The sequence below is a fragment of the Fulvimarina endophytica genome (assembly GCF_003403015.1).
GTDB lineage: Bacteria > Pseudomonadota > Alphaproteobacteria > Rhizobiales > Rhizobiaceae > Fulvimarina > Fulvimarina endophytica.
In genome coordinates this window covers 565,497-622,229 of record NZ_QURL01000003.1, presented here as the reverse complement: position 1 = coordinate 622,229, position 56,733 = coordinate 565,497, and the positions used below count along the sequence as shown (strand labels likewise).

Below are 56,733 nucleotides of genomic sequence, written 5' to 3'. Positions count from 1 at the left end.
AGAGCATCGACAAGGTCCGCGCGGTCGTCCTCGAGACGACGGGCGACATCTCGGTTCTGACCTCGGACGATCTCGATATCCGCCTGCTCGACGACGTGGACGGACGCCATCTCTTCGAGAACGGGACGCAGGATCGCGGCGACTGACGCGGGAGATCGGAGCCTCCACACCCTCGCCCTCGCCCTCGCCTCAAGATCAGGACTTCCAGCCGCTCTTCAACTCGAAGATCAGCCCGTCCGGCTGGTAATGCAGGCGCCCCTCCCCGGCATAATAGGAGGCGACGACGCGCTCGACGAGACGGGTGCCGAAACCGGAGGCACCCGGGGGATGGACGGGCGGCCCGCCCGATTCGGACCACCGGAAGGAGAAGCGGCCGCCCTGAAGCGACCATGTGATGTGGATGGCGCCTTCCGCATTCGACAGGGCGCCGTATTTGGCGGCATTGGTCGAAAGCTCGTGGATGGCGAGCGAGAGGCCGAGCGCGCGCTGGGCGTCGAGAAGCAGCCTCGGCCCCTCGACCGAAAACCGCCCCTCCCCCGTGCGATGGGGTTCGAGCGCGGTCTCCACCACGTCGCGGATATCGGCCTTCTCGGAATTGCCCATGAGGAGCGCGTCCTGCGCCCGCGACAGGGCTCCCAGTCGCGCCACGATGGCCGCGCGGGCCTCCTGGGGGTCGGTGGACCGGCGGAAGGTCTGGGAGACCACCGCCTGGACGATGGCGAGCGAGTTCTTGATGCGATGGGCCATCTCGCGGGCGATGTCGTTCTGGCGTTCGACGGCGGCGCGAAGTTCGGTTTCGAGGATGCGCGCCTGGGTCAGGGCATCCTCCTGGGACTTCAGGATCCGCCGCAATTCGAGCTGGGTCATCGCCTGGCGCGCCAGATGCTTCAGGACGCGGACCTGCTGGGCGGAGAGCTCGCGCGGCCGCGTGTCGAGGACGCAGACCGTGCCGATGGGAAAGCCGTCCGCAGTCTTCAGGAGCGCCCCGGCATAGAAGCGGATCTTCGGATCCTCGGTGACGAGCGGATTTCTCGAGAACCGGGCATCCTTCGTCACGTCCGGCACGACGAGGACCTCGTCCGCATCCAGCGCGTGGACGCAGAAGGCGTTTTCGAGGGGAACCTCCCGCTCGCCCACGCCCACCTCGGCCTTGAAGAACTGGCGTCCGGTATCAACGAGATTGACGATCGAGATGGGGGTCTCGCAGATTTCCGAGGCGATCACCGCCAGATCGTCAAATTCCGCCTCCTTGGGCGTATCGAGAATGTCGTAGCGGGCGAGCGCGGCCGAGCGTGCGGCTTCGAATTCGGCGGCGTTCGTCGCATCGGTCATGAGTGGTCCACCCGGCGGCGAAGGAGTTTGTCGAAGCTGTAACAGCTTGCGACAGGCGACCACAAGCGCCGCGCGCCAAGCGTCGGCGCCTCGCCCGCCCGCCTTGCCGCATCGGTCGGCGGCTTGTATAGGACCGGCACCTTTCCCCAAGCGCTATGCAAGGAACCTTTCAGATGGCGATTGAACGCACCTTTTCGATGATCAAGCCGGACGCGACCCGGCGCAACCTGACCGGCGCCATCACCAAGGTCCTGGAAGAAGGCGGCCTCACCGTCGTCGCCTCGCGCCGCGTGTGGATGAGCCAGCGCGAGGCCGAGGGCTTCTACGCCGTCCACAAGGAGCGCCCCTTCTTCGGTGAGCTCGTCGAGTCCATGTCCTCGGGCCCGACCGTCGTCCAGGTTCTCCAGGGCGAGAACGCCATCGCGCGCAATCGCGAGCTGATGGGCGCAACGAACCCGGCCGATGCCGCCGAGGGCACGATCCGCAAGTCCTTCGCCCTGTCGATCGGCGAGAACTCGGTGCACGGCTCCGACGCTCCGGAGACGGCCGCCGAGGAGATCAAGTACTGGTTCTCCGAGACCGAGATCGTCGGCTGATACAGCCGCTCACTTGAAAACATGAGAAAGGGCAGCACGGGTTCGCCGCGCTGCCCTTTTTCGTTGTGCCCGAAAGCCGGATGATCGCTCGGATTAGTCGAGATACTGACCGCCGTTCGCCGTGATGGTCGAGCCCGTGATGAAGCCCGCATCGTCGGAGACGAGGAAGGCGACGCAGCGGGCGATCTCCTCGGGCTCGCCGAGGCGGCCGACCGGGATCTGCGGCAGGATGGTCTCGTTCATGACCTTTTCGGGGATCGAGTCCATCATCTGCGTATTGATGTAGCCGGGCGCGACGACGTTGACGGTGATGTTCTTGCGCGCGCCTTCCTGGGCCAGGGCCTTGGTGAAGCCGATATCGCCCGCCTTCGCGGCCGAATAGTTCGCCTGGGCGAACTGGCCCTTCTGGCCGTTCACCGAGGAAATCGTGACGATGCGCCCGAAGCTGCGCTCGCGCATGCCGGCCCAGACGGGATGGGTCATGTTGAAGACGCCGCTGAGATTGGTGTCGATCACCTCTTTCCACTGCTCGGGCTTCATCTTGTGGAAGGGCGCGTCGCGGGTGATGCCGGCATTGTTGACGAGGATCTCGATCGGTCCGAGTTCGCTCTCGACCTTCTTGATGCCCTCGGCGCAGGCCTCGTAGGAACTCACATCCCACTTGTAGACCGAAATGCCGGTCTCGTCCTTGAAGGCGTTGGCCTTCGCGTCGTCGCCACCATAGGTCGCCGCCACGGTGTGGCCGGCCTCCTTCAGCGCCTTCGAGATCGCCGCTCCGATCCCGCGCGTCCCACCCGTCACGATAGCAACACGACCCATGTTTTTCCTCCCTTTTGATCCGTTCGAGCACCCGTCCGACGCACGCGCTGCGCCGAATCGGCCCGGTGCTCGAAAAAGGTAGCAGACGATCGGGTTCTGGCTACCCTTCTGCGCGCCGGGTCCGCCCGGTGGAGGCCGATCGGGGAGCGTTCGGGATCACGATGCCGTTTCGAGCGGCTCCAGGGAGGCCTCGATCGCGGCCCGGCGCGGCTCGAGGAAGGGCGGCAGGGCGAGCGACTGGCCCATCGTCTCCATCGGCTCGTCGGCATCGAAGCCCGGGCCGTCCGTCGCGATCTCGAACAGGATGCCGGCGGGAATGCGGAAGTAGAGGGAGCGGAAATAGAAGCGCTCGACCTCTCCGCTGGAGGGAACGCGATAGCCGCGCAACCGCTCGGTCCAGGCGGTGAGAGCCGCGCGGTCGGGCGTGCGGAAGGCGACGTGATGAACGCCGCCGCTCCCCTGCCGGGCAGGCGGGGCACCGGGGTCCACCATCACGTGGAGTTCGGTCTCGCTGCCGCCCTCGCTCATGGAGAAGACGTGGACGGTGCGCCCGGCATCCTCGTAGCTGCGGGCATCCGTCATTTCGAGCACCTCGGTGAGGACGCGGGCCGTGGGCTCCAGATCGCGCACCGAAAGGCAGATCGAGCCGAGCCCCTGGATCTGGTGCCCGGCCGGCACCTCGCTCGCGGTGCGCGGCACACCGTCGGGGCCCCGATCGTCGGCGACGAGGCGCAGGCGCTGTCCCTCCGGGTCCTCGAAGTCGAGCACCATGCGGCCGTCGACCACCCGCTTCTCCGCGACCTGAACGCCGGCATCGCCGAGACGTACGCGCCAGTAGTCGAGCGCGTCCTCGCCTTTGACCCGCAGGCCCGTGCGGCTGACCGAGCCCGTGCCGCGCGTCTCGGGCGCGGCGGGCCAGTCGAAGAAGGTGATGTCCGTTCCCGCCGAGCCCTCCTCGTCGGCATAGAAGAGGTGATAGGCGCTGGTATCGTCCTGGTTCACGGTCTTCTTGACGAGCCTCAGGCCCAGAACGTCCCGGTAGAAGACGAGATTGCGCGGCGCATTCGCGGTGATGGCCGTCAGATGGTGAAAGCCGGTCAGCTTGAGGGACATGGGCGGGGCCTCGCTTCGGGAAGCGGGAGGCTCTGTCTGCAGGCCCGTCCGCGCTCCGATCTTCGATCTGCGCATCGATCGCGAAGGCCTCGTCCAGCCGGGGCGGTGATGCGCGCGTCGCCCTAAACTGGCCTCGGCAAGCGTCGGGGAACAGCCATTGGCGGAAGACGGGCCGTCAACCAAAGCCTGTCACGCATGCACGATCCGGGCGACTACCCTCTAGAACTCGATGCCCTTCTGCGCCTTCACGCCGGAGCGGAACGGGTGCTTGACCATGGTCATCTCGGTGACGAGATCGGCGAAATCGATCAGTTCGTCCTTGGCGTTGCGGCCGGTGACGACCACGTGCTTCATCTCCGGCTTGCCGCGCAGGAAATCCACCACCTCGGCGACGTCCAGATAGTCGTAGCGCAGCACGATGTTGAGCTCGTCGAGAAGGACGAGATCGTGCTCCTCGTCCATGATCATCGCCTTGGCGCGCTCCCAGGCCTGCCGGGCCGCCTCGATGTCGCGCTGGCGGTCCTGGGTCTCCCAGGTGAAGCCGTCGCCCATGGCCGTGATGGTCACCTGATCGGGGAACCGGTCGAGCGCGGCGCGCTCGCCGGTCTCCCACTTGCCCTTCACGAACTGCACGATGCCGACCTTCATGCCGTTGCCGATCGCGCGGAAGACGAGGCCGAAGGCGGCCGTGGACTTGCCCTTGCCCTTGCCGGTGTGGACGATCACCAGACCCTTCTCGATCGTCTTCGTGGCGACGATCTTGTCGCGGGCCGCCTTCTTCTTCTTCATCTTGTCGGCATGGCGGGCGTTGAGCTCGTCCTCGCTCATGCCATCGGTGATCTTCGGCTTCTCGCTCATGAATCGGCCCCTCTCCGGTTTTTCGCCGACAGGCTTACCTGAAAAGCTTCGACAGGAATAACCGCTCCTGATCGCCCGGATAGGAGGGCAGCCGCCCGAAGATCTCATAGCCCATCGCCAGATAGAATCCGGGCGACTGGAACGAATAGGTGGACACCCAGGCGCCCGCGCATCCGGCGGCCCTCGCCGCATCCTCGGCCGTGCGCAGCAATTGGCGTCCGAGGCCGAGGCCGCGCCAGCGTTCCGGCACGGCGATGTTCTCGATCACCATCCAGTCCCAGTAGAGCTGGCCGGCAATCCCGCCATCGGCGCCCTCCTCGTCCGTCAGCGCGTAGCCGAAGAAGGTCGGCGAGAACGCGAAACGGTCCGAGACGGAGGGTTCGGCGAAGGGACGCACGAGACTGGCGCGCGTCTCGATATCGGCGCCGTCCACAGGTTTGATGGTGATTGCCATAAGCCTCCCGGCCGATCTCCTCGTCAAAGCGCGCAGACTAGCCGAAATCCTGCCGAAAAAGCGGGAAAAATCGTCCGCCGGAAGATCAGCCGCGCGGCTTCAGGATCAGCGGACATCCGGCCGCGACGAAGGTCACTTCGTTCGCGGCCGAGGCGACGAGCTGGTTGAGCCTGCCTGCATGGTCGCGGAAGGCACGCGCCATGGCATTGTCGGGGACGATGCCGAGCCCGACCTCGTTGGAGACGAAGATGACGGGGCCGCCCGGCCCTTCTTCGAGCACCCTGAGGAGCGAGCGGCAGTCCGCCTCCACGTCGCGCCCGGCCATCATCAGATTGGTGACCCACAGGGTCAGGCAGTCGACGAGGACGATGGCGCCGGGTGAGGCGTGGATCTTGAGCGCGCCGGGAAGGTCGAGCGGCTCCTCGACGGTGGTCCAGTCGTCGGCCGCGCGCTCGTCCCTGTGGCGGCGGATGCGCTCTTCCATTTCCGCGTCGAAGGCCTGAGAGGTGGCGAGATAGATCCGGTCGAGCCCGCTCTCGCGCGCAAGGGCCTCGGCATGGGCGCTCTTGCCGGAGCGCGCACCGCCGAGGACGAGATGGATGTCCGCGTGCTCGCCCTTCATCGCGTGGGGCCGGTCAGACGATGGAGATGGTCCAGGCGACGATCTCGGCCGCCATCCGGTCGAAGGCCCGGTCGAGCGCGGAGACGAAGGCGCTGTTGCCCTCGCCGACCACCGGTTCGACGCTCCGGAAGATGCGGGTTCGGCGCACGACGCCGGACCGGTCGTCGAGAGCCTTCACCGAGATCTCGACCACCGCCTGACGGCCCGTGACGACCTCGATCTCGAAGCGGCGGATCTCCAGCAGCATCTGGTAGTCGATGGCGAGCCCCTGGCCCGGAACGCCGACGGCCCCGATCTGACCGGTATTCTCGTAGGCCTGGAGCAGTCTCAGCTGCACCATCCGCGGCAGGCGGTCGCTCCACTGGCTGCCGCCGAGATATTCCACCGTGTAGGGGGTCGGCTTGACGACGATCCGCTCCGAATCGATCGTCTTGATCGCGGTCGGCTCGGGGATCAGAAGCTGGGCTCTGGTCGTGCCGGCGACGCTGCGGCCGAGGGGCGGCGCGGAGATCTCGAAGGTTTCGAGCGGCGTCGTGCACGCGCCGAGTCCGACGAGAACCAGTACCAGCGGAAGAAGCCGTGAAACGCGCATCGAGACGGGGTCCTCGAAAGGATGTCGGTGAAGACCGCACCGCACCGGGCGCCGCGATCGTGGAGGGCGGCGCGTAAATCCCACCCGGGGATTCGAAAGGCGCGCTTCCTTCTGTCTTAGGTCAGTCCGGGGCGGCTTTCACCACCCCGGTATCGGGCTCGCGCCGGACTGTTGCCGATCAGCGACGGGTGCGCCCGTCATAGGTCGGAACCTCCGAGCCGCCCCCGAAGATGATCTGGCTCGGATCGTTCGACAGATTGTCGACGGCCCTGCCGACCCGCTCGGCGGTCTGGTTGAGCTGGCGGGTCAGCGCCTGGATATCGCGGCGCGTCGAATCCGACAGGCTCTGAATATTGGCCGAAAGCGGGGCGACCTGCCCGCGCAGGGCATTCGCCGTGTCGCGGATCGACGTCAGGGTCGCGGTCACCTGGCTGCCCAGCGAATTGCCGCTCTGGCCGTTGAGGAGATTGTTGACGGAGGTGATGACCGTGTCGAGCTGGGCGGAGGCCGAGGCGACACGCTGGCTCGTCAGGCTGGCATTGTCGAGAATGCCTGCGATCTCGTCCTCGCGCTGGGCGATGATGTCGCCGACCCGCCCGACGCTGTCGGCCGCGCGCGCGATATTGCCCGAGGCGCTCGACACGTTGACGACGGCGTTGTTGACGAGCTGCGGGTCGATCGCGGTGATGACTCGGTCGATCTGGGTGCGCGTCTCATTGAACCCGTTGAGCGCCGTCGTCAGGCTCGCGACCGCCGTATCCGTGCCCTCGATGATGGAATCGATCGTCTCGGACTTCGATCCGATCGACGAGGCGAGCCGGCTGATCTGGTCGATGGACCGGTTGATCTGGTCGGTGTCGATCCGGTCGACGAAGTTGCCGGCCTTGTCGACGGTCGAGACGAGGCGGCCGCTCGCCTCGCGCAGCGAATCGGAGATCGGCTGGAGATTGGCGAGGGTCGCGTCGATCTCGCCGCTGCGATCGGCGATGGTGGAGCTCACCTGCCGCAGATTGGCGATGAGGTTCGAGGCGCCGGTGACCGCCGAGGCGATGGCCTCGCGCTGATCGGCCACGGTCTGCGTGACCACAGAGAGGTTCTGGGCGGTGGAGGAGATGCCGGACACCGCATCGGAGACCTCTTGCGGGTCGACGGACGCCAGAAGCTCGTTCGCCGAGGTCACCGTGCTGCTGAGGCCCTCGGCCACGCGCGTGGCGGTCTGCGAGAGCGGTCCGAGATTGCCGATGAAGCTGTCGATTCCGGACGCGTTGCGCTGGATCGTCTCGCCGATCTGCTCGACGCCGGCCGCTGCGGACTGGACCGCCTCGGTCACCGCCGAAATGTTCTCCGCGCCGTTGCGCACCGACTGGCTGGTGGCGGTGATGTTGGCGACGATCGTTTCGATCTGCTGCGGATCGACCGCCGACAGGATGTTCTGGACGTCGGCGATCGCCTCCGGCAATGCCTGGGCGACGGTGTTGGCGCTGGCGGTGAGTTCGGACAGGCGTGCGACGAAGGCGTCGATATTGTCGGAATTGTCGGCGAGCGAGGTCGTGAAGGTCCGCACGTTCTGGGTGATCTGGGTGATGTTGCGGGCGCTCTCCTCCACCGTCGGTCCCACCGTTTCGACGACGGCCTCGAACTGCGCCATGATGTTGTTGGCGCGCTGGGCGACGTCGCGTGCGGTCTGGAGGATGTCGGTCACCTCCGAAGGGCTCGCGGTGATGATCGGGACGGTCCCCTGCTCGCGGGCCTGTTCGAGGAGGCTCTCCTTGTCCACCTCGCCGCCGCGCATCTCGATATAGCTGTAGCCGGTCAGCGGATTGGCGACGAGGCTCGCCTCCGTCGATTCGGAGATCGGAAGCCCCGGATTGACGAGGGTGGATGCGATGACGACGCGCGGATTGTTGGGATCGAGGCGCAGCGAATCCACCGTTCCCACCGGCAGGCCGTTGAACTGGACCTGGCTGCCCTGCTGGAGCCCGGTGACCGAGCCCTCGATGCGCACGAGCAGCGGAACGCGCGTGGTGCTGTTGGTCGCCAGCACCGACCAGTAGACGAACCCGAACGCCATCGCGAGGACGACGAGGGTGAAGATACCGACGCGGACGTAATTGGCTTTGGTTTCCATCAACCGGCTCCATTCGGACGGGGACGGCCGGCCGCATCGTCGTCGAGGACGACCGTGCGGGCGCGCTTGCCGTGGAAGTAGGACTTCACCCAGGGGTGATCGTAATCGAGCATCTTCGACAGGGGCCCCTCGACCAGCACCTTGCGATCGCCGAGGACCGCGATGCGGTCGCAGGCCTGGAACAGGCTGTCGAGGTCGTGGGTGACCATGTAGACGCTGAGGCCCAGCGTGTCGCGCAGGGTCATGATCAATTCGTCGAAATCGGCCGCGCCGATCGGATCGAGGCCGGATGTCGGCTCGTCGAGGAAGACGATGTCGGGATCGAGCGCCAGGGCCCGTGCGAGGGCAGCGCGCTTGATCATGCCGCCCGAGAGTTCGGACGGATACTTGTCGGCCGCGTCGGGAGCGAGCCCGACGAGATCGATCTTGAGGCGCGCGAGTTCGTCCATCAGCTTGGGCGACAGGGTCAGATATTCGCGCATCGGAACCTGGATGTTCTCCAGCACCGTCAGCGAGGAGAACAGCGCGCCGTGCTGGAAGAGGACGCCCCAGCGGCGCTCGACGGCGAGCCGCTCGCGGTCGCTCGCCTTCTCGTAGTCGATGCCGAAGACCTCGATCGTGCCGGCCTGCTTCTTGTTGAGCCCGAGGATCGTGCGCAGGAGCACCGACTTGCCCGCCCCGGACGGGCCGACGAAGCCCATGATCTCGCCGCGCCTGACGTCGAGATCGAGGTTTTCGAGGATCTTCTTGGCGCCGAACTGGACCGAGACGCCCCGCGCCTTGATGATGACGTCCTTGCCGGCCTGATCGACCATGGATGCGCCCTGGCCGACATCGGTCTCGTGCGGCACCGTTCCCTCTGCCAGCATGCTCATAGTCCGATCGTCGCGTAGAAGATTGCGAAAAGCCCGTCCATCACGATCACGAGGAAGATCGACTTGACGACGGCGGCCGTCACGCGAAGCCCGAGGCTTTCCGCGCTTCCGCCCACCTTCATGCCCTCGTTCGAGGCGACGAGGCCGATCAGGATCGCCATGAAGGGGGCCTTGATGAGGCCGGAGAACACGGTGAAGAGATCGACCGAGCTCTGCAGGCCCTGCAGGAAGTTCATGAACGAGATGTCGGAATAGATCCGAAGCGTGATGGCGCCGCCCGCCAGCGCCGAAAGATTGGCGATGACCGTCAATAGCGGCAGCGCGATCGACAGGGCGACGAGGCGGGGAAAGACGAGGACCCCGATGGGATTGAGACCGATGACGTGGAGCGCGTCCACCTCCTCGCGCATCTTCATCGAGCCGATCTCGGCGCAGATCGCGCTGCCCGAGCGCCCGGCGATCATGATGGCGGCGAGGAGAACGCCGATCTCGCGCAGGACGAGGATCGAGATGAGGTTGACCGCATAGACCTCGCCGCCATAGCGGCGAAGCTGGAAGGCGCCCTGCTGGGCGATGATGCCGCCCACGAGAAAGGTGATGAGGACGATGATGGGGATCGCCTTCACGCCCATTTGGTCGACCTGATTGAAGACGGCGGCGGGCCGCCTCTGGGTGCGGCCGGAAATGCGCCCGCCCGCTCCGTACATCGCGCCGCCGATGAGGTTGAGGCCGTTGACCGTCTCGTCCCTGATGGCGAAGACGAAGGCCCCGACCGAGGCCACCGCCTCGGTCAGCGGGTTGCCGGTCTTCTTCGGCTTTTGCGGGCGTTCCCGGTCCATGGCGTTGCCGACCGCCTCGAAGAGGGCGCCATTGCCCGATTTCAGGCCGTTCAGCGCGACGCCCTTGCGGTCGGCCGCAAGCGAACGCTTCAGCTTTTCGAGAACGAAGGCACCGGCGGTATCGATCTGGCGGACCTCCGACAGGTCGATCGCCACGTCCGGCCCGAGATTGGCGGAGGCGGTCTTGTCGAGATCGCTCTCGATCGAGCCCACGGTGCGCGCCAGCCAGTCGCCGGCGGCCTTCAGGACCAGCGTGCCGTCCTGGCGCTCGCCGCGAAGGCTCGGCGCGGTCGCCTGCATGCCGCGACCCTCGCCGGCCGCTGTCGTCGTACTGTCGCCCATGTCCCCTCGGCCGAACGGCTGGAGCGTCCGGCTGTCCCATCGATCATTGCCGGCACGATGCCGCCGCGCCTTCGGTCGCTCGCGCAAGCCCTCACCGGGCATTGCGCGCTCTCTAGGGCATGGGAGGGTTCGACGGAACCGTCCATCATGCCGCGCAGGCGAAAGCACCTTCCGCATCTCATGGCCGCCTGTTAAGGCCAAAAGCCGGCCGACCCCCGCGCTTGGAGCGAATTCACATGAGCAGTCGTCTTTCAGTCACAGTGGAACACTTCGCGCTCGCCTCCGAATTCCGCATCGCCCGCGGCTCGAAGACCCAAGCGAGCGTGATCGTCGCCACCATCGAGCGCGGCGGCTTTCGCGGACGCGGCGAATGCGTGCCCTATGGACGCTACGGGGAGACGCTGGAGGGCGTCCTCGCCGAGATCGAGGCGCTTTCGGGCGAGATCGAGGCCGGCCTCACGCGCGAGGCGCTGCAGGAGCGGCTTCCGGCGGGCGCTGCGCGCAACGCCCTCGATTGCGCCTTCTGGGACCTCGAGGCGAAGACGTCCGGACGCTCGGTCGCATCGCTCGTCTGCGAGACCGAACCAAGGCCGGTCGAGACCGCCTACACGATCAGCCTCGACGAGCCGGAGCGAATGGGCGCTGCGGCGCGGGCGGCGGTCCGGCCCATCCTGAAGATCAAGATGGGGACGAACGACGATATCGGCCGTATCCGGGCCGTCCACGAGGCCGCCCCCCGCAGCCGCCTGATCCTCGATGCGAACGAGGGATGGACGGGGGATCGCCTCACCGCCCATCTCCTCGAGGCCGCGCGCGGCGGCGCGATGCTCATCGAGCAACCGCTGCCCGTCGGCGGGGACGAGATCCTCGCGAGGATCCCCCATCCCGTCCCGATCTGCGCCGACGAATCGGTGCATACCAGCGCCGACCTCGAAGGCCTCGTCGGCAGATACGATTACGTGAACATCAAGCTCGACAAGTCCGGCGGTCTCACCGAGGCCCTGAAGATGCAGCGCCGCGCCCGCGAACTCGGCTTCGGGGTCATGGTGGGCTGCATGGTGTCGACCTCGCTCTCCATGGCGCCAGCCGCGCTTCTGGCCCAGAACGCCGATGTCGTGGACCTCGACGGCCCCCTGCTTCTTGCCGAGGACCGCGAACCGGGGCTCGTGTATGCCGGCTCGACGCTGGCCCCGCCCTCGGGCGATCTGTGGGGCTGACAGGCATCGCGGCCCGCATGCCCCGGCCGAGGATGGCTCGCACCCGCCCTTTCAAGACCCGCGGCGACGGCCTATGTGGCGCGCGGGGGCGGATCGATCCCGCGACAAGCGCGGCGAAACGAGGGAGCCGATCGCATCCCGCCGGAGGATCGCCGCCGTCTTAACGGATGCGGGCCACGGCGAGACCCGAGACCCGTGAGGGCCCGGCACCGGGCCGATGCCTGACGATACGAACGCCGATCCGGAAACCAGCTTGCACGATATTCTCAACCTCATCAGCCAGTTCGGACCGGCCATCATCTTCGCCGGCACGTTCTTCGAAGGCGAGATCTTTGCGATCATCGGCGGATTCCTGGCGTTTCGGGGCTCCTATTCCCTCGAATTCATGATGGCGCTCGCCTTCGTCGGCTCGTTCTTCGGTGATCTCGCCGTCTTCCTCTTCGCCCGATACTCCTCCAATCACCGATGGGTCCGGCCCTGGCGCGAGCACCGGCGCTTTTCCAAGGCGCTGCGCCTCGTGGAACGCTACCAGGCCTATTTCGTCATCGTGAACCGCTACGTCTACGGGCTGCGCATGCCGGGCCTGATCGCGCTCGGAATGTCGCGCATCGGTCTCTTCCGCTTCCTGATCCTGAACTTCATCGGGGCCGCCATCTGGGCGAGCCTGTTCACGACCCTCGGCTACGTGTTCGGCTATTCGATCCAGTCCCTCTTCGCCCAGGTCGAGGTCGTCGAGCGAGGCATCCTGATCGCGCTCGGCGTGGTCGTCACCGGCATCGTCCTCTACATCGGCTATCGCCAGTGGGGGCCGATCCTGAAGGCACGCGGGGTGATCGGCACGAAGACGAAGCGATCGGAGCAGGACGACTGAGGGGCCGCTCGGGGGCACCGGGGCATCTCGGCACCGAATCGATCGCGGCCGCCGGGCGCTCGCGTGATCCTACCGGCCGGAGGCGGCGACGTATCGTGGCTTTTTCGGCCGCTTCCCCTCGGCATCCCCGGTCAGGCGGCGGGTTTCCAGATCGCCGAAATCGGCGAGAAGCGCGCAGATCGCCGGAAGCGGCGTGATCCCCTCCTTCGCGGACGCCCGGCCCGCGGAGGCCTCTGCCGGGTGCGCCTCGAAGGTCCCGTCGATCAGGCTCCGGCCCGCCTCGATGTCGGCGACCGCCCGTTCGAGCCGCCCGATCTGATCGCGCAGGTCTGCGCCGAGATCCGTCAACAGGCTCGACTGCGCACGCGCGGCCTCCTCCTTCGACGTCGCGCGTTCCGACGCCTCCACGATCTCGCGAATCCGGCGAATCGGAATTCCGAGTCCGGCCAGTTCGAAGGCGACCGCGAACCGGCGGATATCGCCGCTCGCATAGACCCGCGTTCCCTTCCCGGTCTTGTCCGGCGTGAGAATGCCCTGCTCTTCGTAATAGAGAAGCGTGCGGGGCGTCGTCCCGAACAGCGCGGCGACCTCCCCGATCTTCTTCAAACGGATTTTCCGTGTACGGTGCTGGGTCATTCAAGGTGCTTCGTCGCTGTCGTCCCGTTATTGTATACGATGTGCCGTCATGGCACATCAACTGCAACCCTTACGAAACGGACGGGGACCTCGGAAATAAGGCCGTTCGCCCCGTGAACGGGGATCGAGCTCGCGACCGGGGCGCGGCGGCAGGCCCGCAAGCACGCTCAAGGCGCGGGAAGCGCGACCGTGATTCGGGCACCGCGATCCCGGCCCGGAGCGATCGTCAGCGAACCGCCGAGGATCGCGGCGATACGATCGGCGATCTTCAGGCCGAGGCCGAGCGAGCCGGTGGATTTGACGCTGGCGATGCCCGTATCGACACCGGTCCAGCCCTCGCCGAATCCCGGCCCGTCGTCCACGACGAGGATCGTCGCCGGCGCCTCCACCCTGACGAGGATCTGGGTTCCGGCCGGCGTGTGCTTGATGGCGTTCTCGACGAGGTTTCGAACGAGCGTCGTTGCGAGCGTGCGTGAGATGCGGACTCTCGGATCGGCCGCCCGCTCGAAGGCGATCGTGCGGCCGGAGCCGAAGACCAGTGGCGCGATGTCCTCGACCACCCCCTCGACGAATGTTCCGAGCGGCTCGAAGGTGAACGCTTCCGCTTCGACGGCATCGAGGCGGGCGAGAGCCGTCAACTGCTCCAGCACATGGGTGAGGCCGTCGATATCGCCCTCCGCCTTGCGCGCGCGCGGATGGTCGATCCGCGACAATTCCAGCTTGACGATCGAGACCGGCGTGCGGATCTCGTGGGCGATCGAGGCCGCGAAGATCTTCTGGGAGCCGATCAGCGCCTCGGCCCGGTCGAAGGCGCGATTGACCGCGCCCACGAGCCTCAGGATCTCGCGGGGAAGGCGCTCGCCCGGCAAACGCTGGAGGCTACGCCTCGGATCGATCGCATCGGCGGCCGCGACCACGGCGTCCATGGGGCGCAGCGCCGAGCGGATCGAAAGCGTGGTCGCGCCGAAGACGAGAAACAGGAGGAGCCCCATCGGCCAGGCCATGTGCTCAACCATCTCCTCGGTCAGAACGCCGAGAACCAGCGAACGGGGATCGTCGATCGCCGCGAATTCGACGACCAGCGGCGTCCCGTCCGCCTCGCGAAAGCGCCGGCCGCCGACGATCGAGAGCGGCATGCCCGGCTCGACGATCCGGAACCAGAAATCGGGGGGATCCGTCGCCGGGACCAGGAGAGGATGTGCGCAATCGATCCCGCAATCGTCGTAGAGAACGCCGGCCGGGCTCTGGACCAGGATCCGGTAGCCCGCGCGCGCATCCGGGGACCGGCCGCTCGCATCGCTGCCCGCCTCGGCCTCGCCTCCGATGCCATAGCGGTCGCGGATGATGTCGAGATCCGGATCGCCCTCCCGGCCGAGAAAGGCCGAGGCGATCGTTTCCGTCTCGTGCTCGACCATGATCCGGCCGAGTTCGTCCTCGTCGAACCAGTAGGAGACGAAGACCACGACCGACTGGATGGCGACGGCGAGCGTGGCGAAGAGAAGGATGCGCCGCGCGACGAGACCGAGAAGGGAGCGTGCCTCGCTCACGGCTCGGTCGACCGCAGGAGATAGCCGATGCCGCGAACCGTCTCGATCTCGGCCCCGGCCTCGACCTCCGATATGCGCTTGCGCAGGCGCGAGACGAGAACTTCGAGCGCATTGGTGGTGAAGACGTCGCCGGCCTCCGACAGGGCGTCCTCGAGCCGCCGCTTGGAGACGACCCGGCCCACCTCGCGCATCAGGATCTCGATCAGCTGGCGTTCGCGCGGCGCGAGCGCGATCGCCGTGTTCTCGCAGGTCAGCAGCGCCGAGGCCGGGTCGTAGCGCAGCCGGCCCGCCGACAGGATCGGCGCGCTCGTCGTCCCGCGCCGGGCGATCGCCCGGCAGCGCGCGAGGAATTCACGGTGATGGAAGGGCTTGGCGAGGTAGTCGTCCGCTCCCGCATCGAGCCCCGCGATGCGCGAATCGACGTCCCCGATCGCGGTCACGACGAGGACGGGAAGCGTCGAGCCTGCGGCCCGCATGGCGGCGAGAAGGTCGAGCCCGTTGCCGTCCGGCATTCCGAGATCGAGGACGCACAGATCGTAGGCATCGGTCGCGACCATCAAGCGCGCCTCGGCGAGCGTTCCCGCGCAATCGATCCGCCAGCCGGCCTGATGCACCGTCTCGCGCAGAAGCTCGGTCAGGCGCGGACTGTCCTCGACGAGAAGAAGACGCACGGGATCAGGCGCCCGGACCGGGGCGATCGCCCGGCGCGAGGGGGCTGCTTGCAGCGCGGGTGCGCGCTCTGCCGGCGAAAGTCTTCGGCGCACGCGGCGCGGTCGCAATGGCGGCAGGATCGGCAGTGGTCGCGAACAATGACATCACCCGGCTGGCGTCACGAATCATCAGGAGACCCATCATGAAGCCCGAACCCGGCGCGCGCGCAAGGAGAATGGTGTGCGCCGGCACGGCGAAACCGCGCGTTCCCCGCCGTCGCGGTGCCGGTTCGGGCGCGAGCTGCCAACCTGTCGAAGACCTGTCGGGATCGAACATCGTGAGAAAGGCCGAGCGGGACGCGGCGCAACCGACGCGATAAGGAAGCTGCCGGACGCCGCCCGCCTGCCCGAACGAGGGAGCATCGCGGCGCTCCCTTCGCAGCCAGCAGCCGAGCAAGCCCATGTCGCTTTCCGCCGTTCGCCCGCACCTGACGAGCATTCAGCTGAGTTTCCTCACCACCGCCTATCTCCTCGCCTTCGCCAATGCCCGCTTCTGGGCGACGGGACTGGAGATCTTCGGGCCACACAAGCTGGAACTTGCCGCGCTCGCGCTCGCGCTCTTCCTGCTCGGATCGTCGCTCCTGATCATGGTCTCTGTTAAATACGTGATCAAGCCGGTCTTCATCGCGCTCGTCCTCGTCGCCGCGACCGCCTCCTATTTCACGCAGACCTTCGGCACCCTCATCGATCGCGACATGATCCAGAACGCGATGGAGACGACGGGACCGGAAGCCGGCCACCTGCTGACGCCGGCCCTCTTTGCCCATATCGCTCTCTACGGGCTCCTGCCCGCAGCTCTCATCGCCTTCGTCCGCGTCGATCATCGCCGGGTTCTCGCCAAGGCGGGATGGAACACCGCCGTGATCGTCCCCTCGCTGATCGTCGTCTGCGCGATCGTCTTCTCCAACTATTCGGTCTATGCCTCGACCTTCCGCGCCCATCGCGAGTTCCTCGCAAGCCTGAACCCTGCGGCAAGCCTCGTTGCGAGCGTCAAATACGCCGTGCACGAGACCCGGTCGGGCCCGCTCGTGGTCCAGCCGCTCGGCCTCGACGCGAAGCGAATGCCAAAGCCGGGCGACAGGCCCCGGGTTCTCGTGGTGGTCGTCGGCGAGACGGCCCGGGCGGCGAATTTCAGCCTTCTTGGCTATGACCGGCCGACCAATCCGAAGCTTTCGGCCCGAGACGACATCCTCGCCTTCTCGAACGTTTCGAGCTGCGGCACGGCGACGGCGATTTCCGTGCCCTGCATGTTCTCGGTCTATCCGCGCAGCGACTATTCCGAGGACAAGTCGGATACGACAGAGAACGTCCTCGACGTTCTGACCCATGCGGGCGTCGGGGTCGAATGGTTCGACAACAACACCGGTTCGAAGAAGGTCGCGGACCGGGTGCCCTACGAATTCCTGCCCGAGACGAACGATCCGCGCTACTGCGAGGGCGGCGAGTGCCGCGACGACATCCTCACCGATCGTCTCGTAAAGGCGCTCGGCGCGGTCGAGGGCGACACGGTGATCGTCCTCCACCAGCTCGGAAGCCACGGCCCGGCCTATTACGCCCGCTATGACGAGACGGCGCGGCATTTCACGCCCGACTGCCGCACCGCCGAGTTCGCCGATTGCAGCCGCGAGGAGATCGTCAACGCCTATGACAACACGATCGTCGAGACCGATCGGTTTCTCGACGACGTCGTGACGGTGCTGGGCAAGGCGAGCGACCGGCTCGACACCGCGATGCTCTACGTCTCCGATCACGGGGAATCGCTCGGCGAGAAGGGGCTCTACCTCCATGCCGCCCCCTATTTTCTGGCGCCGTCCGAGCAGACCCATGTGCCGATGATCGCCTGGCTGTCGGACGGGTTCCAATCGAGCGACGGGATCGAGACGGCATGCCTTGCAAAGGAGCGCGACGAGGCGTTCAGTCACGACAATCTGTTCCACACCGTCCTTGGCCTGATGGGCGTCGGGACCAAGGTCTATGACAGGGCGCTGGATATCGCCGCGCCCTGCCGCGACAATGGCCTCGTCACGTCGAGCCTCGAAGGACCGGAAAGTTGAGTATGAGCGCCCGCCCGAAGCCGTTTGCCGCCGAGCCCGCCGACGCCAAGGTTCCGCCCAAGCGCAAGGGGCTCGCCCATCTCTTCGCCTCCACGAGCTATTCGATCTCGGGGCTGAAAAGGCTCTCGGTCGAGCCGGCCTTCCGCCAGGAGATCGCAGCGACCATCCTCGTTCTCGGCTTCCACGCCCTTGTCGGGTCGAGCGCGGTGGTCTGGCTCGCGCAGGGTGTGCTGCTTCTCGTGCTCTACGCCCTCGAAGCCCTGAACACGGCGATCGAGGAGATCGTCGACCATGTCTCGCCGCGCTACAGCGATGCGGCGCGCAACGCCAAGGATCTGGGCTCGCTCGCCGTCCTCTTCGCTCTCTGCGCCAATGGCGCCTGCCTGCCGCTCGCCTTCCTCCTCTAGGGCGAGATGCGAGATCAGGAGGCCGAAGGCCTGAAGAAGCGGGCATTGCGGGCGACGAGACCCGCGAGGAAGTCCTTCACCGCCCTCGTCCTCGCCGCATAGCGCGCATTGGCATGGGTGACGATCCAGTAGGAGCGCTCGAAGCGGCAATCGTCCGCCAGAAGCCGCACGAGTTCGGGCCGCCGCCCGGCGATGAAGGCCGGCAGGCAGGCAAGGCCGAGACCTGCGGCCGTCGCCTCCACCTGGGTCAGGATGTTGCTCACCTGAAGATCGGCCTGCCGCCCGGGCAGGAGTTCGGCGAGATAGTCGTGGGCCGGTGTCGGCAGCCGGTCGGGGATGTAGCCGATGAGGATCGACCGGTTCATGTCGGCGATCGAGGCGATCCCGTAGGATAGGGAAGCGAGATAGTCGCGGCTGGCATAGAGCCCGTATTCGTAGTCGCAGAGCTTTTTGGAGACGAGCTGCCCCTGGGCGGGCCTCTCCATCATCACAGCGATATCGGCCTCCCGCTTGCCGAGGCTGACAATGCTCGGATCGGCGATGAGTTCGACCGTCAGCCTCGGATGCTCGGCCTTGAGGGCGGCGAGGTGATGGACGAGGAAACCGGTCGAGAAGCCTTCGGGCATGGTCAGCCTGATCGGTCCCTCGATGCTTCCACCCGCAGCGTCCGTATCGCGCTGGATGCGCACGACCGCGTCCTCCATGTCCTGCACCTCCGCCAGAACCCGCCGGCCGTCCTCGGTCATGCGGTAGCCGTTCGGCGAGCGCTCGAAGAGCGATGTCGCAAGCGAGGCCTCGAGCGCGGCGATGCGCCGGCTCAAGGTCGAATGGTCGACGCCGAGGCGCCGTGCCGCAAGGGTCAGCTTCCCGGCCCTCGCCACCGCGAGAAAGGCGTTCAGATTGTTCCAGTCGATCGCGCGCATATGGGGATTCTTGCAAACCGGTCGTGCTTCCGTGCGAATTTACACAAGCCTCGCCCGGCGACTAGAGTTTTCTGCCGGCGCCGGGAGGAGGCACCGGCCCGATCCTCGATCGGCGCGATGGACGGATGGAGGAACCCGCGATGTCGATGTTTCGCAAGCTGCAGGCGCTCGAAGCCGAGGGGCGCCCGGTCCGTGTCGGCCTCATCGGCGCGGGCAAGTTCGGCTCGATGTATCTGGCCCAGGCGCGCCGGACGCCGGGCGTCCATCTCACCGCCATCGCCGATCTGTCGCCGGACAATGCGCGCCGTTCCCTCGCGCGCGTCGGCTGGCCGGCCGAGGCCTTCGCCGCGACCTCCTTCGAGACGGCCGCATCCACCGGTTCGACCTTCGTCACCGAGGATTCGGCGGCGCTCATCGCAAGCCCCTTCGTCGATCTGGTGATCGATGCGACCGGCCATCCGGCCGCCGGCGTGAGACATGTTCTGGCGGCCTGCGAGCATCGCAAGCATATCGTCATGGTCAATGTGGAGGCCGACGTCCTCGCCGGGCCGATGCTCGCGCGCAAGGCCGCCGAGGCGGGCATCGTCTATTCCATGGCCTCCGGCGACCAGCCCGCGCTCATCGCCGAACTCGTGGACTGGGCACGATGCAGCGGCTTCGAGGTGGTCTGCGCCGGCAAGGGCACGAAATATCTGCCGCAATATCACCAGTCGACGCCCGATACCGTATGGAGCCATTACGGCTTCACGCCGGAGCAGCTGGCGAGCGGCGACTTCAACCCGAAGATGTTCAACTCCTTCCTCGACGGCACCAAGTCGGCGCTCGAGATGGCGGCGGTCTCCAATGCCTGCGGCCTCCTGCCTCCGCGCGATGGCCTTCTCTTCCCGGCCTGCGGGGCCGACGACCTGCAGACGCTGCTTCGCCCGGTCTCGGACGGCGGCGTTCTGGAGCGCAAGGGAACGGTCGAGGTCGTCTCCTCGGTTGAGCGCGACGGCCGGCCCGTCTTCCGCGACCTGCGCTGGGGCGTCTTCGTGGTGATCGAGGGCGAGACCCCCTATGTCCGGGACTGCTTCCGCCAGTACGGGCTCCTCACCGATCAGAGCGGCCGCTATGCCGCGACCTACAAGCCCTATCATCTCATCGGCCTCGAACTCGGCGTCTCCGTCGCCAGCATCGCGACCCGGGGCGAGCCGACGGGCGCGACGCGGGCCTGGAGCGCGGACGTGGTCGCCGTCGCCAAGCGCGATCTTGTCGCCGGCGAGACCCTCGACGGCGAAGGCGGCTTCACGGTCTACGGCAAGCTTGTTCCGGCCGATGTCTCGAGCCGGCTCGACGCGGTGCCGATCGGCCTTGCCCACGGCATGGCCCTGACGGGCGCTGTCGGCGAGGGCGAGGTCGTGCGCTGGTCCGACGTCTCCTATGACGGACAGGACGAGACCATCGTGCTGCGCAAGGCGATGGAGCGCGATTTCGCGCCGTCCCGCGCCGGGTGAGCGCGATCGCGGGAGGCGTCCCGGCTGCGGGGCCGCGGCAAGTTCGGGGCTTGAGATCGCCCCATCTCTGCTACAAGCGGGACAGGTGACCGGCTCCGCCACCGGAGGGACCGGTCCCGTGCCCCAAGCAAGAACAGGCGGAGGAACGCCATGATCATCTCGTCGATTTCGGACTACAGGACCGCCGCCAAGCGCAAGATCCCGCCCTTTCTCTTCCATTACGCCGATGGCGGCTCCTATGCGGAGAGGACGCTGCAGCGCAATACGAGCGATCTCGCCGAGGTGGCGCTGCGCCAGCGCGTCCTTCGCGACATGTCCTCCCTCAAGCTGACGAAGACGCTCTTCGGCCGCGAACTCTCGCTTCCCCTCGCTTTGGCGCCGGTCGGCCTGTGCGGCATGTATGCGCGGCGCGGCGAGGTTCAGGCGGCCCGCGCGGCCGAGGGCAAGGGCGTGCCCTTCACCCTCTCCACCGTCTCCCTCTGCCCGATCGAGGAGGTGGCCGCGGCGACGAGCCAGCCGTTCTGGTTCCAGCTCTACGTGCTGAAGGACCGCGGCTTCATGCGCAACGCGCTCGAGCGGGCCCAGGCGGCCGGCTGCGAGACCCTGATCTTTACCGTCGACATGCCGGTGCCCGGCGCGCGCTACCGCGACAAGCATCACGGCATGTCCGGCGCCTACGGGCCCATCCGGCGCGTGCTCCAGGCCGCGATGCATCCCCAATGGGCCTGGGATGTCGGCGTGAACGGCCGGCCCCACGATCTCGGAAACATCTCGGCCTATCGCGGCGAGCAGACGAAGCTGACCGACTACATCGCCTGGCTCGGCGACAATTTCGATCCGTCCATTGGCTGGCAGGATCTCGAATGGATCCGCGACGCCTGGAAGGGCCAGATCGTCATCAAGGGCATTCTCGACGTGGAGGACGCCAGGGACGCCGTGCGCTTCGGCGCCGACGGGATCGTCGTCTCCAACCATGGCGGGCGCCAGCTCGACGGGGTGCCGTCCACCGCGCGCGCCCTTCCCGCGATCGCCGATGCCGTGAAGGGCGATCTCACCATCCTCGCCGATTCCGGCGTCAGGTCCGGCCTCGACGTCGTGCGCCTCATCGCGCTCGGCGCCGACATCGCCATGATCGGACGCGCCTTCGTCTACGCGCTCGCAACGAACGGCGAGGCGGGCGTGCGCGAACTCCTCGACATCATCGCCAAGGAAATGCACGTCGCCATGACGCTGACCGGCGCGCGCAGCGTGGAGGAGATCGATTCCAGCCTGCTCGTGGATCTGTGATCCATGGGGCGGGGGAGAGGCAAGCGACAGGTCTCGGAGGCCCGCCATCGCGGCACGATGGCGAACCCGGCCGCAAGCCCCGTCTCGCGTGCCCTCCCCCTGCCGGGCCGCCGCGCCGCATCCTTACGGGCCGGCGCAGCGGCCAGCCCCGCCCGGCGGGCGTCAGAACGCCAGCGGGCCGTTGTCCTTCACCTCCTTCATCACGAAGAAGGTCCGCGTCTGGCGCACGCCGGGAAGGGTGATCAGCCGCTGGCCGTGCAGGGTGTTGAAATCCGCCATGTCGCGAACGCGGATCTTCAGGAGATAGTCGAAGTCGCCGGCCACGAGGTTGCAGTCGAGGATCTCCTTCATGGCGACGACGGCGCTCTCGAAGGCGGCGAAGCTTTCGGGGGTGGAGCGGTCGAGGACGACGCCCACCATCACGAGGGTTCCGAGATCGACCGAGCGGGGCGCGATCACGGCCCGAACGCCCGAAACATAGCCCTCCTCGAACAGGCGCTGGGTGCGGCGATGGCAGGTGGCCGCGCTGACATTCACCCGTTCGGCGAGATCCGCATTGGACAACCGGCCCTCGCTCTGAAGGGCACGCAGGATCTTCACGTCGATTCGGTCGAGGGGCATGATGAAAGATCCTTTCATGTTTGGTACGTTTCAGGACCGGTTTTGGCCATAGTGCGAAGAACCACGTCCGTTTCGATCCTATCCGAGGGTGATTTCGAAAGCACCTCTCGCCGAAAGATATGTAATCTACGTGCTCCACCCAACGGAGCCCCGACCATGTCCCTTCTGGAAAAATTCGAGCGATATCCCCTGACCTTCGGCGCGACCGCGATCGAGCATCTGCCGCGTCTTTCCGAGGCGCTGGGCGGCAAGGTCGAGGTCTACGCCAAGCGCGAGGACTGCAATTCGGGCCTCGCGATGGGCGGCAACAAGCTGCGCAAGCTCGAATACATCGTTCCCGACGCCATCGCCTCGGGCGCCGACACCCTGGTCTCGATCGGCGGCGTCCAGTCCAATCACACCCGGATGGTCGCGGCGACCGCCGCCAAGATCGGCATGAAATGCGTGGTGATCCAGGAAAGCTGGGTGCCCCATCACGACGCGGTCTACGACCGGGTCGGCAACATCCTGATGACCCGCCTGATGGGCGCCGACAGCCGCCTCGTCCACGAGGGCTTCGACATCGGCATCCGCAAGAGCTGGGAGGACGCCATCCGCTCGGTCGAGGAGGCGGGCGGCAAGCCCTATGCGATCCCGGCCGGCGCCTCGGTGCACAAATACGGCGCGCTCGGCTATGTGGGCTTTGCCGAGGAGGTCGCGGCCCAGGAAGCCGAACTCGGCTTCACCTTCGACTACATCGTCGTCTGCGTCGTCACCGGCTCGACCCAGGGCGGCATGATCGTCGGTTTCGCCGCACAGGACCGCGCCGACCGAGTGATCGGCATCGACGCCTCCTGCATCCCCGACCAGACGCGCATGCAGGTGCGCGGCATCGTCGACAAGACGGCCGATCTCGTCGGCCTCGGCCGCGCCGTGCGCGAGGACGAGATCGTGATCAATCCGGACTATGCCTATCCCGCCTACGGCGTCCCCTCCGAGGAGACCAATGCGGCGATCCGGCTCGCGGCCCGCACCGAGGCGATGATCACCGACCCGGTCTACGAGGGCAAGTCCATGCAGGGCATGATCGACCTCGTGAAGAAGGGCTTCTTCCCGGACGGCTCGAAGGTCCTCTACGCCCATCTCGGCGGCGCTCCCGCGCTCAACGGATACAGCTACTACTACCGCGAGGGCTGAGACGTTTCCTCATGCCCGTCATCTGATCGGACCCCTCCATGACAACCACCGAGCGAGACCATCTGAAGACCATCGAGCAACGGCTCCTGTGGCTGTCGCACTGGATGATCCACCACGCCAATCACGTGCGGCCCAAGGTGGACGGCATCAAGATCGGCGGTCATCAGGCAAGCTCGGCCTCCATGGTCTCGATCATGACGGCGCTCTATTTCTCGGCGCTGAAGCCCGAGGACCGCGTGGCGGTCAAACCCCACGCCTCGCCCGTTTTCCATGCGATGCAGTATCTCATGGGCAACCAGACGCGCGAGAAGATGGAGCGCTTCCGCGGCTATGGCGGCGCCCAGAGCTATCCGAGCCGGACCAAGGATGTCGACGATGTCGACTTCTCCACCGGCTCGGTCGGCCTCGGCGTCGGCATCACGGCCCTCGCCTCCCTCGTCCAGGACTTCATCACCGCCAAGAGCTGGGGATCGGACGTGAAGCCCGGGCACATGGTCGCGCTGATGGGCGATGCGGAACTCGACGAGGGCAATATCTACGAGACCCTCCAGGAGGGCTGGAAGAACGATCTGCGCAATTGCTGGTGGATCATCGACTACAACCGCCAGTCTCTCGACGGGGTCGTGCGCGAGGGCCTGTTCGGCCGCATCGAGAAGATCTTCGCGGCCTTCGGCTGGGACGTGGTCAAGGTGAAATACGGCGCCCTCCAGCGCTTGGCCTTCGAGGAGCCGGGCGGCACGCGGCTTCGCGACTGGATCGACAACTGCCCCAACCAGCAATATTCGGCGCTCACCTTCATGGGCGGCGCGGTCTGGCGCAAGCGGCTGATGGACGATCTGGGCGATCAGGGCGAGGTGACGCGCCTGATCGACCGGCGCAGCGATAGCGAGCTTGCCGCCCTCATGGAAAATCTCGGCGGCAACTGCGTGGAGACCATGGCCGAGGTCTTCGCCGCCGTCGACCACGACCGGCCCACCTGCTTCCTCGCCTATACGATCAAGGGCTGGGGAACGCCGATCGCCGGCCACAAGGACAATCACGGCGGGCTGATGAACACCAAGCAGTTCGCCGGATGGCAGGCCCATATGGGCATTGCCGAGGGCGAGGAGTGGGAGCCCTTCGCGGGCGTCGCCGACAGGGATGGGCTGAAGGCCTTCCTCGATGCCGTTCCCTTCTTCGGCAAGGCGCGCCGCCACGACGATGCGCGCCTCGACGTGCCGCGCATCGAAGTCGAGACCGCACGGGAGGTCTCCACCCAGACCGTCTTCGGCAAGATCCTCGACGATCTGGCCAAAGGCGGCGGCGATCTCGCCGCCCGTATCATGACCACCTCGCCGGACGTGACGGGAACCACCAGCCTCGGGCCCTGGGTGAACCGGCGCAAGCTCTTCGCCCGCGCCGAGATGGCCGACGCCTTCATCGAGCATCGCATCCCGTCCACCGCCAAATGGGAATTCACGCCCGAGGGCCAGCATGTGGAACTCGGCATCGCCGAGATGAACCTCTTCCTCCTGCTCGCAGCGGCAGGCCTCAGCCGCTCTCTCTTCGCGCGGCGCCTCATTCCCATCGGGACGGTCTACGACCCCTTCGTCTATCGCGGCCTCGATGCCCTGAACTATGCCTGCTATCAGGATGCGCGCTTCATGATCGTCGGCACGCCCTCCGGCGTGACGCTCGCACCGGAAGGCGGCGCGCACCAGTCCATGGGAACGCCGCTGATCGGCATGAGCCAGGACGGTCTCGCCGCCTTCGAGCCGGCCTTCGCGGACGAACTCGCCGTGATCATGGAATGGGCCTTCGACTATCTGCAGCGGGACGGGGAGCGCACGCGCGACGGGCGCACCTGGCTCAGCGACGCGGCCGGCGGATCGGTCTATCTGCGCCTCACCACCAAGCCGCTCGAACAGCCCGCCAAGCGCGCCGACGACGACTTCCGCCAGGGCGCCGTCGACGGGGCCTACTGGCTGCGCAAGCCCGGGCCGAACTGTTCGGTGGTCATCGCCTATCAGGGCGCGGTCGCCGACGAGGCCATCGCGGCGGCGGGCATGATCGGCGAGGCGCGGCGCGATTTGGGCGTTCTCGCGGTCACCTCGGCCGACCGGCTGAACGCCGGCTGGACCGCCGCCCAGCGCCACCGCGCGAGCGGCAGGGGCGAGGCGCGGAGCCATGTGGAGACGCTTCTGGAGCCCCTGCCGAACACCTGCGTCCTCGTCACCGTGATCGACGGCCATCCCGCGACGCTCGCCTGGCTCGGCTCGGTCTGCGGCCACCGGACGATCTCCCACGGTGTCGAGCATTTCGGGCAGACCGGCACGATCGGCGATCTCTACCGGCATTTCCGGATCGATCGCCATTCGCTCGTGGAATCCGTCAACGAATTGACGCGCGGAAAGCGCGTCAGGGTCGACCCGCCGCAGTTGCGCTCGGCCTGAGCGCGTCCGTTCAGGCGCCGGCCACCTCGCGCTCGTACCAGGCGCGCGCAAGCGTCACGTCGGCCTGGGAGAGGCCGTGCCCTGCCGGCACGGTCCGCCGTTCGACCACAGCGCCCCGCGCGGAAAGTGAGGCCGCGAGACGCGCCGGCTGATCCTCCGCGATGAGCGGGTCCATCGAGCCGGACAGAACCAGCACCGGCACTTGATCGAGGGGCGAGGATGCCGGCGGCTCGGCGAAGGGGACCATCGGCCGGATCAGGATCGCGCCGGAAAGGCTTTCGGGCCGCAGCAACAGCATCGCCGCGGCGATATTGGCACCGTTGGAAAAGCCGAGGGCGATGGGGGCCGGCAGCCCGTAGTGCGCCCGTGCCGCCTCCACGAAGTCCGCTAGCGCATGGGTGCGCGTCTCAAGGTCGGCCTCGTCGAAGACACCCTCGGCGAGCCGGCGAAAGAAGCGCGGCATGCCGTTTTCCAGAACCGCGCCGCGCGGCGAGAGGATCGCAGCCTGCGGCGCGACGAGCCCGGCGAGCGGCAACAGGTCGGTCTCGTCGCCGCCGGTCCCGTGGAGCGCGAGAAGCGGCGTCCGGCCCCCGGACGTCCCGGCGACGTAGCGATGGACATGGCTCTCGAGGGCCGGATGCGGCGTCTCCTGCCTCGCATCGGTCTTCCTCGCATCGGTCTCGCGCGTCGGGGACGTCATGGCTCTCTCCCTTAAGAATCGTGGGCGATGGGGTCTTTCGCAACGGCGACCGGGGCGCGTGCGCCCCGGTCTGTCTTCAACGTCGTTTCCTCAGGCGGCCGCCCTGGCCTTCGGCGCAGGCGCGAGCGGCGGCAGCACCGCCTCGATCTCGGCCCGCCGGGCTTCGAGGCCGCCCGGCAGCTTCAGCTCCTCGCCGAGACGGTCCGCCGGCTCGTCCACGGCAAAGCCCGGAACGTCGGTCGCGATCTCGAAGAGAACGTGACCGGGCTCGCGGAAATAGACCGAACGGAAGTAGTTGCGGTCCTTCTGCTCGGTGGTCCGGATGCCGTGGTCTTCGGCAAGCACCTTCACCATGCGCGCCTCCTCGGCATCGTCCGCCGCCCGGAAGGCGATGTGATGCACCGATCCGGCTCCGAAGCGCGGCTTGAGGAAGCCGCCGACGGCGCGGATGTCGACGATGCCGCCCTTCGGATTGTCCGAGACGACGAAGCGCGTGACGCTCTCCTCGCTCGCGGCCCGCTCGAAGCCGAAGACGCCGGTCAGGATCGCCGCCGTCGGCTCGAGCTCTTCGAGGAGGAGGCTGACCGAATGGAAGCCCCGGATCGCATGCTCGGCTGGTACCGACCCGTCCGAATAGCCGGGCTCGGCCTCCGCGCCCGGCACCGCCGCGAGAGCAAGGCGCATACCGTCCGGATCGCGGAAGGCAAGCACCGTCTCGCCGAAGCGCTTCACCGGCTTGTCGTGGTCGATGCCCGTCTCGATCAGGCGTTGGGCCCACCATCCGATCGAGGCTTCGGGAACGCGCAGCACGGTTTCCTGGGTCTCGCCGACGCCGAGGCGTCCCGGTGCGGCATGCTCCCATGGGAAGAAGGTAAGGATCGTTCCGGGAGAACCGGCCTCGTCGCCGTAATAGAGATGATAGCTGCCCGGATCATCGAAGTTCACGGTCTTCTTGACGAGACGCATGCCGAGAACCCGGGTGTAGAAATCGAGATTGCGGCTCGCAGGGCCGGCAATTGCGGTGACGTGATGGATGCCATGAGTGCTCATGCTTGGGTCTCCTTTCCCGAAGAATTCGCTGTCTGCCGGTATATAATCGCAATCCATCGGAGATTTCACCTGGACATTCATTGCGCTCATGCAATAGGCGATTTGCAGAGACGAAGACCCGGCGAAAGGACAGGGCGATGGGACACGGCATCGACGCGCTCACATGGGAGGATATCCGCCTCGTCGGCGCGATCGCGGAGACCGGCTCCCTGCCCGAAGCGGCCGCCCGTCTCGGCACCCATCATTCCACGGTGTTCCGGCGCCTGCGTCAGGTGGAAGCGAATACGGGCTTCCCGATCTTCGAGCGCGAGGGCCAGCGCCTCGCGCCGACGGGCCTCGGCGAGGAAGTCGTGGCGCTTGCGGAGCGGATCGGAACCGACGTGAACGCCACGGCGCTGCGCATGGCGGGGCGCGAGGAGCAGCCCTCGGGCGAGTTGCGCGTGGCGACCGCCGACAGTCTCCTCATCCATCTCCTGACGCCGATCTTCGCCGATTTCCAGGAAGCCTGCCCCGATGTCCGTCTCGACATCGTCGTCAGCAACCGGGCGCTGAACCTCTCGCGCCGCGACGCCGACATCGCGATCCGCGCGAGCGACGCGCCGCCCGAAACGCTGGTCGGACGACGGCTCGCCCGCATCTCATGGGCGCTCTACGGGCGCACCGGCGAGGACGGACAGGACACGCCGCCCATGGATCGACGCACTTGGGTCGCGCTCGGCGACGGCATGGCCGACATGAAAGTCGCGCGCCATGCCGAGGAGCATGCGCCGCCGGGTCTCCTGCGCTACCGGGTGGATACCGTGCTCGGTCTTGCCGCAGCGGTCGAGGCCGGTCTCGGCATCGGCCACCTGCCCTGCTTCATCGGCGACGGGAGGCCGCATCTTCGGCGCCTCGCGCCGCCCGAGCCGGCCTTCGCCACCGATCTCTGGTTGCTCACCCACGAGGACCTGCGGCGCGCGGCACGGGTTCGCATCTTCTCCGATTTTGTCGCGGGTGCCATCCGCGCGAAGGCCGCCCTGATCGAGGGGACCGGGCACCATCGCTGAGGGGCGATCTTCGGCTCAGGCGTCCGGATCCAGGTTCGGGCCCAGCTCCGGCTCCGGCTCCGGCTCCGGTTCCGGACGGGGGGCCGGCCCGAAGATCCTGCGGGAGCGTGCGGCGATATGCTCGACGAAGAGGCGCACCTTCGGGTCCTGCAGCTTCCGGTGGGGATAGAGGCAGCCGAAGATCGAGGCGACGGGCGGGGTGTCGGAGAGGATCTCGACGAGCGCGCCGCTCGCCAGGTGCTCGGCGACGTCGAAGCGCGGCTTGTTGACGATGCCCCGGCCGGCGAGCGCCCAGTCGGTCAGGACATCGCCGTCGTCGGCGTCGAACTGGCCCCGGACCTCGAGCTTCATCGGGCCGGCCGGTGTGTCGAGTGTCCAGAAATATTCCGGCGAGCGGGGAAAGCGCAGGAGAAGACAGTTGTGCCGGCGGTCGAGAAGATCCTCCGGCCGCTTCGGCGTTCCCGCGGCATCGAGATAGCCCGGCGCCGCGCACAGCACCCGGGCGCAATCGGCGAACTTGCGCAGCTTCATGTTGCTGTCCTGCGGCGCGCCGACGAAGAAGGCGAGATCCTGCCCGTCCGCAAGAATGTCGACGGACCGGTCCGACAGGCGCATCCGCACCTCGATCTGCGGATAGCGATCGGTGAAGTCGGGCACGCACGGAGCGATGATGCGCCGGCCGACGCCCAGTGGCGCCGTCACCCGGATCGCCCCATGGGGGCTTTCCGAGAAGCTCGCCACCCTCGCCTCGGCGGCATCGAGGGCGGAGAGGACGTCGCGCGCGTCGTCGTAGAAGACCCGGCCCGCCTCGGTCGGCGAGATCGAGCGGGTGGTGCGGTTGAACAGCCTGACGCCGAGCCGCTGCTCCAGCTCCTTGATGCGCTTGCTGGCGACGGCCGGCGTCAGTCTGAGATCGCGTCCGCCCGAGGTGATGCTGCCGAGTTCGACCACCCGGACGAAGACGCGCAGGCTCTCCACATAGGACATTCCCGATCCTCCCGGCCGCCATCCTGCCATTCTCCGCCGGCGATGACTTTCAACACCCTGTTGAAAGAATTTGCCGTTCCCATCGGTATTCTTCCATAATCGAGACGCATACCATCCCCGTCAGCACCAAAGTCATGAGCGGGAGACGATGATGACGCAAGGGAGCGAAATTCGGTTCGTCCTCAACGGCCGCGACGTGGCGGTCCCGGACGTCGCCGCCGACCGCACCCTTCTCGACTTCCTGCGTCTCGACCGGCGCCTGACCGGAACCAAGGAGGGCTGCGCGGAAGGCGATTGCGGCGCCTGCACGGTTCTCGTCGGACGCCTGACGGCGGACGGCCTCGCCTATGCGCCCGTCAATGCCTGCATCCGTTTCCTCGCCAGCGTCCATGGCTGCCATGTGGTGACGGTGGAACACCTTTCCGGCCGGGACGGAAAGCTGCATCCGGTGCAGCAGGCTCTCGTCGATCATCACGGCTCCCAGTGCGGCTTCTGCACCCCCGGCTTCGTCATGGCGCTCTACGCCTTGTGGATGGAGGTTCCCGAGCCGAGCGAAGCTCAGGTGGAGACCGCGCTCCAGGGCAATCTCTGCCGCTGCACGGGCTATTCGCCCATCGTGCGCGCCGCCGTCGCCATCAGCCGCTACGGCTCGCCCGCCGCCGATCCGATCAGGCTCGAGCGCGAGGCGATCACGGCGCGGCTTGCCGCCCTTCGATCCGGCCACCGCATCGTGACCGGCCCCGAGGACAATCGCAGCATTCTTCCCGCCGATATCGACGATTTCGCCGTCTGCCTCCAAGACCATCCCGGCGCGACCATCGTCGCCGGCGCCACCGATGTCGGCCTCTGGGTCACGAAGTTCCTGAGGCCCATTTCGCCCGCGATCTTCGTCGGCCATCTCGACGCCCTGAAAAGCATCACGATCGAAGATGGCCTGGTGCGGATCGGCGCGGGCGCGAGCTACAGCGATGTCTGGGCCCGGCTGATGGGGCACTTCCCCCATCTCGACGCCTATTGGAGCCGCATCGCCGGCTGGCAGGTGCGCAATATGGGCACGATCGGCGGCAATATCGCCAATGGCTCGCCGATCGGCGACACCCCGCCGGTGCTGATTGCGCTGAAGGCCGAGGTCACCCTGCGCGAGGGCGACAGGCGCCGGACCATGCCGCTCGAGGACTTCTTCGTCGCCTATGGCAAGCAGGACCGCGCCCCGGCCGAATTCGTCGAGGAGATCACGGTTCCCCTGCCCCGCACCGGCCAGATCGATGCCGCCTACAAGATCTCGAAGCGGCGCGAGGAGGATATCTCCTCGGTCGCCGCCGGCATCAGCGTGACGGTCCTCGACGGCCGCATCACCGATTGCCGGATCGCCTTCGGCGGCATGGCGGGAACGCCCAAGCGCGCCCGCGCGGCCGAGGCCGTCCTCAACGGCGGATCGTGGTCGCAGGCCACCTTCGACGAGGCGGCGGGCGTCCTCGATCAGGACTTCCAGCCGCTCAGCGACTGGCGCGCCTCGGCCGACTACCGGATGCTCGTCGCAGGAAACCTCCTGCGGCGCTTCTTCCTCGAACATGACGGCGAGCGCGCCGCCCCCGCCGGCAAGGTCGCCGCCTGATCGAAGCGGAGAACGGACCCATGAAGGAGAGCGAGACGATGATCGACATCATGGACGACGAACGCACGCCCCAGGACTCTGAGGTGTCCGACCGGCTCACCGAACTTCTCGAGATCGACCGCCCGATCCCGCCGGAACCCGGCCTCCCGGAGCCCGTCCGAAGCCTCGAGCCGGCAGCCCTCGCGCAGGCGCCCGCCGCCGCCGTCTCGGGCGCCGTCCATCAGAACCGCGTCCATGACAGCGCCGAAAAGCACGTGACCGGCCGGGCCGACTATACCGACGATATCGCCCAGCCCGAGGGCACGCTCCACGCCTATCTCGGCGTCTCCAAAATCGCCCGCGCCCGGCTGAAGGGTCTCGATCTCGATGCCGTTCGCCGTGCGCCCGGCGTCGTCGACGTCCTGACGGCTGCGGACGTTCCCGGCATCAACGATGTCAGCCCCACCGGCCGCAACGACGATCCGGTCTTTCCGACCGACGAGATCGAGTTTCACGGCCAGCCCCTCTTCGCCGTCGTCGCCGAAACCCGGGACGCGGCGCGAAGGGCCGCGCTCCTCGCGGTCGTCGACTGCGAGCCCCTGCCCTTCGCCCTCGATCCCGTCTCGGCCCGCAAGGCGGACTATCCGTACGTGGCGCCGCCCCTGAAGCTCGAACGGGGAGAGGTAGACCCGGCACTCTCGGCCGCGCCCCGGCGCCTTGCCGGCTCGATCCGGATCGGCGGGCAGGACCACATGTATCTCGAGGGCCAGATCGCATTCGCCATTCCCGGTGAGGACGACGAGATGGTCGTCCACTGCTCCACCCAGCATCCGTCCGAGGCCCAGCACATGGTGGCCCAGGTCCTGGGCGTTCCCTCGAATGCGGTGACGGTCAATGTGCGCCGCATGGGCGGCGGGTTCGGCGGCAAGGAAAGCCAGATGAACCTGTTCTGCGCGGTCGCGGCGATTGCCGCGCGCCGCACGGGCCGGCCGGTGAAGATCCGCCCGGACCGCGACCAGGACATGACCGCCACCGGCAAGCGCCACGACTTCGTGGTCGACTACACGGTCGGCTTCGACGAAAGCGGCCGGATCCAGGCGGTGGAGGCGGATTTTGCCGCGCGCTGCGGCTTCTCGTCCGATCTCTCCGGCCCCGTCACGGACCGGGCCCTGTTCCACGCCGACAACGCCTATTTCTATCCCCATGTGCGGCTGCGCTCGCATCCGATGAAGACGAACACCGTCTCCAACACGGCCTTTCGCGGCTTCGGCGGCCCGCAGGGCGTGGTCTTCGCCGAGCGCATGATCGAGGAGATCGCCTATGCGACCGGCCAGGATCCGCTCGACGTGCGCAAGGCCAATTTCTACGGCGGCGCCGGCCGGGATCTGACGCCCTATCACCAGAGCGTCGAGGACAACATTCTGGACCGCCTCGTCGGCGAACTGGAGGAGAAGGCCGATTATCGCAGGCGCCGTGCCCAGATCGTCGCGGCCAATGCGGGCTCGACGATCGTCAAGCGCGGCATCGCGCTCACGCCGGTCAAGTTCGGCATCTCCTTCACCGCCACCTGGTACAACCAGGCCGGCGCTCTGATCCACGTCTACAATGACGGCTCGATCCACCTGAACCATGGTGGCACCGAGATGGGCCAGGGCCTCAACACCAAGGTCGCCCAGGTGGTGGCCGATGCCTTCCAGGTCGATTTCGAGCGCATCAAGATCACCAAGACCACGACGGAGAAGGTGCCGAACACCTCGGCGACCGCCGCCTCCTCCGGTTCCGATCTCAACGGCATGGCCGCGCTCGACGCGGTGGAGCAGATCAAGGCGCGGCTGGTGACCTTCGCCACCGAGACCTACGGGGTTGCGGCGGAAGACGTCGCCTTCCTGCCCAATGCGGTGCGGATCGGCGCCGAGACCATGAGCTTCGACGCCTTCGTCAAGGAGGCCTACAAGGCCCGCATCCAGCTTTCGGCGGCCGGCTTCTACAAGACGCCGAAGATCCACTGGGACCGGGACAAGGGCATGGGACGCCCGTTCTACTATTATTCTTACGGCGCGGCCTGCTCCGAGGTCTCGATCGATACGCTGACCGGCGAATACCGGGTGGAGCGCACGGATATCCTCCACGATGTGGGCCGGTCGCTGAACCCCGCCCTCGACAAGGGACAGGTGGAAGGCGCCTTCGTGCAGGGCATGGGCTGGCTCACCACCGAGGAATTGTGGTGGGACGACAAGGGCGCGCTGCGCACCCACGCCCCCTCCACCTACAAGATCCCCCTCGCCTCCGACCGCCCGCGCGTCTTCAATGTCGATCTCGCCGACTGGTCGGAAAACCGCGAGCTCACCATCAAGCGGTCGAAGGCCGTGGGCGAGCCACCCTTCATGCTCGGCATCTCGGTCTTCGAGGCCCTGTCCATGGCGGTGGCGAGCGTCGCCGACTATCGCAAATGCCCGCGCCTCGACGCGCCCGCCACGCCCGAACGGGTGCTGATGGCCGTCTCGCGCCTGAAGACAAAGGCCTGAGCCATGGGCGGCGCGGAGAGCCTCGCACGGTTTTTCGAGACCGATCGCCGGGTGGTCCGCATCGCGCTCACCCGGGTCGAGGGCTCCTCGCCGCGCGAGGCCGGCACCGAGATGTTCGTCTCGAAGGCGGGCCTCTGGGGCACGATCGGCGGCGGCCAGCTGGAATTTCGCGCCATCGACGCGGCCCGCGAAATGCTGGAGGACGGCTGCCTCGCCCGCACGATCGACCTGCCGCTTGGCCCGGAGATCGGCCAGTGCTGCGGCGGACGGGTGGAGATGAGCCTTGCCCGGATGGGCGAAGCGGACCGGCGCGCGGCCGAGACGCGCGAGGGCCTGAGCCAGGCCGGGCGCCCCCATGTCTACGTGATGGGAGCCGGTCATGTGGGCCGTGCGCTCGCCGATCTCTTCCAGCATTGCCCGGTCCGGTGCGTCCTCGTCGATCCTCGGCCCGAGGAGCTGGCACGCTCCCCTGCCGCCGTCGAGAAGCGCGTCAGCGCCATTCCCGAGGTCGACGTGGCGAACGCCCCTCGAGGCAGCGCCTTCATCGTCCTCACCCACGACCATTCCCTCGATTTCCTGATCGCCTCCGCAGCGATCGAGCGCCGGGACGCCGCCTATGTCGGCATGATCGGATCGCGGACCAAGCGCGCGAAGCTTCGTGCCTTCATGCGCGAGCATTCCGATCCGGGTCTCTTCGAGGACCTGACCTGCCCGATCGGGGCGGGCGGCAGCGCCGACAAGCGGCCCGCCGTGATCGCCGCCTTCGTCCTTGCGGAGGTGATGGCGAGACTGACATGCGGGGCCGCTTCGCCGGCCCTGCGGCACGCGTCGGAGGAGGACGCGATGCCGGATACGAGCGACCGGGCAGGCGCGCACGCCTGAGGGACCCCGCCTGCGGCCGGTCGCTTCGCAACAGAAGGAGGAGGAGGCCTTCATGGATCAACACGCTTATCGATACAGGCTGTTTTCGCGCAGCGACTTCAGCGCCTTCTGGGCGCTCTTCACCGACAATCTCGTCAATCTCCTGATCCTGACCGGGGTCTGCCAGTTCGTCTTCCAGATGCCGGCGGAGATCGTCTACGCCCGCATCCTGCCGGGGGCGGCGATCGCCATCCTCGCCGGCGTCGTCGTCTATACCTGGCTTGCAAAACAGGCCGCCGAACGGCTCGGCCGCGACGTGACGGCGCTGCCCTACGGGATCTCGACCCCGGTCATGTTCGTCTATCTCTTCGGCGTGATCGGACCGATCTACTGGGCGACCCAGGATCCGCTGCTCGCCTGGCAGGTCGGCATCGGCGCGGGCTTCATGGGCGGCATCGTCGCCGCGATGGGGGCCCTCGTCGGGCCCTACCTGAAGCGCATCACGCCGCGCGCCGGCATGCTCGGCACGCTTTGCGGCATCGCCCTCGTCTTCATCGGCGCGGTTCCGCTCGCCGAGATCTTCGAGAAGCCGATGATCGGCTTCGCCTCGCTGCTCTTCATCCTGTGGGGCCTCATCGGGCGCTTCCGCCTGCCGGGCAATCTTCCCGCCGGCCTCGTCGCCATTGGGGCTGGCACGATCATCGCCTTCGCCCTCGGCCAGTCGAAGATCGACACCAGCGGCATCGGCTTCTACGCGCCGGTTCCCTATGTGGGCGACCTCGTGACGGGCGTCCTCTACCTCTTCGCCAATCCCGAGCTCTTCCTAGTCCTCATCCCGGTCCAGATCTACAACTTCATCGAGACGATGAACAATGTGGAGAGCGCCGAGGCCGCCGGCGACAGCTACCCCGTGGGTCTGTGCCAGGTCACCGACGGCGCGGGCACCATGATCGGCGCGCTGTTCGGCTCGCCCTTCCCGACCACGGTCTATATCGGCCATCCCGCCTACAAGCGGATGGAGGCCCATGCGGGCTACGTGATCGGCGTCGCCGTGGTGGTCGCGGCGGCAGCCTTCTTCGGCTTCCTGTCCTTCCTCGCCGGCCTCATCCCCATCGCGGCGGCGGCTCCCGTCCTCGTCTTCGTGTCGGTGAGCCTCATCACGAACACGGCCTGGGCGGTGAAGCCGGCGCATATGGCGGCCGTGTCCTTCGCCATCCTGCCGCACATCTCCGAATTCCTCATGGTCAAGTGGGGCTCGATGATGAACGCGCTGAGAAGCGCGGGCGTCGAAGGCCTGCCGGCGCTCGGCGATCCGGGGCTCACGGCCGCGCTGCTGCGCGAGGGCGCCCATTACGAGGGCCATCTCGCCCTCAGCCAGGGCGCCATCATCACCGGCCTCGTCTGGGGCGCGATCGTGGCGGACGTAATCGACGGACGGTTCCGCACGGCCGGATGCTTCGCCTTTGCCGCCGCCCTCATGTCCTCGGTCGGCATCATCCACGCCCACACCCTGCAATGGCCGCAGCTCGACGGCATCACCGGCGGCTACCTGATCATCGGGGGCTTTCTCACACTCTATCCGCTGATCGCGCCCCGGCAGGATCTCGAGGAGCGCGTGATCGTCCCCGACGAACCCGACATGCTGGAGCCGGCGGTTCCGGCGCAGTAAACCTCAGGAGATCCGGGCGGGACGGCCATCGCGGCCGGCCCGCCCGATACGAAATGACGGAGACAAGACCCATGACCGAGACCGTTCTGCGCGGACGCCTCCTGACCTTTCATCGGGCGCCCCGCAACGGGGAGGACGCCGGCGCCTATACCTTCATCGAGGACGGCGCGCTTCTGATCCGGGACGGCCTGATCGCCCGGCGCGGCGAGTATGGCGAGATCGCCCGCCTCGCGCCCGAGGCAACGGTCACCGATCACCGGCCGATGCTGCTGATGGCGGGGTTCATCGACACCCACATCCACTTCCCGCAGATCCAGGTCATCGCCTCCTGGGGCGCCCAGCTCCTCGACTGGCTGAACACCTACACCTTTCCCGAAGAGACGCGCTTTGCCGACCCCGACCATGCGGCACGCATGGCGCGCGCCTTCTTCGACCAGCTGATCGCCCACGGCACGACGACCGCCACCGCCTTCTGCTCGGTCCATCCCGCCTCGGTCGAAGCCTATTTCGCGGAGGCCGAAAGGCGCGGCATGGCGATGCTCGGCGGCAAGGTCCTGATGGACCGCAACGCCCCGGACGGCCTCCGCGACACCCCGCAATCGGCCTATGACGATACCAGCGCGCTGATCGCGAAATGGCATGGTCGGGGCCGGGCCCGCTACGTCATCTCGCCCCGCTTCGCGATCACCTCGACGCCCGAACAGATGGAGATGGCGGGGACGCTCGCCCGCGAGAACCCGGACTGCCCGATCCAGACCCATCTGTCCGAAAACAAGGACGAGATCGCCTACACGGCAAGTCTCTATCCGCAGGCGCGCGACTATCTCGACGTCTACGAGCAATACGGCCTCGTGCGCGCGAATACGCTGCTCGGACACGCCATCCATCTCCTTCCGCGCGAGATCGAGGCGCTCGCGGCGAGCGGGGCCCATCCGGTCTTCTGCCCGACCTCGAACCTCTTCCTCGGCTCCGGTCTCTTCGACCACGAGGGACTCGCCGGTCGCGGCATCCTCAGCGGCATCGCGACCGATGTGGGCGGCGGCACCAGCTATTCCATGCTTGAGACCCTGTCGGAGGGCTACAAGATCCTCCAGCTCAACGGGCAGGCGCTTCACCCGCTCCAGGCCTTCGACTGGGCGACGCGGGCCAATGCCGCCGTCCTCGGCATGGAGGACCGGATCGGAACGCTCGACGAGGGAACGGCGGCCGACATCGTAGTGCTCGACGCCTGCGCGACCCCGGCCATGGCGCTGCGCATGGAGCGGGCCCGGTCGCTCGCCGAGGAATTGTTCGTTCTTCAGGTGATGGGCGACGACCGGGCGATCGCGGAGGTCTATGTCGCCGGCCGCGCGGCCAAGCGCGCAACGGCGGGCGCCGGGCCCCGTCTCCTCGAAACGGCCTGAGGCGGCGAGGGAGAGGTCCCGCCGCGCCCATCTTCAAGGCTTTGCGAAAGCACCTATCGCAAGGCCGGCGCTGGCGGGACGCGCCGCCCTTTTTTACGAAGGGCGGTCAGCAAACCCGGAGCCACCCCATGACCCAACGATATTTCGCGCCGAAGGGCGGACATCCGCCGCAGGAGCAGCTCCTCACCGACCGCGCCGTCTTCACCGATGCCTATGCGGTCATTCCGCGCGGAACCATGCAGGACATCGTCACGAGCTTCCTGCCCTTCTGGGAGGGGACGCGTCTCTGGGTCCTGTCGCGCCCCTTGAGCGGCTTTGCGGAGACCTTCTCCCAATACATCATGGAGGTCGCGCCCGGCGGCGGATCCAGGCGGCCGGAAACCGACCGCCACGCCGAAGGCGTCCTCTTCGTCGTGGAAGGGACGGCGAAGATCGTCGTCGCCGGTAAGAGCCATGGGCTGCGGCCGGGAAGCTACGTCTTCCTGCCGCCCGCGACCGACTGGACCTTCGAGAACGACGGCGACGCCCCCGTCCGCTTCCACTGGATCCGCAAGGCCTATGAAGCCGTGGAGGGCATCGACCATCCCGAGGTGATCGTGACGAACGACGCCGACGTCGCGCCGACGCAGATGCCCGGCACCGACGGAAAATGGGCGACGACCCGCTTCGTCGACCCCTCGGACATGCGCCACGACATGCATGTGACCGTCGTCACCTTCGAGCCGGGCGCCGTCATTCCCTTCTGCGAGACCCATGTGATGGAACACGGGCTCTACGTTCTGGAAGGCAAGGCGGTCTACCGCCTCAACCAGGACTGGGTCGAGGTGGAGGCCGGCGACTACATGTGGCTGCGCGCCTTCTGCCCCCAGGCCTGCTATGCCGGGGGACCGGGCAAGTTCCGCTATCTCCTCTACAAGGACGTGAACCGGCATATGAAGCTCGGCCCCGCAATGGGCGGACCGGCTCGCCGGTAGGCAAAGCTCAGGCGGGCGGGCGGACGGGCGCGGCGCCGCCGAGCGCGACGGTCAGTTCGGCCGCCGCCCCCACCACCAGCGCGGCAAGGCTCGACGCCTTTTCCTCGCTCATCCGGCTGGTCGGTCCAGACACCGAGATGCCGGCCGCAGCTTCCCCGTGCATGTCGAAGACCGGCGCCGCCACGCAGCGCATGCCCCCATTGCGCTCCTCGTCGTCGATCGAATGGCCGCGTGCGCGCGTGACCTCAAGATCGCGATCGAGATCGGCCCTCGTCGTCAGGGTCTTCGGCGTGAAGGCCTGGAGGCCGTTGCGCGAAAGGATGCGGTCGAGGCGCTCTCGCGGCATCTGGGCGAGCAGCGCCTTGCCGATGCCCGAGGCGTGCAGCGGCGAGAGCGTGCCGGGCGGAAAGAAGGCGCGGATGCTCGCATGGGTCTCCACCTGACTGACGAACAGCACCGCATCGTCCTGGACGATACCGAGATTGGCCGTCTCCCCCGTCGCCTCCATCAGGCGGCGCATGATCGGACGGGCTCGCTCCACGAGCGAGGTGCGGCGCAGGAAGCGCGATCCGATGACGAAGGCATGGGGTCCGATATGCCAGCGCTGGTCCTCGGCGTCGAATTCGACGAGGCGCCGCTTTTCCAGCGTCAGGAGCACCCGGTAGACGGTCGCGGGCGCCTGGCCCAGATCGGCCGAAAGCGCCGAAAGCGTCTGCCCCGACGCCTCGCTCAGATATTCGAAGATCTCCATCGCCCGTTCGAGGGACTTGATGGTGTTCTGGTCGGCCGGATCGGCCCAGCCGCGGGGCCGGCCGCGGGCCTTGCGGTCATTCTTCGCGATATCCAAAAGCTGCCTCGCTCCCGATATGAAAAACAATTCCATCATATGAAAAAATCAAGCCACTGACAATGCTGGATGTTTTCGCAATGCCATCGTCCATGCGGAAATGAATGCAAAAATATCCTTCCGCGCTGCGATGGCCTAGACAAGGGACGAGCCAGAGGAGGATACGGCCATGAGCTTCCAGAACCCGGTTTTCATTCCCGGTCCCACCAACATGCCGGAAGAGATCCGCAAGGCCTGCGACATGGCCACGATCGACCACCGTTCGCCGGTGTTCGGCACCATTCTCAATCCGTGCCTGAAGAACGTGCGCGCGGTTCTGAAATCGCGCAGCGCCGAGATCTTCCTCTTCCCCTCGACCGGAACGGGCGGATGGGAATGCGCGATCGGCAACACGCTGTCGCCCGGCGACAGGGTTCTCGTCGCGCGCAACGGCATGTTCAGCCATCGCTGGATCGACATGTGCCAGCGCCACGGCCTCGATGTCGAGATCATCGAGACCCCGTGGGGCGCGGGGCTTCCGGCCGAGCGCTATGGCGAGATCCTGAAGGCCGATCGGGGACATGCGATCAGGGCGGTTCTGGCGACCCATAACGAGACGGCGACGGGCGTGCGCTCCGATATCGGGGCCCTGCGCCGGGCGATGGACGATGCGGGCCATCCCGCGCTTCTCCTCGTCGACGGCGTGAGCTCGATCGCCTCGATGGACTTCCGCTTCGACGACTGGGGCGTCGACATCGCCGTCACCGGGTCCCAAAAGGGCTTCATGATGCCGCCGGGCCTTGCGATCCTTGGCTTTTCGGAGCGCGCGATGGCCGCGACGGCCACCGCGAAGCTGCCGCGCACCTTCTTCGATATCCGCGACATGGCCCGGGGCTATGCCGCCAACGCCTATCCCTACACCCCGCCGGTCGGCCTGATGAACGGGCTGAAGCTCGCCTCCGACATGCTGCTCGAGGAAGGGCTCGACAACGTCTTCGCCCGCCATCACCGCATCGCCGAGGGCGTGCGGGCCGCCGTCCGGGCCTGGGGTCTGGGCCTCTGCGCCCTCTCGCCCGACGTCCAGTCGGACACCGTCAGTGCGGTGCGCACACCCGAGGGCTTCAACGCCACCGATATCGTCACCCATGCCGCGAAGGTCTACGGGGTCGCCCTCGGCACCGGGCTCGGGGAACTGGCTGGCCGGGCCTTCCGGATCGGCCATCTGGGCAGTCTCACCGATGTCATGATGCTGTCGGGTCTTGCGACGATCGAGATGTGCATGGCCGATCTCGGCCTAAACATCGCGCTCGGATCGGGCGTCGCCGCCGCCCAGGAACACTATCGCTCGAGCCACGCCGTGGCCGCCCTTCAGGCCGCCTGACGAAAGAGACCGATGATCATTCCCACCTATGACGACATGCTCGCAGCCCATGAGCGGATCGGGCCGCATATCCGGCGAACCCCGATCCGCACCTCCGATTATCTCAACGAGCGCGCCGGCTGCGAATTGTTCTTCAAGTGCGAGAACTTTCAGGAACCGGGCGCCTTCAAGGTGCGCGGGGCCGCGAACGCGGTCTTCGGCCTCAGCGAGGCCCAGGCCGAAAAGGGCGTTGCCACGCATTCCTCGGGCAATCACGCCTCCTGCCTCAGCTATGCCGCCATGCGGCGCGGCATTCCCTGCAATGTGGTGATGCCGCGCACCGCGCCCCAGGCCAAGAAGGACACGGTCCGGCGCTTCGGCGGCAGGATCACCGAATGCGAGCCCTCGACCTCGTCGCGCGAAGCGACTTTCGCCAGGATCGAGGCGGAGACGGGCGGCGATTTCGTCCATCCCTACAACGATCCGCGCGTCATCGCCGGCCAGGGAACCTGCTCGAAGGAGTTCATGGAGCAGACCGGCGGGCTCGACATGGTGGTCGCCCCGATCGGTGGCGGCGGCATGATCTCGGGCACCTGCCTGACGCTCGCGACGCTCGCCCCCGAAACGCGAGTGATCGCGGCCGAGCCCGAACAGGCGGACGATGCCTATCGCAGCTTCAAGGCCGGCCACATCATCGCCGACGATGCGCCGAAGACCATCGCCGACGGGCTTCTGGTGCCGCTGAAGGATCTCACCTGGCACTTCGTGTCGAACCATGTCCACGAGATCTACACCGCCTCCGAGACCGAGATCGTCGATGCGATGAAGCTCGTCTGGAAGCATCTGCGGATCGTCATGGAGGCATCGAGCGCGGTGCCGCTCGCCATCGTCCTGAAACATCCCGACGCCTTCAGGGGCAAGCGCGTCGGCATCATCGTCACCGGCGGCAATGTCGATCTCGACATGCTGCCCTGGATCCAGTGAAGGAGGCTGCGGTCATGAACAAGCCATTCAATCCCGAGGCGCTCGAAGTCGGCTACGACGTTCCGGCGCTCCCCGGCATGAACGAGGCCGATATCCAGACGCCCTGCCTCGTCCTTGATCTCGACGCGCTGGAGCGCAACATCAAGAAGATGGGCGACTACGCGAAAGCCCACGGCATGCGCCACCGGGTGCATGGCAAGATGCACAAGTCGGTCGACGTGGCCAAGCTCCAGGAGCGGCTCGGCGGCGCGGTCGGCGTCTGCTGCCAGAAGGTCTCGGAGGCCGAGGTCTTCGCGCGCGGCGGCATCGAGGACATCCTCGTCTCCAACGAAGTGCGCGATCCGGCCAAGATCGACCGGCTCGCCCGCCTGCCGAAGCTCGGCTCGAAGGTGATCGTCTGCGTCGACGATATCGCAAACGTGGCCGAACTCTCCGAGGCCGCAACGCGCCACGGAACCGAACTCGGCATCTTCATCGAGATCGATTGCGGCGCGGGCCGTTGCGGCGTGACGACGAGCGAGGCGGTCGTCGAGATCGCCAAGGCGGTGAGGGACGCGGACGGGCTGACCTTCAAGGGCATCCAGGCCTATCAGGGCGCCATGCAGCACATCGACGGCTACGAAGACCGCAAGGCCAAGGTGGACGTCGCCATCGCCATGGTGAAGGACGCCGTCGAGAGCCTGAAGGCCGAGGGGATCGCCTGCGAACTCGTCTCGGGCGGCGGCACCGGCTCCTACTATTTCGAGGCGGCCTCCGGCGTCTACAACGAGCTGCAATGCGGCTCCTACGCCTTCATGGATGCCGATTACGGCCGCATTCTCGACCGGGACGGCAATCGCATCGACCAGGGCGAGTGGGAGAACGCCTTCTTCATCCTCACCTCGGTGATGAGCCATGCGAAGGCCGACAAGGCGATCTGCGATGCCGGGCTCAAGGCCCAGTCCGTCGACAGCGGCCTGCCGGTGATCTTCGGGCGAGACGACGTCACCTACGTCAAATGCTCGGACGAGCACGGCGTCATCGCCGATCCGAACGGGGTTTTGAAGGTCAACGACAAGCTGCGCCTCGTGCCCGGCCACTGCGACCCGACGGCCAATGTCCACGACTGGTATGTCGGCGTTCGCGGCGGCAGGGTCGAGACGCTCTGGCCGGTCTCTGCGCGCGGCAAGGCCTACTGATCGACGACATGTGGGGCGGCCACCAGACAGGCCGCCCGTCCAATCCAAATTCTTATCAGAAGCACCCATGCGCCATGGCCGCGTCCGCCACGGGCATGGGTGCGATCATTCCTGGGAGACGACGATGCTCATAGTGCCGGAACGGGAAATCGCCGATCTGATGACGCGGGAAGCCGCCTTCGAAGCGGTGGAGAAGGTGTTCGCCGCCATGGCCTCGGGCGATGCGCGGAACTTTCCCGTCGTGCGCGAGGCCATCGGCCACGAGGATGCGCTCTACGGCTTCAAGGGCGGCTTCGACCGGGCCGGCCTCGCTCTCGGCCTCAAGGCCGGCGGCTACTGGCCAAACAATCTCGATAAGCGCGGCCTCATCAACCACCAGTCGACGGTGTTCCTCTTCGATCCGGACACCGGCAAGGTGAGGGCGATGGTCGGCGGCAATCTTCTGACCGCCCTGCGCACCGCCGCCGCCTCCTCCGTCTCGATCAAGCATCTCGCACGGGACGACGCCAAGGTTCTCGGCATGATCGGCGCCGGCCATCAGGCGACCTTCCAGCTCCGCGCGGCGCTGGAACAGCGCAAGTTCGAAAAGGTGATCGGCTGGAACTACCATCCGGACATGCTGCCGAATATCGAGAAGGTCGCAGTCGAAGCCGGCCTGCCCTTCGAGGCGGTCGAGCTCGACCGCATGGGCGAGGCGGACGTGATCGTCTCGATCACCTCGGCCTTCTCGCCCTCGCTGATGGCGGGTCACGTCTGCGAAGGCACCCATATCGCCTGCATGGGTACCGACACCAAGGGCAAGCAGGAGGTTGAGGCGGTGCTTCTCAAAAGGGCCCGCGTCTTCACCGACGAGGTCGCCCAGTCGGTCAGCATCGGCGAGGCCCAGCACGCGGTGGCCGAAGGCCTGATCGCGGAGGGCGACATCACGCCCATCGGCGCGGTCATCAACGGCACCCATCCGGGACGGACATCCGACAAGGACATCACGCTCTTCGACGGCACCGGCGTCGGCCTCCAGGATCTCGCGGTCGCTGCCGCCGTGGTCGATCTCGCGGTCGAAAAGGGCATCGCGATCGAGGTCGATTTCTGATCGACGGATGATTTTCGCGCGCGGCTCCATGGGGCCGCGCACGGAGCTTCAGAATTTCAGGCGGTCCGGATCGGTCCCGTCTCGATCGCATCCTGACCCGGCTCGACGCGATAAGGCGTCTCGAACCGATATTCCTCCAGATTGGCCGTCGTGCCGATCCGGTCGACCACAGCGAAGAGCCCCGGCTCGTGCAGCGGCGTCAGGACGCCGTGCCAGGTGCCGCGATGGAAGTTGATCCCCTGCCCCGGAGCCGCGACGAAGGCCTGCGGGGTTCCGGGCCTGCCGTCCTCGTCGGGCGCGACGACGACGAGGAAGGCATGGCCGGTCATCGAGACGAAGGCCTGGCTCCCCTCCGGATGGCGCTCGACGAGATCCACCTCGACCGGAAAGGCGACCGCCCGGCTTTCGAAGATGCTGATCCCGGCCCGTCCCTCCGGCCCGAAATCGAGCCGGGCGCGGTCGTGATACCGGCCGCAGCGGCCGGCATTGATGATCTTGTCCGGCTGTCCCGACACTTCGAGAACATCCCCGAACGGGGCGAAGGCATCGGCCGTCAGCGGCTCGGCGAGGATCGTCCGGCTCATGCGGACAGCTTCTCGCGCAGGCGCAGTTCGGCGATCCGCTCCACCTGCCGGCAGGCTTCAGTGAATTCCGTCTCGCGGGTCTGATCGATCCGGCGGCGGAAAGCCTCCATGATCGAGGCCTTGGTGTTGTCGCGCACGGCGATGATGAAGGGGAAGCCGAATTTGTCGGTATAGGCCTCGTTGAGTTCGGTGAAGGTCCGCCGCTCCTCGTCGGTCAGGGCGTCGAGGCCGACCGAGGCCTGTTCGGCCGAGGATTCCGCCGTCAACCGCTTGGCCGCCGCGAGCTTGCCGGCGAGGTCGGGATGGGCCTTCAGCACGTCGAGCCGCTTCTCGTCCGATGCGGAGCGGAAGATGCGGGCGAGCGCCGAATGAACGCCGGTCGCCGTGTCGTGCATCGTTCCGAGTTCCAGCCCGTGCGCCCCTTCCGCGATCCAGGGCGAATGCTCGAACACGCCGCCGAATTCGGCGACGAAAGTCTCCCGGTCCATCCGCGACGGGCGGAGACCCTTCACCGGCGGATGCTCGCGCGCCCAATGCTCGGCGATCTCGAGACGCGTCGCGAACCAGACGCCCTCATGGCTCCTGAAGTAGTCGAGCGCCCGCTTCAGGGCCGCGGCCCTGCTCGGACGGCCGATCAGCCGGCAGTGGAGGCCGATCGACATCATCTTCGGCGATCCCGCCTCGCCCTCTTCGTAGAGGACGTCGAAGGCATCGCGCAGCATGGCCTCGAAATCCTCGCCGGTGGTGAAGCCGGCCTGGATCGCAAAGCGCATGTCGTTGCAGTCCATCGTATAGGGCACGACGAGCTGGTCCTTGCCGCCCGCTTCCATCCAGTAGGGAAGATCGTCGCTGTAGCTGTCGGCGAGATAGGCGAAATCCCCCGCCTCGGCCGCGAGCTCCATGGTGTTCATCGAACAGCGGCCCGTATACCAGCCGCGCGGCGCCTCGCCCGTCACCTCGGTGTGGAGCCGGATCGCCTCGCGGATCTGCTCGCGCTCCTCCTCGGCGCTCATATCCTTGTGCTCGATCCATTTCAGGCCGTGGCTGGCGATCTCCCAGCCGGCCTCCTTCATCGCCGCGACCTGCTCGGGTGCGCGGGCGAGCGCGGTGGCCACGCCATAGACCGTGACCGGAACGTCCTTCAGCATGCGGTGGACGCGCCAGAAGCCGGCCCGCGAGCCGTATTCGTAGATCGTCTCCATGTTCCAGTGGCGCTTGCCCGGCCAGGGCTGGGCTCCGGTGATCTCGGACAGGAAGGCTTCCGAGGCCGCATCGCCGTGGAGGATGTTGTTCTCGCCACCCTCCTCGTAATTGAGGACGATCTGGACTGCGATTTTCGCGCCGTTCGGCCAGTTGGCGGCCGGGGGATTGGCGCCGTAGCCGGCCATGTCGCGAGGATAGCGTGTCACCGATGAAATCCTTTTCCCAAACGAGCCCGGAGCATAGACCAGCACGGTTGGACCGTTTTTCAAATTGCGTTTGAAGGTCCCTTCGCACGGGCGCGCTTTGCGCTCGGGCGCCGGTGCGCCCTAGATGGCGTCTCATCCTGGAGGAAGACGATGTCCGGCTATCTGACGACCCATGTGCTCGATACCGCCCGCGGCCGCCCGGCCGAAGGCCTGCGGATCGAGCTCTTCCGGATCGAGGGCGAGACCCGCACCCATCTGAAGACGCTCGTCACCAATGCGGACGGGCGCACGGACGAGCCGATCCTGCCCGAGGCGAGCTTTGCGACCGGCATTTACGAACTCGTCTTTCATGCCGGCGCCTATCTGGACAAGGTCGGCGTCGCCCCTGAGACCCCGCGCTTCCTGGGCGATATCCCCTTGCGCTTCGGCATATCGGAGGCCTCGCACTATCACGTGCCGCTGCTCCTTTCGCCCTTCGGCTATTCCACCTATCGCGGCAGCTGAACGCGCCGACGCGCCTCCTCCACCGCCTTGCCGACCCGCTCGACGACGAAGTCCATGAAGAGGCGCGTCTTGGGGTCCTGGCGGCGGCGATGGGTGAAGAGGCAGGCCATCTGGATCGGCTCGGGCGGCGTTTCGACCGCGACCGGCACGAGCCGGCCGGCCGCCAGATGATCGGCGATCTCGAAGATCGGCTTCAGCGCGATGCCGCATCCGGCGAGCGCCCAGTCGGTGAGGACGTTCCCGTCGTCCGATTCGTAGCGCCCGGACACCCGGAACCGCTTCGGCCCCTCGGGCGTCGTCAGCGGCCACTGGAATTCCGTCGCCCCCGGAAAGCGCAGATTGAGGCATTCGTGCCCCGCGGCCACGAGCTCGTCGCCGTTCTTCGGGCTCCCGCGCGCGGCGACATAGGCCGGGGCGGCGCACAGCACCCGCTCGATATCGGCGATCTTTCGGATGCGCAGCGTGCTGTCCTCGGGCTGGCCGAGGAAGAAGGCGAGATCCAGCCCCTCCGTGGTGATGTCGACCTTCCGGTCGGTCAGGCGCAGCCGAAGGCTGACATCGGGATACTGGGCGAGGAAGGCCGGCACCTGGGGCGCGATCAGGCTGCGCCCGAGGCCGAGCGGGGCTGCGACATAGAGCGCGCCGCGCGGATGCTCGGTGATGTCGACCACCTGCGCCTCGGCGTTCTCCACCGATTCCAGAATCTCGCAGGCCCCCGGATAGAAGGCCTTTCCCTGTTCGGTCGCGGTCAGGCTCCGCGTCGTGCGCTGGAACAGGCGGACGCCGAGATGCTCCTCGAGCTGGGAAATGCGCGAGGAGGTGACGGCAGGCGAGATGCGAAGGTCGCGGCCGGCGGCCGACATGCTGCCCAGTTCGTAGACACGCACGAAGGTGCGGATATTGTCGAGATAGGACATTGTTCGGATATTTTTAATGCTGCTTGGCTCTCACCATCGATACCAAAACAATCCCGGTCCGCATAGCGTGAGGGTGAAACGAGGTTCGGGGAACGCGCCATGTACGATCTGATTGCCGTCTGGGACTGGGTGGGCTTTGCCGTGCGCTGGCTGCACGTCATCGCCGCCATGGCTTGGATCGGCGCCTCCTTCTACTTCATCGCCCTCGACCTGATGCTGCGGCCGGCCCCCGACATGCCGAAGGGCGCCTATGGCGAGGAATGGGAGGTGCACGGCGGCGGCTTCTACCACACCACCAAATATCTGGTGGCGCCCGAACGCATGCCCGAGCATCTGACCTGGCACAAATGGCAGAGCTACACGACCTGGCTCTCGGGCGCGGCGCTCCTGATGATCGTCTACTGGGTGGGGGGCGAACTCTATCTCCTCGATCCCACCAAGGCCGATCTGACGCTCTGGCAGGGGATCGCCATCTCGGCCGCCTCGCTCACCATCGGCTGGCTCGCCTACGACGCCATGTGCAAGTCGAAGCTCAGCGAGCGGCCGACGCTGCTGATGCTCCTCCTCTTCGTCATCCTGGTCGCCATGTCCTGGGGCTACAACCAGATCTTCACGGGCCGGGCGGCGCTTCTCCATCTCGGCGCCTTCACCGCCACGATCATGACGGCGAACGTCTTCTTCCAGATCATGCCCAACCAGCGCATCGTCGTCGCCGATCTGAAGGCCGGCCGCACGCCGGACGCGAAATACGGCAAGATCGCCAAGGTCCGCTCGACCCACAACAACTACCTGACACTGCCGGTCGTCTTCCTGATGCTCTCCACCCATTACCCGCTGGCCTTCGCCACCGAGTATTCCTGGATCATCGCGAGCCTCGTCTTCCTGACGGGCGTCTCCATCCGGCACTACTTCAACACCATGCACAGGACCGGCAAGGGTCCGCACTGGACCTGGCTCGTCACGGTCCTCATCATGCTCGTCATCGCCTGGCTCTCCACCGCCCCGATGATGGACAGCGTCGAGGAGGCCGAAGCCCGGCCCCTCACCCCCTACGAGGAGAAGTTCGCGTCCGCCGCCGGCTTCGACGAGGCCTATCAGGTGGTGCTCGGTAACTGCTCCATGTGCCATGCGCGCGAGCCGGTGTTCAGCGAGACCATGCTCTGGCCGCCCAAGGGCGTGGTTCTGGAAACGAAGGCCGACGTCGCGCGCCATGCCGACGCGATCTTCATCCAGGCCGGGGCGAGCCATGCGATGCCGCCCCCCAATGCCGTCTCGACCATGACGGACGACTATCGCCAGGCCCTCGTCGCCTGGTATCGCAACGCGACGGGCGACTGAGGAAAAAGGCCGCGAGCGCCCCTTCGGCGGAGCCGGCCGCGCGGCACGACCGGTCCCTTGCGCGTCGATCGCCGGCAGCGACGATCAGGCGAGCGCCACCGTCATCGGATCATAGGCATAGACCCAGGCCGGGTCCTCCGGCTCCTTCAGCCAGGTATTGGCGTTGGAGATCGCCTGCACCTTCGTCGCGCGTTCGCGGCGCGTGTTCTCGTAGACCCGGAAGACCTCGGCATAGTCGCTCTCGCCGATCTCGGTGAGGCAGCGGGTGAGGACGGCCGCATCCTCGATCGCCATGCAGGCGCCCTGGGCCATGTGCGGGCGCATGGGGTGGCAGGCATCGCCGAGAAGGCAGAGCCGGCCCCGGCTCCACAGGTTCAGCGGATCGCGGTTCCAGAACGGCCATTTGGTCACGTGGTCGGTGGCGTTCACCAGCGCGTTCACCACGGGATGGGATCCGCCGAAGATCGCCTCCATCTCCTCGCGCGAGGATTCGACGAAGGGCGTGTCGTGTTCCCAGCCGTCCACCGGCACGCCGGTGACGTAGTAGTATTCCGAACGGTCCCGCTTGGTGGCATAGGCCATGATGTGGCGCGAGGCCTCCCACCACCATTTGACGCAGGCCTCGAATTCGAGACCCGAGGCGCGCAGCCGGTCCATGTTGACGAGCGCCCGGTGCCCGACCCAGCCCGAGAAGCGTGGCTTCTCAGGCCCGAGCAGCTTCTCGCGGATCGCCGAATTGATGCCGTCGGCGCCGATGACGAGATTGGCGGCGACCCGGCGTCCGTTGGCGAAGGAGAGAAGGACGTGGTCCTCGCGCTCCTCGATATCGGTGAGGCGGTGGTCGAAATGCAGCCGATCCTTGGCCAAAGCGTCGATCTGCACCGCATGCATGTCGCCGCGATGGATGGTGATGTAGGGGGCGCCGTATTCCTTGCGGGCGAAGTCGCCGAGCCGGATCTCGGAGAGATACTCCCCGGTATTGCCGTCGCGCGAGAACCAGTGATCGGGATGGGAGCCGATCGACGACAGCGTCTCGTCCAGGCCGATCTCCCGGAAGATCTTCATCACGTTCGGGCCGATATGGATGCCGGCCCCGAGCCGGTCGAAAGCGGGCGCCTGCTCGAAGGTGTGGGCGGAAAAGCCCGCCTGATCGAGAAGAGCCGCCGCCGCCGCACCGCCGAGCCCCGCACCGATGACCGCGATCTCGACCCGTTCGATTGTATCCATCTGGGTTCTTCCTTCTGAAATTTGTTTGTATGCTAACAAATATGGCCCGAATGTAAAGACCCCGGTGGCGGCCCATCGACGTCATTGCCGGGATGGTCAGGCGCCGAGGCCCGAGGCCCGAGGCCCGAGGCGGCGCTGCGACATGCGGAAACCCCCGCAGGCGTCGGGTCGCCCCCATGCCTCAGGGCGAGGCAGGCGCGTAGCGCATCCTCACATAGGCGGCGAGATCGGCGATCTGGCCCTCGGTGAGTTCGCCCGCAAAGCCGGGCATGTCGCGCCCGGCAAGCGCGAGCGGCGCCTCGATGCCCTGACGGATCACGGTCTTCAGCGCCTCGTCGTCCGGCGAGCGGATGGCGGCCGAGCGCGAAAGGGGAATAGTCGCGGCCGTGGCGAGCGAGGCGAGCGCCGGCTCGTGGCAGGTGGCGCAGGCGCTCTCGAAGATCCTGTGGGTGGCGTCGGGCATCGGCCGGGCCGCAGCGGCGGGATCGGCGAGCCGGGCTTCGGGAACGTTCGGCAGAGCCGAGGCGAGATAGGTCGCCATCGCCCGGATGTCCTCGTCGGGCAGGGCCTTCAGATTGGCGACCACATCGGCCATCGGCCCGGATGCGCTCGCGAAACCCTCGGCGAGCCCGGTGCGCAGATAGGCGTAATAGCGCTCCTCGCTCCAGCCGAAGGCGGAGGCCGCATCGCCGGCGATCGCCGGCGCGTACCATCCCTTGACGAGGGAGCCGGTCAGCGCGGCCTTGCCCGTCTTTTCGGCGCCGAGGAGATTGCGCGGGCTGTGGCAGGCCGAGCAATGGCCCGTCGCCTCCACGAGATACCGGCCCCGGTTCCAGTCCGCGCCCCGCGCCGGATGCCGCTCGATGGGCGCCGAATCGTGATGGAGCGCGTTCCAGAGCGCGTTGACCGGGCGGAGATTGGCCGGGAAAACCATCTCGGCCCGCGCGGTCTCTCGGGCCACCGGCTCCAGCGTCTGGAGATAGGCGTAGAGCGCGAAGATGTCGTCATCGGTCATCTTCGAAAAGGAGGTATAGGGAAAGGCGGGATAGAGATGGGTCCCGTCGCGCGAGATCCCGTGCCGCATCGCCCGTTCGAAGGCCTCGAGGCTCCATCGGCCGAGGCCGGTCTCGGGATCGGGGGTCAGATTGGTGGTGTGGATCGTCCCGTAGGGCGTGACGATCTCGAGGCCGCCGGCATTGGGCGCGCCGCCGGGGGCCGTATGGCAGTCGCCGCAATTGCCGGCGGCAAAGACCTGCCTGCCCTTTTCGAGGAGCTCGGCCGAAAAGCTCGATGCCGGCGGGGCGCTCGTCGGCGGGATCGCCCGCTGGATCGGCAGGGCGAGCGCACCGAGGGACAGCGTGCCGCCGAGGACGGCGGCAAGGCCGATGCCCTTCGAGCGCAAGCGGCCGAACCATGTCGCGGGCTTCATTGCACCGCTAAGACGCGGCGCGTGATCGGCCGAGCCCTGCAGGCGCCCGTCCTCGCGGCGATGGATGCCCATCGCCGCCCGCATGCGCTCGGGCGTGAACGGGGCCTCGCGCATGCGAACGCCCGTCGCGTCGAAGATCGCGTTGGCGATGGCGGCAGCGGCCGGAACGGCGGCGCTTTCGCCGACGCCGAGCGCCGGGTCCTCCGCCCGCTCGACCAGCATGGTCTCGATCCTCGGCACCTCCTCGAAGGTCGCCAGCGGATAGGTCGCCCAGCTCGACGGCGTGACCGTGATCTCCTCGAAGCTCACCTCCTCCTTGAGGACGCGGCTCGCGGTCTGGTTCACATTGCCGTGGATCTGGTGGCGCACCCCGTCGGGATTGATGACGAGGCCCTGGTCCTGGCCGACGAAGACGCGGGTGAGTTGCACCTCGCCGGTCTCCATGTCGACGGCGACGTCGCAGACCCAAGTGGCGGCAGCGGCCGCGGTCCCGGGAAATGTGCCGTGGACATAGGTCGCATAGGCAAATCCCTGGCCATAGGCCATGCGCCCCTCGCGCCGCCTGCGCGGGGCTGTGCGCGGCTCCCAGCCGCCCTCCTCGGCCGTGCGCAGGATCAGCGTGCGGGTGCGCGGATCGTCCAGATGGCGCAGGCGGAAGTCGACCGGATCCTGTCTTGCCTCATAGGCCATCTCGTCCACGAAGCTCTCATGGGCGAAGGTGTTCGGCAGGGCCGAGACCCCGCGCATCCAGGCGGCCCGCACGATCGGCGCCATGTCGTGGACCGTGATCGCCTTGTGGGGGATGCGGTAGGGCGGCACAATGGTGCGGTCGCCCATGTCCGAGGGGCGCGGCTCGGCGATGACGCGGCGGGTGAGGAGAAGGCCGAGATTGGTGGCCCGGTTGGAGGGATACCAGGTGTCGAGGCTGTAGGCGTGGAGATCGCCGCCGAGGAGCCCGCCCTCCACGTCCATCACCTGCGCGGCGCCCTTCGGCTCCCACAGATGCTCCTGCGCCCGCGTCAGCTGAACCCGGACCGGCCGCCCCACGGCGCGGGCGAGAAGCAGCGCGTCGGCGCCCACATCGTCGGCGCAGTTGCGGCCATAGCAGCCGGCCGCCTGATGGCGCCGGATCTCGATATCCTCTTCGGCAAGATCCACGAGCCGGGCGAGATCGGCGCGCAGCATGTGCGGGTTCTGGGTGCCGGACCAGAGGATCGGCCGCCCCCCGTTCCAGTCGGCGATCGACACCGAGGGGCCGATGGAGCCGTGCAGGTGGTAGGGCCAGACATAGGTGCGCGCGGCGCGCAGGTCGCATTCATCGATGCCCCGCGCGAAATCGCCGGATCTGTCGCAGGCGCGCGCCGTCGCCGGCTGGCAGCGGATCGTATCGGCAAGGCTGCGCATCTCAGGCAGATCGGGCGGCATGCGCCAGTCCACCGGCAGGGCCTCGGCGATCGCCCGCGCCTGATCCTCGCGCTCGGCGACGACGGCGAGGAAATCGGCCTCGCGCACCACGGCGATGAAGCCCGGCATGGCGCTGACGGCAGCCTCGTCATAGCCGAGAAGGCTGTGGCCGACGAAATCGCCGGCCTCGCGCCCGTGATAGGGCGGGCGCACTACATGGCCGTGCACCATGCCGGGCACGGTAACGTCGTGGATATAGACATGGCGGCCCAGCGCCTTGCCCGGCAGGTCGACGCGCGGGACTGGCCGGCCGACGATCCGGTAGTCGCCCGGCGCCTTGACCGGGGCACCCGGATCGAGAGCGAGCGCTGCCGCCTCGCCGCTCACGAGTTCGCCGTAGGTGACGGACCCGTTCGCGCTCCGGGCCTCGCCTTCGATCGTCTCGATCTCGCCGGCGGGCGCGTTGAGGCGCAGCGCGGCGCGGGCGACGAGCTCGGCGCGGATCTGCGCGGCGCCATGGCGCAAGGGAACCGCCGTGATCTGGATCGTCTCGGAGGCGATAGTCGGGCCCTGGTTCGGCGTGTGAGCGGTATCGCCGAGCACCACGCGCACCTGGCCGAGAGGCAGGTCGAGCTCCTCGGCGACGATCTGCGCCAGCGCCGTCTCGATGCCCGTGCCGAGATCCACATGGCCGTTGAAGGCGGTCAGCGATCCGTCCGCATCGAGCCGAAGAAAGGTTTCGCGATGAGTGCCGGTCTCCCGGTAGACCGTGATCGCCTCGGCTCGTGTCCCGCTCATATCCGCCCCCTCCCCCTCGTCCCGCTCTCTCTCATCAGCCGGGCGGCCTTCGCCACCGAGGCGACGATCTCCCGGTGCGTGCCGCAGCGGCAGAGATTGTGCCGCAGGGCCGAGCGGATCTCGGCCTCGGACGGATCGGGGTTCTCTGTGAGGAGTGCGATCGTCGTCATGATCATGCCATTGAGGCAATAGCCGCACTGGGCGCCCGTCTCCTCTACGAAGGCCTGTTGGACGGGATGCGGCACCTCGCCATCCGCCAGTCCCTCCAGCGTGACGACGCGCATGCCTTCAGCCTTCGCCGCGCGCAGCACGCAGGCCCGCGCGGGCGCCTCGTCGACGAGGACGGTGCACGAGCCGCACTGGGCAAGGCCGCAGCCGTATTTCGGCCCCGTCAGCCCGAGATCGTTGCGCAGGACGTCGAGCAGCGTGCGTCTCGGATCGTCCAGCCCGACGGCGACGGATCGACCATTGACCGAGAATTCGACCGAAAGGCTCACGAGAGACCTCCCCTTCCTCGCAGACAGCATCTCATAATTGTTTTTATACAAACAATCTGGCCGAGGAAAGCCGAAGCCTGCACAAAGCTGCGCCAGCCCCTGCCGCCGAACGCGGCACGGCCTTGTCCGGGCGGTGGCGATGTGCCATCGACGGTGAACGCACGCGAACGGGGAGCCCCGCGTTGAGCCGTCCAGAACACCAGAGCGAGCCCGATCTCGACTACAGGCTCGACGAACAGGTGGGCTTCCTCCTGCGCAAGGCCTATCAGCGCCACATGATGATCTTCGCCAGGAAGATGGCGGGCAATCTGACGCCGACCCAGTTCTCGACGCTGGTCCGCCTCTTCGCCGAGCCCGAGCCGATCTCCCAGAACGCGCTCGGCCGCCTCGTCGCCATGGATGCCGCGACGACCAAGGGCGTCATCTCCAGGCTCGAGAAGCAGGGGCTCCTGACCACGGAACGGGACAGGACGGACAAGCGCCGCTATCTCCTGCGCTCCACCGAAAAGGGCCGGGCGCTGCTGCGCGACGTCATCCCGATCGTCAAGGACATCACGGAGGAGACCGTCCAGCCGCTCACCAAGCGCGAGCAGGTCGTCTTCCTCAAACTCCTCGCCAAGCTCACCTGAGTCGGACGGGGCCGGGCATCGGGGCATCGGTTCCGGGACATCGTACGCCGGACGCAGCATGAGGCGCACAAGCCTTGCCCATGCTGCGTGATTTTCAGACAAATCGCTGCCTGAAAATTCGTCGCTGCAACGCACAAAAGTCTCCAACACCCTGATTTCACTATCTCGAGAAAAATTCTCGAGGGCATAACTTGTTTCTATACAAACAATGTGTGTAGCATTGCGGGCAAGAGGCAGACGTCGCCCTCGGGGATGAGGATCGACGGCGCGCCTTGCCGGGGAGTGAGCCGGGAGTGATAACGTCCGGGCGCGGCCGAGCGCCGGGCAGGGAGCGAGTGCGAAGCGCGAGACGGGGGGCCAAAAGGGTTCTCGCGGCCCTCGAAGGCGACGGCCCGTTCCGTATCGACACCCCGAAACGAGAAGAAGACCGGTTGACGACGGCAAGGCCGATCCACACCGGTCTCCAAAGGACAGAAGGAGCGCCGCATGAAGCCGATCCGCATCGGACAGATCGTCCCGAGTTCCAACATCACGATGGAAACGGAGATCCCCGCGCTCCTGCGCCTGCGCGAGACGATCGCGCCCGAGCGCTTCACCTTCCACTCCTCGCGCATGCGCATGAAGCATGTGACGAAGGAGGAACTCGCGGCCATGGACGGCCAGAGCGACCGCTGCGCCCTCGAGCTTTCCGATGCCCAGGTCGACGTGATGGGCTATGCCTGCCTCGTCGCGATCATGTCCATGGGCCACGGCTATCACAACCAGTCCGCTAAGCGGCTCCACCAGGTCACCGTCGACAACGGCAATCCGGCCCCGGTGGTCACCTCGGCCGGCGCGCTCTGCGAGGGCATCAAGGCGATCGGCGCGAAGAAGGTCGCGGTCGTCGCCCCCTATATGAAGCCGCTGACCGCGATGGTCGTCGACTACATCGCCAATGAGGGGATCGAGGTGAAGGTCTCCCACGCCCTCGAAATCTCCGACAATCTCGCCGTCGCCGCCCATGACACCGGCAGGCTGCCGGGCATCGTATCGGGTCTCGACATCGCCGATTGCGACGCGGTCGTCCTGTCGGCCTGCGTCCAGATGCCCTCGCTCGCCGCCGTCTCCATGGTGGAGGCGGAGACCCGCAAGCCGGTTCTGACCGCCTCCATCGCCACCACCTGGGCGATGCTGAAGGCGCTCGACCTTCCGACGCGCGTTCCCGGCGGCGGAACGCTTCTCTCCGGCGCCTACTGATCGGGCGCCTTCAGGCTCAGACCCAATCCGACGAAGGAGCTGACCTTGGCTCGCGGTTACAATGTCCAGGCGAACGCGATTCGCCAGCATCTCATCCACTTCCCGGGCTCCGGCCCGACCATGCTCCTGATCCCCGGCATCACCTCGCCGGCGATCACCTGGAACTTCGTCGCCGAGCGCCTCTCCGAGACCTATGACGTCCACGTCCTCGATGTGCGCGGCCGGGGCCTCAGCCAGGCCGGCGACCTCGACTACTCACTCGACGCCATGGCGGGCGACGCCATCGCCGTCGTCTCGGCGGCCGGTCTCGGACAGCCGATCGTCCTCGGCCATTCCATGGGCGCACGCACCGCGATCCGCGCCGCCCGCAAGGCCCCGGACGCCTTTTGCGGCCTCGTCCTCGTCGACCCGCCGGTCTCGGGCCCTGGTCGCCGGGAATATCCGTCGAAATGGGCCTGGTACGAGGATTCGATCCGCCTTGCCCAAACGGGCTGTTCGGCCGAGGACATGAAGGCGTTCTGCCCGACATGGACCGAGGAGCAGCGGGCCCTGCGCGCCGAATGGCTGCAC

51 protein-coding genes (2 of these 51 running past the window's edge) are annotated in these 56,733 nt (G+C 67.1%); 26 read left to right on the top strand and 25 right to left on the bottom strand.

The features are described 5' to 3' along the window. Positions 1-146, top strand: the end of a protein-coding gene (locus tag DYI37_RS09365) for a DUF421 domain-containing protein (RefSeq protein ID WP_116682910.1). The gene continues 406 nt to the left of window position 1, outside the view; 146 of the gene's 552 nt are visible here — the last part of the coding sequence; its start codon lies off the left edge, out of view; it ends in the stop codon at positions 144-146. Positions 147-195: 49 nt separating this feature from the next. Here the strand turns inward: DYI37_RS09365 and DYI37_RS19960 are convergent, their stop codons facing one another. Next, complete coding sequence (locus DYI37_RS19960) at positions 196-1,332, bottom strand: HWE histidine kinase domain-containing protein (RefSeq protein ID WP_158555121.1); 1,137 nt, start codon at positions 1,330-1,332, stop codon at positions 196-198. Positions 1,333-1,505: 173 nt separating this feature from the next. Between DYI37_RS19960 and ndk the strand changes: the two genes are divergently transcribed. Beyond that, the gene (gene ndk / locus DYI37_RS09355) at positions 1,506-1,928 is read left to right on the top strand and encodes a nucleoside-diphosphate kinase (RefSeq protein WP_116682909.1); all 423 of its coding nucleotides are present in this window, start codon (positions 1,506-1,508) and stop codon (positions 1,926-1,928) included. Between the two features lie 93 nt (positions 1,929-2,021). Here ndk and phbB read toward each other — a convergent pair whose 3' ends face one another. From phbB to DYI37_RS09310, 9 genes are all read right to left on the bottom strand, one after another. Beyond that, positions 2,022-2,747: an acetoacetyl-CoA reductase gene (gene phbB / locus DYI37_RS09350; protein ID WP_116682908.1), complete on the bottom strand. Its 726-nt coding sequence runs from the start codon at positions 2,745-2,747 to the stop codon at positions 2,022-2,024. Between the two features lie 156 nt (positions 2,748-2,903). Next, a complete protein-coding gene (locus DYI37_RS09345; RefSeq protein WP_116682907.1) occupies positions 2,904-3,860 on the bottom strand; it encodes a ring-cleaving dioxygenase in 957 nt (318 codons plus the stop codon). A 219-nt stretch (positions 3,861-4,079) separates the two neighbouring features. Continuing rightward, the gene (gene cobO, locus DYI37_RS09340; RefSeq protein WP_116682906.1) at positions 4,080-4,718 is read right to left on the bottom strand and encodes a cob(I)yrinic acid a,c-diamide adenosyltransferase; all 639 of its coding nucleotides are present in this window, start codon (positions 4,716-4,718) and stop codon (positions 4,080-4,082) included. Positions 4,719-4,752: 34 nt separating this feature from the next. Further along, positions 4,753-5,172, bottom strand: a complete 420-nt coding sequence (locus DYI37_RS09335) for a GNAT family N-acetyltransferase (protein ID WP_116682905.1) — start codon at positions 5,170-5,172, stop codon at positions 4,753-4,755. Between the two features lie 85 nt (positions 5,173-5,257). After that, a complete protein-coding gene (cobU, locus tag DYI37_RS09330) occupies positions 5,258-5,794 on the bottom strand; it encodes a bifunctional adenosylcobinamide kinase/adenosylcobinamide-phosphate guanylyltransferase (RefSeq protein ID WP_116682904.1) in 537 nt (178 codons plus the stop codon). A 13-nt stretch (positions 5,795-5,807) separates the two neighbouring features. Beyond that, positions 5,808-6,386 (bottom strand): ABC-type transport auxiliary lipoprotein family protein, encoded by a 579-nt coding sequence (locus tag DYI37_RS09325; protein WP_116682903.1) that lies wholly within the window; start codon positions 6,384-6,386, stop codon positions 5,808-5,810. Between the two features lie 178 nt (positions 6,387-6,564). Further along, positions 6,565-8,514 (bottom strand): MlaD family protein, encoded by a 1,950-nt coding sequence (locus DYI37_RS09320; protein ID WP_116682902.1) that lies wholly within the window; start codon positions 8,512-8,514, stop codon positions 6,565-6,567. Beyond that, the gene (locus tag DYI37_RS09315; protein ID WP_116683014.1) at positions 8,514-9,329 is read right to left on the bottom strand and encodes an ABC transporter ATP-binding protein; all 816 of its coding nucleotides are present in this window, start codon (positions 9,327-9,329) and stop codon (positions 8,514-8,516) included. Before DYI37_RS09315 ends, DYI37_RS09320 begins: the two co-directional genes overlap by 1 nt. Before the next feature lie 56 nt (positions 9,330-9,385). Then, entirely contained in the window at positions 9,386-10,570 is a 1,185-nt protein-coding gene (locus DYI37_RS09310; RefSeq protein ID WP_116683013.1) for an ABC transporter permease, read from the bottom strand. A 236-nt stretch (positions 10,571-10,806) separates the two neighbouring features. Between DYI37_RS09310 and dgcA the strand changes: the two genes are divergently transcribed. Next, positions 10,807-11,787 carry an N-acetyl-D-Glu racemase DgcA gene (gene dgcA, locus DYI37_RS09305; protein ID WP_116682901.1) on the top strand — a complete coding sequence of 327 codons (981 nt, stop codon included), beginning with the start codon at positions 10,807-10,809 and terminating at the stop codon, positions 11,785-11,787. A 217-nt stretch (positions 11,788-12,004) separates the two neighbouring features. Beyond that, positions 12,005-12,658 (top strand): DedA family protein, encoded by a 654-nt coding sequence (locus DYI37_RS09300; protein ID WP_245413846.1) that lies wholly within the window; start codon positions 12,005-12,007, stop codon positions 12,656-12,658. Between the two features lie 69 nt (positions 12,659-12,727). Here the strand turns inward: DYI37_RS09300 and DYI37_RS09295 are convergent, their stop codons facing one another. From DYI37_RS09295 to DYI37_RS09285, 3 genes are all read right to left on the bottom strand, one after another. Continuing rightward, entirely contained in the window at positions 12,728-13,264 is a 537-nt protein-coding gene (locus DYI37_RS09295) for a MerR family transcriptional regulator (protein ID WP_158555120.1), read from the bottom strand. A 197-nt stretch (positions 13,265-13,461) separates the two neighbouring features. Further along, the gene (locus DYI37_RS09290; RefSeq protein WP_116682899.1) at positions 13,462-14,841 is read right to left on the bottom strand and encodes a sensor histidine kinase; all 1,380 of its coding nucleotides are present in this window, start codon (positions 14,839-14,841) and stop codon (positions 13,462-13,464) included. Beyond that, positions 14,838-15,512 carry a response regulator transcription factor gene (locus DYI37_RS09285; RefSeq protein ID WP_116682898.1) on the bottom strand — a complete coding sequence of 225 codons (675 nt, stop codon included), beginning with the start codon at positions 15,510-15,512 and terminating at the stop codon, positions 14,838-14,840. The genes DYI37_RS09290 and DYI37_RS09285 overlap by 4 nt, the downstream gene beginning before the upstream one ends. Before the next feature lie 440 nt (positions 15,513-15,952). Here DYI37_RS09285 and DYI37_RS09275 point away from each other — a divergent pair, with 440 nt between their 5' ends. Then, positions 15,953-17,605 (top strand): phosphoethanolamine transferase, encoded by a 1,653-nt coding sequence (locus tag DYI37_RS09275; protein ID WP_116682896.1) that lies wholly within the window; start codon positions 15,953-15,955, stop codon positions 17,603-17,605. Positions 17,606-17,607: 2 nt separating this feature from the next. Beyond that, positions 17,608-18,012, top strand: coding sequence for a diacylglycerol kinase (locus tag DYI37_RS09270; RefSeq protein ID WP_116682895.1), 405 nt, complete (start codon positions 17,608-17,610; stop codon positions 18,010-18,012). A 14-nt stretch (positions 18,013-18,026) separates the two neighbouring features. On the opposite strand, the gene DYI37_RS09265 is transcribed toward DYI37_RS09270, so the two are convergent. After that, positions 18,027-18,935, bottom strand: a complete 909-nt coding sequence (locus DYI37_RS09265; RefSeq protein ID WP_116682894.1) for a LysR family transcriptional regulator — start codon at positions 18,933-18,935, stop codon at positions 18,027-18,029. Positions 18,936-19,075: 140 nt separating this feature from the next. Between DYI37_RS09265 and DYI37_RS09260 the strand changes: the two genes are divergently transcribed. Further along, positions 19,076-20,428: an NAD(P)H-dependent oxidoreductase gene (locus tag DYI37_RS09260; protein ID WP_116683011.1), complete on the top strand. Its 1,353-nt coding sequence runs from the start codon at positions 19,076-19,078 to the stop codon at positions 20,426-20,428. A 150-nt stretch (positions 20,429-20,578) separates the two neighbouring features. Further along, positions 20,579-21,715: an FMN-dependent L-lactate dehydrogenase LldD gene (lldD, locus tag DYI37_RS09255; protein ID WP_116682893.1), complete on the top strand. Its 1,137-nt coding sequence runs from the start codon at positions 20,579-20,581 to the stop codon at positions 21,713-21,715. Positions 21,716-21,877: 162 nt separating this feature from the next. Here lldD and DYI37_RS09250 read toward each other — a convergent pair whose 3' ends face one another. Next, positions 21,878-22,336: an Lrp/AsnC family transcriptional regulator gene (locus DYI37_RS09250; RefSeq protein WP_245413845.1), complete on the bottom strand. Its 459-nt coding sequence runs from the start codon at positions 22,334-22,336 to the stop codon at positions 21,878-21,880. A gap of 156 nt (positions 22,337-22,492) precedes the next feature. On the opposite strand from DYI37_RS09250, the gene DYI37_RS09245 reads away from it, so the two are divergent. Both DYI37_RS09245 and DYI37_RS09240 read left to right on the top strand, forming a co-directional pair. Further along, positions 22,493-23,512 (top strand): 1-aminocyclopropane-1-carboxylate deaminase, encoded by a 1,020-nt coding sequence (locus DYI37_RS09245; protein ID WP_116682891.1) that lies wholly within the window; start codon positions 22,493-22,495, stop codon positions 23,510-23,512. 38 nt (positions 23,513-23,550) lie between these two features. Next, positions 23,551-25,944 carry a transketolase gene (locus tag DYI37_RS09240; protein WP_116682890.1) on the top strand — a complete coding sequence of 798 codons (2,394 nt, stop codon included), beginning with the start codon at positions 23,551-23,553 and terminating at the stop codon, positions 25,942-25,944. Positions 25,945-25,954: 10 nt separating this feature from the next. On the opposite strand, the gene DYI37_RS09235 is transcribed toward DYI37_RS09240, so the two are convergent. Continuing rightward, complete coding sequence (locus DYI37_RS09235) at positions 25,955-26,644, bottom strand: alpha/beta hydrolase (protein ID WP_116682889.1); 690 nt, start codon at positions 26,642-26,644, stop codon at positions 25,955-25,957. A 90-nt stretch (positions 26,645-26,734) separates the two neighbouring features. Then, the gene (locus DYI37_RS09230) at positions 26,735-27,694 is read right to left on the bottom strand and encodes a ring-cleaving dioxygenase (protein WP_116682888.1); all 960 of its coding nucleotides are present in this window, start codon (positions 27,692-27,694) and stop codon (positions 26,735-26,737) included. A gap of 137 nt (positions 27,695-27,831) precedes the next feature. Here DYI37_RS09230 and DYI37_RS09225 point away from each other — a divergent pair, with 137 nt between their 5' ends. Next, positions 27,832-28,740, top strand: coding sequence for a LysR family transcriptional regulator (locus tag DYI37_RS09225; RefSeq protein ID WP_116682887.1), 909 nt, complete (start codon positions 27,832-27,834; stop codon positions 28,738-28,740). Positions 28,741-28,755: 15 nt separating this feature from the next. On the opposite strand, the gene DYI37_RS09220 is transcribed toward DYI37_RS09225, so the two are convergent. Next, positions 28,756-29,727 (bottom strand): LysR family transcriptional regulator, encoded by a 972-nt coding sequence (locus DYI37_RS09220; RefSeq protein ID WP_116682886.1) that lies wholly within the window; start codon positions 29,725-29,727, stop codon positions 28,756-28,758. Between the two features lie 151 nt (positions 29,728-29,878). On the opposite strand from DYI37_RS09220, the gene xdhA reads away from it, so the two are divergent. The 6 genes from xdhA (at position 29,879) to DYI37_RS09190 (ending at position 38,753) form a co-directional block, all read left to right on the top strand. Next, positions 29,879-31,342 carry a xanthine dehydrogenase small subunit gene (gene xdhA / locus DYI37_RS09215; protein ID WP_116683010.1) on the top strand — a complete coding sequence of 488 codons (1,464 nt, stop codon included), beginning with the start codon at positions 29,879-29,881 and terminating at the stop codon, positions 31,340-31,342. A 20-nt stretch (positions 31,343-31,362) separates the two neighbouring features. Next, on the top strand, positions 31,363-33,846 hold the full coding sequence (gene xdhB, locus DYI37_RS09210; RefSeq protein ID WP_245413844.1) for a xanthine dehydrogenase molybdopterin binding subunit: 2,484 nt from the start codon (positions 31,363-31,365) through the stop codon (positions 33,844-33,846). 3 nt (positions 33,847-33,849) lie between these two features. Then, complete coding sequence (xdhC, locus tag DYI37_RS09205) at positions 33,850-34,728, top strand: xanthine dehydrogenase accessory protein XdhC (RefSeq protein WP_116682885.1); 879 nt, start codon at positions 33,850-33,852, stop codon at positions 34,726-34,728. 52 nt (positions 34,729-34,780) lie between these two features. After that, positions 34,781-36,376, top strand: a complete 1,596-nt coding sequence (locus DYI37_RS09200; RefSeq protein ID WP_116682884.1) for a xanthine/uracil/vitamin C permease — start codon at positions 34,781-34,783, stop codon at positions 36,374-36,376. A gap of 71 nt (positions 36,377-36,447) precedes the next feature. Then, positions 36,448-37,779, top strand: a complete 1,332-nt coding sequence (guaD, locus tag DYI37_RS09195; RefSeq protein ID WP_116682883.1) for a guanine deaminase — start codon at positions 36,448-36,450, stop codon at positions 37,777-37,779. Between the two features lie 128 nt (positions 37,780-37,907). Further along, positions 37,908-38,753 (top strand): bifunctional allantoicase/(S)-ureidoglycine aminohydrolase, encoded by an 846-nt coding sequence (locus DYI37_RS09190; RefSeq protein WP_116682882.1) that lies wholly within the window; start codon positions 37,908-37,910, stop codon positions 38,751-38,753. A gap of 7 nt (positions 38,754-38,760) precedes the next feature. On the opposite strand, the gene bhcR is transcribed toward DYI37_RS09190, so the two are convergent. Then, positions 38,761-39,600 carry an HTH-type transcriptional regulator BhcR gene (gene bhcR, locus DYI37_RS09185; protein WP_342634938.1) on the bottom strand — a complete coding sequence of 280 codons (840 nt, stop codon included), beginning with the start codon at positions 39,598-39,600 and terminating at the stop codon, positions 38,761-38,763. Positions 39,601-39,769: 169 nt separating this feature from the next. Here bhcR and bhcA point away from each other — a divergent pair, with 169 nt between their 5' ends. The 4 genes from bhcA to bhcD all read left to right on the top strand — a co-directional run bounded on the left by bhcA (position 39,770) and on the right by bhcD (position 44,191). After that, the gene (bhcA, locus tag DYI37_RS09180) at positions 39,770-40,960 is read left to right on the top strand and encodes an L-aspartate--glyoxylate aminotransferase BhcA (protein ID WP_116682881.1); all 1,191 of its coding nucleotides are present in this window, start codon (positions 39,770-39,772) and stop codon (positions 40,958-40,960) included. 12 nt (positions 40,961-40,972) lie between these two features. Then, on the top strand, positions 40,973-41,923 hold the full coding sequence (gene bhcB / locus DYI37_RS09175) for a beta-hydroxyaspartate dehydratase BhcB (RefSeq protein WP_116682880.1): 951 nt from the start codon (positions 40,973-40,975) through the stop codon (positions 41,921-41,923). A gap of 14 nt (positions 41,924-41,937) precedes the next feature. Continuing rightward, positions 41,938-43,101, top strand: a complete 1,164-nt coding sequence (bhcC, locus tag DYI37_RS09170) for a 3-hydroxy-D-aspartate aldolase BhcC (protein ID WP_116683007.1) — start codon at positions 41,938-41,940, stop codon at positions 43,099-43,101. 124 nt (positions 43,102-43,225) lie between these two features. Beyond that, positions 43,226-44,191 carry an iminosuccinate reductase BhcD gene (gene bhcD, locus DYI37_RS09165; RefSeq protein WP_116683006.1) on the top strand — a complete coding sequence of 322 codons (966 nt, stop codon included), beginning with the start codon at positions 43,226-43,228 and terminating at the stop codon, positions 44,189-44,191. Positions 44,192-44,247: 56 nt separating this feature from the next. Here the strand turns inward: bhcD and DYI37_RS09160 are convergent, their stop codons facing one another. Both DYI37_RS09160 and puuE read right to left on the bottom strand, forming a co-directional pair. Beyond that, entirely contained in the window at positions 44,248-44,775 is a 528-nt protein-coding gene (locus tag DYI37_RS09160) for an ureidoglycolate lyase (protein WP_116682879.1), read from the bottom strand. Beyond that, a complete protein-coding gene (gene puuE / locus DYI37_RS09155) occupies positions 44,772-46,163 on the bottom strand; it encodes an allantoinase PuuE (RefSeq protein ID WP_199520127.1) in 1,392 nt (463 codons plus the stop codon). The genes DYI37_RS09160 and puuE overlap by 4 nt, the downstream gene beginning before the upstream one ends. Positions 46,164-46,334: 171 nt before the next feature. Between puuE and uraH the strand changes: the two genes are divergently transcribed. Then, positions 46,335-46,688, top strand: coding sequence for a hydroxyisourate hydrolase (gene uraH / locus DYI37_RS09150; protein ID WP_116682877.1), 354 nt, complete (start codon positions 46,335-46,337; stop codon positions 46,686-46,688). Here uraH and DYI37_RS09145 read toward each other — a convergent pair. Next, entirely contained in the window at positions 46,673-47,605 is a 933-nt protein-coding gene (locus DYI37_RS09145; protein ID WP_116682876.1) for a LysR family transcriptional regulator, read from the bottom strand. The genes uraH and DYI37_RS09145 overlap by 16 nt on opposite strands. A 99-nt stretch (positions 47,606-47,704) precedes the next feature. On the opposite strand from DYI37_RS09145, the gene DYI37_RS09140 reads away from it, so the two are divergent. Then, positions 47,705-48,943, top strand: coding sequence for a urate hydroxylase PuuD (locus DYI37_RS09140; protein ID WP_116682875.1), 1,239 nt, complete (start codon positions 47,705-47,707; stop codon positions 48,941-48,943). 84 nt (positions 48,944-49,027) lie between these two features. Here the strand turns inward: DYI37_RS09140 and DYI37_RS09135 are convergent, their stop codons facing one another. From DYI37_RS09135 to DYI37_RS09125, 3 genes are all read right to left on the bottom strand, one after another. Continuing rightward, a complete protein-coding gene (locus DYI37_RS09135) occupies positions 49,028-50,170 on the bottom strand; it encodes an FAD-dependent monooxygenase (RefSeq protein ID WP_116682874.1) in 1,143 nt (380 codons plus the stop codon). 181 nt (positions 50,171-50,351) lie between these two features. Continuing rightward, positions 50,352-53,801 (bottom strand): molybdopterin cofactor-binding domain-containing protein, encoded by a 3,450-nt coding sequence (locus tag DYI37_RS09130; protein WP_116682873.1) that lies wholly within the window; start codon positions 53,799-53,801, stop codon positions 50,352-50,354. Further along, a complete protein-coding gene (locus DYI37_RS09125) occupies positions 53,798-54,328 on the bottom strand; it encodes a (2Fe-2S)-binding protein (protein WP_116682872.1) in 531 nt (176 codons plus the stop codon). Before DYI37_RS09125 ends, DYI37_RS09130 begins: the two co-directional genes overlap by 4 nt. A 152-nt stretch (positions 54,329-54,480) precedes the next feature. On the opposite strand from DYI37_RS09125, the gene DYI37_RS09120 reads away from it, so the two are divergent. The 3 genes from DYI37_RS09120 to DYI37_RS09110 form a co-directional block, all read left to right on the top strand. Continuing rightward, the gene (locus tag DYI37_RS09120) at positions 54,481-54,927 is read left to right on the top strand and encodes a MarR family winged helix-turn-helix transcriptional regulator (protein WP_245413843.1); all 447 of its coding nucleotides are present in this window, start codon (positions 54,481-54,483) and stop codon (positions 54,925-54,927) included. 486 nt (positions 54,928-55,413) lie between these two features. Next, entirely contained in the window at positions 55,414-56,163 is a 750-nt protein-coding gene (locus DYI37_RS09115) for a maleate cis-trans isomerase family protein (RefSeq protein WP_483466329.1), read from the top strand. A gap of 45 nt (positions 56,164-56,208) precedes the next feature. Continuing rightward, positions 56,209-56,733 carry the 5' portion of an alpha/beta fold hydrolase gene (locus DYI37_RS09110; RefSeq protein ID WP_116682871.1) on the top strand. The gene runs 261 nt beyond the window's last position, so only the first 525 of its 786 coding nucleotides appear in the window; it begins with the start codon at positions 56,209-56,211; its stop codon lies off the right edge, out of view.

Excerpts from the sequence above, each read along its gene's own strand:
- DYI37_RS19960 (WP_158555121.1), bottom strand. The coding sequence starts at position 1,332 with ATGACCGATGCGACGAACGCCGCCGAATTCGAAGCCGCACGCTCGGCC.
- ndk (WP_116682909.1), top strand. The coding sequence starts at position 1,506 with ATGGCGATTGAACGCACCTTTTCGATGATCAAGCCGGACGCGACCCGG.
- phbB (WP_116682908.1), bottom strand. The coding sequence starts at position 2,747 with ATGGGTCGTGTTGCTATCGTGACGGGTGGGACGCGCGGGATCGGAGCG.
- DYI37_RS09345 (WP_116682907.1), bottom strand. The coding sequence starts at position 3,860 with ATGTCCCTCAAGCTGACCGGCTTTCACCATCTGACGGCCATCACCGCG.
- cobO (WP_116682906.1), bottom strand. The coding sequence starts at position 4,718 with ATGAGCGAGAAGCCGAAGATCACCGATGGCATGAGCGAGGACGAGCTC.
- DYI37_RS09335 (WP_116682905.1), bottom strand. The coding sequence starts at position 5,172 with ATGGCAATCACCATCAAACCTGTGGACGGCGCCGATATCGAGACGCGC.
- cobU (WP_116682904.1), bottom strand. The coding sequence starts at position 5,794 with ATGAAGGGCGAGCACGCGGACATCCATCTCGTCCTCGGCGGTGCGCGC.
- DYI37_RS09325 (WP_116682903.1), bottom strand. The coding sequence starts at position 6,386 with ATGCGCGTTTCACGGCTTCTTCCGCTGGTACTGGTTCTCGTCGGACTC.
- DYI37_RS09320 (WP_116682902.1), bottom strand. The coding sequence starts at position 8,514 with ATGGAAACCAAAGCCAATTACGTCCGCGTCGGTATCTTCACCCTCGTC.
- DYI37_RS09315 (WP_116683014.1), bottom strand. The coding sequence starts at position 9,329 with ATGGTCGATCAGGCCGGCAAGGACGTCATCATCAAGGCGCGGGGCGTC.
- DYI37_RS09310 (WP_116683013.1), bottom strand. The coding sequence starts at position 10,570 with ATGGGCGACAGTACGACGACAGCGGCCGGCGAGGGTCGCGGCATGCAG.
- dgcA (WP_116682901.1), top strand. The coding sequence starts at position 10,807 with ATGAGCAGTCGTCTTTCAGTCACAGTGGAACACTTCGCGCTCGCCTCC.
- DYI37_RS09300 (WP_245413846.1), top strand. The coding sequence starts at position 12,005 with ATGCCTGACGATACGAACGCCGATCCGGAAACCAGCTTGCACGATATT.
- DYI37_RS09275 (WP_116682896.1), top strand. The coding sequence starts at position 15,953 with ATGTCGCTTTCCGCCGTTCGCCCGCACCTGACGAGCATTCAGCTGAGT.
- DYI37_RS09270 (WP_116682895.1), top strand. The coding sequence starts at position 17,608 with ATGAGCGCCCGCCCGAAGCCGTTTGCCGCCGAGCCCGCCGACGCCAAG.
- DYI37_RS09265 (WP_116682894.1), bottom strand. The coding sequence starts at position 18,935 with ATGCGCGCGATCGACTGGAACAATCTGAACGCCTTTCTCGCGGTGGCG.
- DYI37_RS09260 (WP_116683011.1), top strand. The coding sequence starts at position 19,076 with ATGTCGATGTTTCGCAAGCTGCAGGCGCTCGAAGCCGAGGGGCGCCCG.
- lldD (WP_116682893.1), top strand. The coding sequence starts at position 20,579 with ATGATCATCTCGTCGATTTCGGACTACAGGACCGCCGCCAAGCGCAAG.
- DYI37_RS09250 (WP_245413845.1), bottom strand. The coding sequence starts at position 22,336 with ATGCCCCTCGACCGAATCGACGTGAAGATCCTGCGTGCCCTTCAGAGC.
- DYI37_RS09245 (WP_116682891.1), top strand. The coding sequence starts at position 22,493 with ATGTCCCTTCTGGAAAAATTCGAGCGATATCCCCTGACCTTCGGCGCG.
- DYI37_RS09240 (WP_116682890.1), top strand. The coding sequence starts at position 23,551 with ATGACAACCACCGAGCGAGACCATCTGAAGACCATCGAGCAACGGCTC.
- DYI37_RS09235 (WP_116682889.1), bottom strand. The coding sequence starts at position 26,644 with ATGACGTCCCCGACGCGCGAGACCGATGCGAGGAAGACCGATGCGAGG.
- DYI37_RS09230 (WP_116682888.1), bottom strand. The coding sequence starts at position 27,694 with ATGAGCACTCATGGCATCCATCACGTCACCGCAATTGCCGGCCCTGCG.
- DYI37_RS09225 (WP_116682887.1), top strand. The coding sequence starts at position 27,832 with ATGGGACACGGCATCGACGCGCTCACATGGGAGGATATCCGCCTCGTC.
- DYI37_RS09220 (WP_116682886.1), bottom strand. The coding sequence starts at position 29,727 with ATGTCCTATGTGGAGAGCCTGCGCGTCTTCGTCCGGGTGGTCGAACTC.
- xdhA (WP_116683010.1), top strand. The coding sequence starts at position 29,879 with ATGACGCAAGGGAGCGAAATTCGGTTCGTCCTCAACGGCCGCGACGTG.
- xdhB (WP_245413844.1), top strand. The coding sequence starts at position 31,363 with ATGAAGGAGAGCGAGACGATGATCGACATCATGGACGACGAACGCACG.
- xdhC (WP_116682885.1), top strand. The coding sequence starts at position 33,850 with ATGGGCGGCGCGGAGAGCCTCGCACGGTTTTTCGAGACCGATCGCCGG.
- DYI37_RS09200 (WP_116682884.1), top strand. The coding sequence starts at position 34,781 with ATGGATCAACACGCTTATCGATACAGGCTGTTTTCGCGCAGCGACTTC.
- guaD (WP_116682883.1), top strand. The coding sequence starts at position 36,448 with ATGACCGAGACCGTTCTGCGCGGACGCCTCCTGACCTTTCATCGGGCG.
- DYI37_RS09190 (WP_116682882.1), top strand. The coding sequence starts at position 37,908 with ATGACCCAACGATATTTCGCGCCGAAGGGCGGACATCCGCCGCAGGAG.
- bhcA (WP_116682881.1), top strand. The coding sequence starts at position 39,770 with ATGAGCTTCCAGAACCCGGTTTTCATTCCCGGTCCCACCAACATGCCG.
- bhcB (WP_116682880.1), top strand. The coding sequence starts at position 40,973 with ATGATCATTCCCACCTATGACGACATGCTCGCAGCCCATGAGCGGATC.
- bhcC (WP_116683007.1), top strand. The coding sequence starts at position 41,938 with ATGAACAAGCCATTCAATCCCGAGGCGCTCGAAGTCGGCTACGACGTT.
- bhcD (WP_116683006.1), top strand. The coding sequence starts at position 43,226 with ATGCTCATAGTGCCGGAACGGGAAATCGCCGATCTGATGACGCGGGAA.
- DYI37_RS09160 (WP_116682879.1), bottom strand. The coding sequence starts at position 44,775 with ATGAGCCGGACGATCCTCGCCGAGCCGCTGACGGCCGATGCCTTCGCC.
- puuE (WP_199520127.1), bottom strand. The coding sequence starts at position 46,163 with ATGGCCGGCTACGGCGCCAATCCCCCGGCCGCCAACTGGCCGAACGGC.
- uraH (WP_116682877.1), top strand. The coding sequence starts at position 46,335 with ATGTCCGGCTATCTGACGACCCATGTGCTCGATACCGCCCGCGGCCGC.
- DYI37_RS09145 (WP_116682876.1), bottom strand. The coding sequence starts at position 47,605 with ATGTCCTATCTCGACAATATCCGCACCTTCGTGCGTGTCTACGAACTG.
- DYI37_RS09140 (WP_116682875.1), top strand. The coding sequence starts at position 47,705 with ATGTACGATCTGATTGCCGTCTGGGACTGGGTGGGCTTTGCCGTGCGC.
- DYI37_RS09135 (WP_116682874.1), bottom strand. The coding sequence starts at position 50,170 with ATGGATACAATCGAACGGGTCGAGATCGCGGTCATCGGTGCGGGGCTC.
- DYI37_RS09130 (WP_116682873.1), bottom strand. The coding sequence starts at position 53,801 with ATGAGCGGGACACGAGCCGAGGCGATCACGGTCTACCGGGAGACCGGC.
- DYI37_RS09125 (WP_116682872.1), bottom strand. The coding sequence starts at position 54,328 with ATGCTGTCTGCGAGGAAGGGGAGGTCTCTCGTGAGCCTTTCGGTCGAA.
- DYI37_RS09115 (WP_483466329.1), top strand. The coding sequence starts at position 55,414 with ATGAAGCCGATCCGCATCGGACAGATCGTCCCGAGTTCCAACATCACG.